Origin of the sequence: Rubrivivax gelatinosus (assembly GCF_004340905.1) — a bacterium.
Classification (GTDB): Bacteria; Pseudomonadota; Gammaproteobacteria; order Burkholderiales; family Burkholderiaceae_C; genus Rubrivivax; species Rubrivivax gelatinosus.
Genome location: NZ_SLXD01000014.1, coordinates 1 through 55,726, shown reverse-complemented (window position 1 = coordinate 55,726; position 55,726 = coordinate 1). Strand labels below are relative to the sequence as shown.

At 72.2% G+C, this 55,726-nt stretch carries 50 protein-coding genes (1 of these 50 cut by a window edge); 41 read left to right on the top strand and 9 right to left on the bottom strand.

Features of this window, described 5'->3' with window-relative positions; translation table 11 throughout:
* The 5 genes in view from arsA to arsB are tightly spaced (at most 47 nt apart) and all read left to right on the top strand, a layout consistent with a single transcriptional unit that may run on beyond the window.
* A protein-coding gene (gene arsA, locus EV684_RS19765) for an arsenical pump-driving ATPase (protein ID WP_132649066.1) crosses the window boundary here: on the top strand, nt 1–792 show its 3' portion. Its footprint begins 969 nt before the window's first position; only the last 792 of its 1,761 coding nucleotides appear in the window; the start codon falls outside the window, past its left edge; it ends in the stop codon at nt 790–792.
* Nucleotides 793–803: 11 nt separating this feature from the next.
* Nucleotides 804–1,127: an ArsR/SmtB family transcription factor gene (locus tag EV684_RS19760; RefSeq protein ID WP_132649065.1), complete on the top strand. Its 324-nt coding sequence runs from the start codon at nt 804–806 to the stop codon at nt 1,125–1,127.
* A gap of 47 nt (nt 1,128–1,174) precedes the next feature.
* A complete protein-coding gene (locus EV684_RS19755; protein WP_132649064.1) occupies nt 1,175–1,663 on the top strand; it encodes an arsenate reductase ArsC in 489 nt (162 codons plus the stop codon).
* Nucleotide 1,664: 1 nt separating this feature from the next.
* Nucleotides 1,665–2,171: an arsenate reductase ArsC gene (locus tag EV684_RS19750; protein ID WP_132649063.1), complete on the top strand. Its 507-nt coding sequence runs from the start codon at nt 1,665–1,667 to the stop codon at nt 2,169–2,171.
* Nucleotides 2,172–2,176: 5 nt separating this feature from the next.
* Nucleotides 2,177–3,244, top strand: a complete 1,068-nt coding sequence (gene arsB / locus EV684_RS19745) for an ACR3 family arsenite efflux transporter (protein ID WP_132649062.1) — start codon at nt 2,177–2,179, stop codon at nt 3,242–3,244.
* A 1-nt stretch (nt 3,245) separates the two neighbouring features.
* On the opposite strand, the gene EV684_RS19740 is transcribed toward arsB, so the two are convergent.
* Nucleotides 3,246–3,632 (bottom strand): winged helix-turn-helix transcriptional regulator, encoded by a 387-nt coding sequence (locus tag EV684_RS19740; protein ID WP_132649061.1) that lies wholly within the window; start codon nt 3,630–3,632, stop codon nt 3,246–3,248.
* A gap of 178 nt (nt 3,633–3,810) precedes the next feature.
* Here EV684_RS19740 and EV684_RS19735 point away from each other — a divergent pair, with 178 nt between their 5' ends.
* The 11 genes from EV684_RS19735 (at nt 3,811) to EV684_RS24445 (ending at nt 15,329) form a co-directional block, all read left to right on the top strand.
* A complete protein-coding gene (locus EV684_RS19735) occupies nt 3,811–4,701 on the top strand; it encodes an SDR family oxidoreductase (RefSeq protein ID WP_132649060.1) in 891 nt (296 codons plus the stop codon).
* Nucleotides 4,702–4,753: 52 nt separating this feature from the next.
* A complete protein-coding gene (locus EV684_RS19730; protein ID WP_132649059.1) occupies nt 4,754–5,674 on the top strand; it encodes a ketopantoate reductase family protein in 921 nt (306 codons plus the stop codon).
* Nucleotides 5,675–5,931: 257 nt separating this feature from the next.
* Nucleotides 5,932–6,024 (top strand): K(+)-transporting ATPase subunit F, encoded by a 93-nt coding sequence (gene kdpF, locus EV684_RS19725; RefSeq protein WP_043783982.1) that lies wholly within the window; start codon nt 5,932–5,934, stop codon nt 6,022–6,024.
* A complete protein-coding gene (gene kdpA, locus EV684_RS19720; protein WP_132649058.1) occupies nt 6,021–7,724 on the top strand; it encodes a potassium-transporting ATPase subunit KdpA in 1,704 nt (567 codons plus the stop codon). Before kdpF ends, kdpA begins: the two co-directional genes overlap by 4 nt.
* Before the next feature lie 8 nt (nt 7,725–7,732).
* The gene (gene kdpB / locus EV684_RS19715; protein WP_132649057.1) at nt 7,733–9,793 is read left to right on the top strand and encodes a potassium-transporting ATPase subunit KdpB; all 2,061 of its coding nucleotides are present in this window, start codon (nt 7,733–7,735) and stop codon (nt 9,791–9,793) included.
* Between the two features lie 10 nt (nt 9,794–9,803).
* Entirely contained in the window at nt 9,804–10,388 is a 585-nt protein-coding gene (gene kdpC, locus EV684_RS19710; RefSeq protein WP_132649056.1) for a potassium-transporting ATPase subunit KdpC, read from the top strand.
* Complete coding sequence (locus EV684_RS24560) at nt 10,385–10,513, top strand: hypothetical protein (RefSeq protein WP_259375559.1); 129 nt, start codon at nt 10,385–10,387, stop codon at nt 10,511–10,513. Before kdpC ends, EV684_RS24560 begins: the two co-directional genes overlap by 4 nt.
* Nucleotides 10,510–13,215, top strand: coding sequence for a DUF4118 domain-containing protein (locus EV684_RS19705; RefSeq protein ID WP_132649055.1), 2,706 nt, complete (start codon nt 10,510–10,512; stop codon nt 13,213–13,215). Before EV684_RS24560 ends, EV684_RS19705 begins: the two co-directional genes overlap by 4 nt.
* On the top strand, nt 13,212–13,910 hold the full coding sequence (gene kdpE / locus EV684_RS19700) for a two-component system response regulator KdpE (protein ID WP_132649054.1): 699 nt from the start codon (nt 13,212–13,214) through the stop codon (nt 13,908–13,910). The genes EV684_RS19705 and kdpE overlap by 4 nt, the downstream gene beginning before the upstream one ends.
* Before the next feature lie 81 nt (nt 13,911–13,991).
* The gene (locus tag EV684_RS19695) at nt 13,992–14,393 is read left to right on the top strand and encodes a DUF6306 domain-containing protein (protein ID WP_132649053.1); all 402 of its coding nucleotides are present in this window, start codon (nt 13,992–13,994) and stop codon (nt 14,391–14,393) included.
* 465 nt (nt 14,394–14,858) lie between these two features.
* A complete protein-coding gene (locus tag EV684_RS24445; RefSeq protein WP_132649052.1) occupies nt 14,859–15,329 on the top strand; it encodes a DUF3014 domain-containing protein in 471 nt (156 codons plus the stop codon).
* A 7-nt stretch (nt 15,330–15,336) separates the two neighbouring features.
* Here EV684_RS24445 and EV684_RS19685 read toward each other — a convergent pair whose 3' ends face one another.
* Entirely contained in the window at nt 15,337–16,023 is a 687-nt protein-coding gene (locus tag EV684_RS19685; protein WP_132649051.1) for an energy transducer TonB, read from the bottom strand.
* A gap of 93 nt (nt 16,024–16,116) precedes the next feature.
* Here EV684_RS19685 and EV684_RS19680 point away from each other — a divergent pair, with 93 nt between their 5' ends.
* From EV684_RS19680 to EV684_RS19650, 7 genes are all read left to right on the top strand, one after another.
* Nucleotides 16,117–16,467: a PadR family transcriptional regulator gene (locus tag EV684_RS19680; protein ID WP_132649050.1), complete on the top strand. Its 351-nt coding sequence runs from the start codon at nt 16,117–16,119 to the stop codon at nt 16,465–16,467.
* Nucleotides 16,433–17,656 carry a chromate efflux transporter gene (gene chrA, locus EV684_RS19675; RefSeq protein WP_132649049.1) on the top strand — a complete coding sequence of 408 codons (1,224 nt, stop codon included), beginning with the start codon at nt 16,433–16,435 and terminating at the stop codon, nt 17,654–17,656. Before EV684_RS19680 ends, chrA begins: the two co-directional genes overlap by 35 nt.
* A 199-nt stretch (nt 17,657–17,855) precedes the next feature.
* Nucleotides 17,856–18,206: a hypothetical protein gene (locus tag EV684_RS19670; RefSeq protein WP_132649048.1), complete on the top strand. Its 351-nt coding sequence runs from the start codon at nt 17,856–17,858 to the stop codon at nt 18,204–18,206.
* Between the two features lie 259 nt (nt 18,207–18,465).
* Nucleotides 18,466–18,756 carry an FmdB family zinc ribbon protein gene (locus EV684_RS19665; protein ID WP_132649047.1) on the top strand — a complete coding sequence of 97 codons (291 nt, stop codon included), beginning with the start codon at nt 18,466–18,468 and terminating at the stop codon, nt 18,754–18,756.
* Between the two features lie 69 nt (nt 18,757–18,825).
* Nucleotides 18,826–20,082 carry a formamidase gene (fmdA, locus tag EV684_RS19660; RefSeq protein ID WP_132649046.1) on the top strand — a complete coding sequence of 419 codons (1,257 nt, stop codon included), beginning with the start codon at nt 18,826–18,828 and terminating at the stop codon, nt 20,080–20,082.
* Nucleotides 20,083–20,140: 58 nt separating this feature from the next.
* Nucleotides 20,141–20,653, top strand: coding sequence for an AmiS/UreI family transporter (locus tag EV684_RS19655; protein WP_014428259.1), 513 nt, complete (start codon nt 20,141–20,143; stop codon nt 20,651–20,653).
* A gap of 3 nt (nt 20,654–20,656) precedes the next feature.
* A complete protein-coding gene (locus EV684_RS19650; RefSeq protein WP_132649045.1) occupies nt 20,657–20,893 on the top strand; it encodes an FmdB family zinc ribbon protein in 237 nt (78 codons plus the stop codon).
* A 36-nt stretch (nt 20,894–20,929) separates the two neighbouring features.
* Here EV684_RS19650 and EV684_RS19645 read toward each other — a convergent pair whose 3' ends face one another.
* Together EV684_RS19645 and EV684_RS19640 are read right to left on the bottom strand one after the other, a co-directional pair.
* The gene (locus EV684_RS19645) at nt 20,930–22,150 is read right to left on the bottom strand and encodes an EAL domain-containing response regulator (RefSeq protein WP_132649044.1); all 1,221 of its coding nucleotides are present in this window, start codon (nt 22,148–22,150) and stop codon (nt 20,930–20,932) included.
* On the bottom strand, nt 22,140–24,869 hold the full coding sequence (locus EV684_RS19640; protein WP_207184592.1) for an ATP-binding protein: 2,730 nt from the start codon (nt 24,867–24,869) through the stop codon (nt 22,140–22,142). The genes EV684_RS19645 and EV684_RS19640 overlap by 11 nt, the downstream gene beginning before the upstream one ends.
* A 165-nt stretch (nt 24,870–25,034) precedes the next feature.
* On the opposite strand from EV684_RS19640, the gene EV684_RS19635 reads away from it, so the two are divergent.
* The gene (locus EV684_RS19635) at nt 25,035–26,189 is read left to right on the top strand and encodes a helix-turn-helix transcriptional regulator (RefSeq protein ID WP_132649043.1); all 1,155 of its coding nucleotides are present in this window, start codon (nt 25,035–25,037) and stop codon (nt 26,187–26,189) included.
* Here EV684_RS19635 and EV684_RS19630 read toward each other — a convergent pair.
* Entirely contained in the window at nt 26,186–26,809 is a 624-nt protein-coding gene (locus EV684_RS19630; protein WP_132649042.1) for a tRNA-uridine aminocarboxypropyltransferase, read from the bottom strand. The two genes, EV684_RS19635 and EV684_RS19630, sit on opposite strands and share 4 nt — an antisense overlap.
* Nucleotides 26,810–27,004: 195 nt before the next feature.
* Here EV684_RS19630 and EV684_RS19625 point away from each other — a divergent pair, with 195 nt between their 5' ends.
* Nucleotides 27,005–27,901, top strand: coding sequence for a S41 family peptidase (locus tag EV684_RS19625; protein WP_132649041.1), 897 nt, complete (start codon nt 27,005–27,007; stop codon nt 27,899–27,901).
* Between the two features lie 108 nt (nt 27,902–28,009).
* Here EV684_RS19625 and EV684_RS19620 read toward each other — a convergent pair whose 3' ends face one another.
* The gene (locus EV684_RS19620) at nt 28,010–29,986 is read right to left on the bottom strand and encodes a PhoX family protein (RefSeq protein ID WP_132649040.1); all 1,977 of its coding nucleotides are present in this window, start codon (nt 29,984–29,986) and stop codon (nt 28,010–28,012) included.
* A 186-nt stretch (nt 29,987–30,172) separates the two neighbouring features.
* The gene (locus tag EV684_RS19615) at nt 30,173–31,525 is read right to left on the bottom strand and encodes a S41 family peptidase (RefSeq protein WP_165908546.1); all 1,353 of its coding nucleotides are present in this window, start codon (nt 31,523–31,525) and stop codon (nt 30,173–30,175) included.
* Nucleotides 31,526–32,019: 494 nt separating this feature from the next.
* Here EV684_RS19615 and EV684_RS19610 point away from each other — a divergent pair, with 494 nt between their 5' ends.
* The 5 genes from EV684_RS19610 to argS all read left to right on the top strand — a co-directional run bounded on the left by EV684_RS19610 (nt 32,020) and on the right by argS (nt 39,065).
* Nucleotides 32,020–33,627 carry an aminotransferase class I/II-fold pyridoxal phosphate-dependent enzyme gene (locus EV684_RS19610; RefSeq protein ID WP_132649038.1) on the top strand — a complete coding sequence of 536 codons (1,608 nt, stop codon included), beginning with the start codon at nt 32,020–32,022 and terminating at the stop codon, nt 33,625–33,627.
* Between the two features lie 5 nt (nt 33,628–33,632).
* Nucleotides 33,633–34,517, top strand: coding sequence for a TIGR01459 family HAD-type hydrolase (locus EV684_RS19605; protein ID WP_132649037.1), 885 nt, complete (start codon nt 33,633–33,635; stop codon nt 34,515–34,517).
* Between the two features lie 34 nt (nt 34,518–34,551).
* A complete protein-coding gene (locus EV684_RS19600) occupies nt 34,552–35,715 on the top strand; it encodes an NAD-dependent epimerase/dehydratase family protein (RefSeq protein ID WP_132649035.1) in 1,164 nt (387 codons plus the stop codon).
* Nucleotides 35,712–36,476: a class I SAM-dependent methyltransferase gene (locus tag EV684_RS19595; RefSeq protein ID WP_132649034.1), complete on the top strand. Its 765-nt coding sequence runs from the start codon at nt 35,712–35,714 to the stop codon at nt 36,474–36,476. The genes EV684_RS19600 and EV684_RS19595 overlap by 4 nt, the downstream gene beginning before the upstream one ends.
* 942 nt (nt 36,477–37,418) lie before the next feature.
* On the top strand, nt 37,419–39,065 hold the full coding sequence (argS, locus tag EV684_RS19590; RefSeq protein WP_165908545.1) for an arginine--tRNA ligase domain-containing protein: 1,647 nt from the start codon (nt 37,419–37,421) through the stop codon (nt 39,063–39,065).
* Between the two features lie 256 nt (nt 39,066–39,321).
* Here argS and EV684_RS19585 read toward each other — a convergent pair whose 3' ends face one another.
* Nucleotides 39,322–41,385 (bottom strand): putative bifunctional diguanylate cyclase/phosphodiesterase, encoded by a 2,064-nt coding sequence (locus EV684_RS19585; protein WP_132649030.1) that lies wholly within the window; start codon nt 41,383–41,385, stop codon nt 39,322–39,324.
* A 142-nt stretch (nt 41,386–41,527) separates the two neighbouring features.
* Nucleotides 41,528–43,774 (bottom strand): tetratricopeptide repeat protein, encoded by a 2,247-nt coding sequence (locus EV684_RS19580; RefSeq protein WP_165908544.1) that lies wholly within the window; start codon nt 43,772–43,774, stop codon nt 41,528–41,530.
* A gap of 166 nt (nt 43,775–43,940) precedes the next feature.
* Here EV684_RS19580 and EV684_RS19575 point away from each other — a divergent pair, with 166 nt between their 5' ends.
* The 11 genes from EV684_RS19575 to EV684_RS24210 all read left to right on the top strand — a co-directional run bounded on the left by EV684_RS19575 (nt 43,941) and on the right by EV684_RS24210 (nt 55,674).
* Complete coding sequence (locus EV684_RS19575) at nt 43,941–45,470, top strand: clostripain-related cysteine peptidase (RefSeq protein ID WP_165908543.1); 1,530 nt, start codon at nt 43,941–43,943, stop codon at nt 45,468–45,470.
* 140 nt (nt 45,471–45,610) lie between these two features.
* Nucleotides 45,611–46,882, top strand: a complete 1,272-nt coding sequence (locus EV684_RS19570; RefSeq protein WP_132649025.1) for a hypothetical protein — start codon at nt 45,611–45,613, stop codon at nt 46,880–46,882.
* A gap of 58 nt (nt 46,883–46,940) precedes the next feature.
* Complete coding sequence (locus EV684_RS19565; protein WP_132649023.1) at nt 46,941–47,561, top strand: phosphohydrolase; 621 nt, start codon at nt 46,941–46,943, stop codon at nt 47,559–47,561.
* A 159-nt stretch (nt 47,562–47,720) separates the two neighbouring features.
* A complete protein-coding gene (locus EV684_RS19560) occupies nt 47,721–48,230 on the top strand; it encodes a lipocalin-like domain-containing protein (RefSeq protein WP_132649022.1) in 510 nt (169 codons plus the stop codon).
* Between the two features lie 48 nt (nt 48,231–48,278).
* Entirely contained in the window at nt 48,279–49,850 is a 1,572-nt protein-coding gene (locus EV684_RS19555) for a methyl-accepting chemotaxis protein (protein ID WP_132649020.1), read from the top strand.
* A 300-nt stretch (nt 49,851–50,150) separates the two neighbouring features.
* Nucleotides 50,151–52,610: a DMSO/selenate family reductase complex A subunit gene (locus EV684_RS19550; protein ID WP_132649018.1), complete on the top strand. Its 2,460-nt coding sequence runs from the start codon at nt 50,151–50,153 to the stop codon at nt 52,608–52,610.
* 11 nt (nt 52,611–52,621) lie between these two features.
* Nucleotides 52,622–53,245 carry a DMSO/selenate family reductase complex B subunit gene (locus tag EV684_RS19545; RefSeq protein WP_132649016.1) on the top strand — a complete coding sequence of 208 codons (624 nt, stop codon included), beginning with the start codon at nt 52,622–52,624 and terminating at the stop codon, nt 53,243–53,245.
* A 2-nt stretch (nt 53,246–53,247) separates the two neighbouring features.
* On the top strand, nt 53,248–54,096 hold the full coding sequence (locus EV684_RS19540; protein WP_132649015.1) for a dimethyl sulfoxide reductase anchor subunit family protein: 849 nt from the start codon (nt 53,248–53,250) through the stop codon (nt 54,094–54,096).
* A 22-nt stretch (nt 54,097–54,118) separates the two neighbouring features.
* Nucleotides 54,119–54,760: a Tat proofreading chaperone DmsD gene (dmsD, locus tag EV684_RS19535; RefSeq protein ID WP_132649013.1), complete on the top strand. Its 642-nt coding sequence runs from the start codon at nt 54,119–54,121 to the stop codon at nt 54,758–54,760.
* Nucleotides 54,761–54,766: 6 nt separating this feature from the next.
* Nucleotides 54,767–55,345, top strand: a complete 579-nt coding sequence (locus tag EV684_RS19530; protein WP_132649011.1) for a nitroreductase family protein — start codon at nt 54,767–54,769, stop codon at nt 55,343–55,345.
* A 191-nt stretch (nt 55,346–55,536) separates the two neighbouring features.
* The gene (locus EV684_RS24210; protein WP_207896860.1) at nt 55,537–55,674 is read left to right on the top strand and encodes a hypothetical protein; all 138 of its coding nucleotides are present in this window, start codon (nt 55,537–55,539) and stop codon (nt 55,672–55,674) included.
* Nucleotides 55,675–55,726: the final 52 nt, after the last annotated feature.

Below are 55,726 nucleotides of genomic sequence, written 5' to 3'. Positions count from 1 at the left end.
CACGACGGCGCCGGGCTGGTGATGGTCGTCGGCAAGGGCGGCGTCGGCAAGACGACGGTGGCCGCGGCCGTGGCGGTGGCGCTGGCGCGCCGTGGCCTGGACGTGCACCTCACGACGTCGGACCCGGCCGCGCACCTGGAGGAAACGCTGCTCGACCAACTGCCGCACCTGCAGGTCAGCCGGATCGACCCGCACGCCGAGACCGAGCGTTACCGCCGGCAGGTGCTGCAGACCAAGGGCGCAGGCCTGGACGATGCCGGCCGGTCACTGCTGGAGGAAGACCTGCGCTCGCCGTGCACCGAGGAGATCGCCGTCTTCCAGGCCTTCTCGCGCGTCATCCGCGAGGCCGGCACGCGCTTCGTCGTGATGGACACCGCGCCGACCGGCCACACGCTGCTGCTGCTCGACGCCACCGGCAGCTACCACCGCGAGGTCGTGCGCCAGACCGGTGACAAGGGCCTGCACACGACCACGCCGCTGATGCGGCTGCAGGACACGAAGCGGACCAAGCTGCTGGTCGTCACGCTGCCCGAGACGACGCCGGTGCTCGAGGCCGCCGCCCTGCAGGCCGACCTGCGCCGCGCCGGCATCGAACCCTGGGCCTGGGTCGTCAACCAGAGCCTGGCCGCCGCCGAACCCCGTGCGCCGCTGCTGCGGCAGCGCGCCGCGGCCGAGGTTCCGCGGATCGCGGACGTCGAGCGCCTGTCGGCCGGCCGCTTCGCGATCGTCGCGCAGCAACTGGCCGAGCCGGTCGGCGTGCAGCGCCTGGCCGCGCTGGCAGAACCGTCGTGAAGGAGGCCCCGATGAACGAGAAACAGGCCGTCGCCGCGCTCGCCGCGCTGGCGCAGGAAGCACGGCTGCGCATCTTCCGCGCGCTGGTCGGTGCCGGGCCGGCCGGCATGACGCCGTCGGCGCTGTCGGCGATGCTCGACATCCCGTCGTCGACGCTGTCCTTCCACCTGAAGGAGCTGATCCACGCCGATCTGGTCAGCGTCGAGCGCGACGGGCGCAGCCTGATCTACCGCCCGGCGATGCCCCAAATGGACGCGCTGCTCGGCTACCTCACCGATCACTGCTGCCAGGGAGCGGCCTGCGCGCCCGCGGCGCAGCGGCGCACACGCTGCTGAGCGCACTTCGCCGCCCCCACCCGAATCCGTCCGCTGAAAGGTCCCCCATGGATCAGAAGACTTACAACGTGCTCTTCATCTGCACCGGCAACTCGGCGCGTTCGATCCTCGCCGAGGCGCTGATGAACCAGCTCGGCGACGGGCGCTTTCGCGCCTTCTCCGCCGGCAGCCATCCCAAGGGCGAGGTTCACCCGCTGACGCTGAAGACGCTGGCCGCGCAGCGCCTGCCGGTCGACGGCTACCGCAGCAAGAGCTGGGAGGAGTTCGCCCGCCTCGGTTCGCCCGAGCTGCACTTCGTCTTCACGGTCTGCGACCAGGCCGCCGGCGAGGTCTGCCCGGTCTGGCCGGGCCAGCCGATCACCGCGCACTGGGGCATGCCCGACCCCGCCGCCGCGCCCGAGGCGCAGCGCGAACAGGCCTTCGTCGACACCTTCGTCACGATGAAGCGGCGCATCCAGCTGATGCTGGCGCTGCCGCTCGCCAGCCTGGACCGCGTCGCGCTGAAGACGCGCGTCACCGACATCGGAAAAAACTGAGATGACCGTGCACGTCCTGATCCTCTGCACCCACAACTCGGCGCGCAGCGTGCTCGCCGAGGGCATGCTGAACCACCTGGCCGCCCGGCTCGGCGCCGACGTGCGCGCGCACAGCGCCGGCAGCGCCCCCAGCGGGCGCATCAACCCGTTCGCGCTGCAAGCGCTGGCCAGCGCCGGCATCGCCACCGGCGCGTTCCGCAGCAAGAGCTGGGACGAGTTCAGCGCCGACGGCGCGCCGCCGCTGGACATCGTCATCACCGTCTGCGACAGCGCCGCGGCCGAGACCTGCCCGGTCTTCTTCGGCGCCCAAGGCCAGCCGCTGAAGGTGCACTGGGGCTACCCCGACCCGTCCAACGCCGAGGGCGGCGACGACGGAAAACGCCGCGCCTTCGAGCTGACGCGCCAGGCGATCGGCTACCGCATGCTGCAGCTGCTGCTGGCATTGCCGGTGGCCGGCGCGGACCCCGCCTCGCTGCAGGCCGCACTCGCCGAGATCGGCCGGAGCTGACGCCCATGACCACCGCCACCCTGCCCGCCCCGGCGCCGATGAGCCTGTTCGAACGCTGGCTGACGCTCTGGGTCGCGCTGTGCATCGTCGCCGGCATCGCGCTCGGCCAGCTGTTCCCGGGGCCGTTCCAGGCCATCGGCCGGCTCGAGTTCGCCCAGGTCAACCTGCCGGTCGGCCTGCTGATCTGGGTGATGATCATCCCGATGCTGCTGAAGGTCGACTTCGGCGCCATGCACCAGGTGCGCCGGCACTGGCGCGGCATCGGCATCACGCTGTTCGTCAACTGGGCCGTCAAACCCTTCTCGATGGCGCTGCTGGCCTGGATCTTCATCCGCCAGGTCTTCGCGCCCTGGCTGCCGGCCGAGCAGCTCGACAGTTATGTCGCCGGGCTGATCCTGCTCGCCGCGGCGCCCTGCACGGCGATGGTCTTCGTCTGGAGCCGGCTGACCAACGGCGACCCGATGTTCACGCTGAGCCAGGTGGCGCTGAACGACACGATCATGGTCTTCGCCTTCGCGCCCGTCGTCGGCCTGCTGCTGGGGCTGTCGGCGATCACCGTGCCCTGGGACACGCTGGTCACCTCGGTCGTGCTCTACATCGTGATCCCGGTGGTGCTGGCGCAGGCCTGGCGCAGCGCGCTGCTGCGCCGCGGCGGCCAGGCGGCGCTGGACGCGACGCTCGCGCGCATCGGCCCGTGGTCGATCGCCGCGCTGCTGGCGACGCTGGTGCTGCTGTTCGCCTTCCAGGGCGAGGCCATCATCGCGCAGCCGGCGGTGATCGCGATGCTGGCGGTGCCGATCCTGATCCAGGTCTTCTTCAACTCGGGACTCGCCTACTGGCTGAACCGCCGCGCCGGCGAGAGCCACGCGGTGGCCTGCCCGTCGGCGCTGATCGGCGCGAGCAACTTCTTCGAGCTGGCGGTGGCCGCGGCGATCAGCCTGTTCGGCTTCCAGTCGGGCGCGGCGCTGGCCACCGTCGTCGGCGTGCTGATCGAGGTGCCGGTGATGCTGCTGGTGGTGCGCCTCGTGAACCGCAGCAAACCCTGGTACGAGGCCGGGCTGCGGCGCGGCTGAATCAGCGCGCCTCGATCGCCTCGGGCGGCGTGTAGGCGCGGCGCGCCGCGTGCACGTCCTGGTGGTGCGCCTTGGCCCAGTCCAGCAGGCCGTGCATCGGCTGCAGGAACGAGGTGCCGAGCTCGGTCAGCGCGTAGTCCACACGCGGCGGCACCGTCGGGTAGACGGTGCGGCTGACCAGGCCGTCCTGCTCCAGCCGGCGCAGCGTCTGCGCCAGCATGCGCTGCGAGATGTCGGCGATGCGCGACTTCAGCACCGTGAAGCGCAGCGTGCCGCCTTCCTCCAGCGTGAACAGCACCAGCATGCTCCAGCGGTCGCCCAGACGTTCGAGCACGTCGCGGATCGGGCAGCAGTCGGCGTTGGGGTCCTTGGACTTGTGAAGCGACATCGAGAACTCCGCGGGGCTGGGGTCGGTAACACCGAGGTCACCAAGTGACCTTCGGCTCCCTTCTTGTGGAGCCGGCGCGTGATGATGGATCATTTCGGCACCAACACGCAAGTTGAGAGTTGGTTCCTTTCAAATACTAATGATCCGGGTGTCCCGCCCGCCTTCAACGGAGTCTCGTATGTCCCAGCTTCTCGTCACCGGCGCCTCGGGCCACTTCGGCCATCGTGTGCTGCAGCACCTGCTCGACACGCTGCACGTCGAGCCCGCACGCATCGTCGCCGCCTCGCGCCAGCCCGAACGCCTGGCCGCCTTCGCCGCGCGCGGCGTGGCCACGCGCCGCGCCGACTTCGACGACGCCGCGTCGCTGCCCGGTACCTTCGCCGGCATCGCCCGCGCGCTGATCGTCAGCACCGACGCGCTGGACCGCCCGGGCAAGCGCCTGGAGCAGCACCGCGCCGCCGTCGCCGCCGCCGAACGTGCCGGTGTCACCCACCTCGTCTACACCTCGATGCCCGGGCCGCACGACTCGCTGATCAGCTTCGCGCCCGACCACGCCGGCACCGAAGACGCCCTGGCCGCCAGCCGCGTGCCGGGCTGGACCATCCTGCGCAACCACTGGTACTTCGACAACCTGTTCCAGTCGCTGCCGGCGGTGCTGGCCCACGGCGGCCAGTGGTACAGCGCGGCGGGCGCCGGCAAGGTCGCCAACCTCTCGCGCGACGACCTGGCGCTGGCCGCGGCCACCGCGCTGGCCGGCAGCAACCAGAGCCGCGAGGTGTACACGCTGAGCGGCGAAGAAGCGCTGACGACGGCCGAGCAGGCCGAACGCATCGGCCGCGCGATCGGCCGCACGCTGACGGTGGTGCCGGTCACGGTGGCCGACCTGGAGCGCGGCATGGTCGCCGCCGGCCTGCCCGAGCCGGTGGCGCGCGCCTACGCCTCGTTCGACGCCAACACCGCCGCCGGCCGCGTCGGCACGGTGACCGGCGACTACCGCCGCCTCGTCGGCCGCGCGCCGCAGAGCTTCGACGCCTGGCTGGCCGAGAACGCCGCCGCGCTGCGCGGCTGAACACGCGCCGCGCCGGCTAGCATCGTCGTCCCGAACCCGACGGAGACCAACGATGGCTGAGGATTCGCTGCGCGTGGCCGTGATGGGCGCCGGCGCGGTGGGCTGCTACTTCGGCGGCATGCTCGCGCGCGCCGGCCACGAGGTCGTGCTGATCGGCCGCCCGGCGCACGTGCAGGCCATCGAGGCCGAGGGCCTGCGGCTGCAGACGCGCGCCTTCGACGAACGTGTGCAGGTCGCCGCCAGCGCCGACGTCGCCGCGGTGGCCGGCGCCTCGCTGGTGCTGTTCTGCGTGAAGTCGACCGACACCGAGGCCGCCGCCGCGTCGATGCTGCCGCACCTGGCGCCCGGCACGCTGGTGCTGAGCCTGCAGAACGGCGTCGACAACGCCGAGCGCCTGCGCACGCTGCTGCCGCAGCCGGTGCGCGCCGCGGTGGTCTACGTCGCCACCGAGATGGCCGGCCCGGGCCACGTGCGGCACCACGGCCGCGGCGAGCTGCTGGTCGAACCCGGCCGTGGCGGCGACGCCTGGGCCGAGGCTTTGCGCGCCGCCGGCGTGCCGGTGCAGGTGTCGGACGACGCGCGCCAGGCGCTGTGGGTCAAGCTGATCCTGAACTGCGCCTACAACGCGCTGTCGGCGATCGGCCAGGCGCCCTACGGCCGGCTGGTCGCCACCGACGGCGTGCCCGAGCTGATGCGCGAGGTGGTGCGCGAGTGCGTCGCCGTCGCCGCCGCCGACGGCGTCGAGATCCCGGCCGACATCGAGGCCACGGTGTTCGCACTGGCGCCGTCGATGCCGGGCCAGCGTTCGTCGACGGCGCAGGACCTGGCACGCGGCAAACACACCGAGATCGAGCACCTGAACGGCTACGTCGTGCGCTGCGGCCAGCGCCACGGCATCGCGACGCCGATGAACGCCATGCTGCGCACGCTGGTGCGGCTGATCGAGAGCGGACACGCGCCAGCCGCGTCTTGACACCTTCTTGATGCCGCCGCCCGCAGTCTTGCGACCGTCTTGACGGCCGCTGCGGGAGCATCCCTCCGACATTGAACGGAGGGGTCCATGGACCTGTTGTACCTCGTGACCGGGGCGGCGCTGTGGGCGCTGGCCTGGGCGCTGGCGCGCGGCTGCGCGCGACTCGAACGACGCCGGGGGCGAGCATGAGCCCTCAGGACTTGTCCGGGGCTCATTCCCGCTCGGCGGGACCGGCCGCCAGGCCGAAGGGTGCCCCGATGAACGCCTGGCTCTGGAGTGCCGCGGCACTGGCCGCCGGGCTGCTCGTCTACCTCGTCGCCGCGCTGCTGCGGCCGGAGGACTTCTCGTGAGCGGCGCCTGGCTGCAACTGGCCGTCTTCCTGCTCGTGCTGTTTGCCGCGGCCTGGCCGCTGGGGCGGGCGATCGAGGCGGTGATGGACGGCCGCTTCGCCCTCGGACAGCGCGTCGAGGCGCCGCTGTTCCGCCTGGCCGGCGTCGACCCCGCCGAGGACCAGCCCTGGACGCGCTACGCGCTCGGCCTGCTGGTCTTCAACGGCCTGGGGCTTCTGGCCGTCTACGCGCTGCAGCGCCTGCAGCCGATGCTGCCGCTGAACCCGCAGGACTGGCCCGCGGTGGCGCCCGACTCGGCGCTCAACACCGCGGTGAGCTTCGTCACCAACACCAACTGGCAGGGCTACGGCGGCGAGACGACGATGAGCCGGCTGACCCAGATGCTGGGCCTGGCGGTGCAGAACTTCCTGTCGGCGGCCACCGGCATCGCCGTCGCGGTGGCGCTGGCGCGCGGTTTCGCGCGCCGCACGGCCAGCGGCATCGGCAACGTCTGGGCCGACCTGACGCGCGCCACGCTGTGGGTCCTGCTGCCGCTGGCCTTCGTCGCGGCGCTGTTCTTCGTCTCGCAGGGCGTGGTGCAGACCTTCGCCGCCGACACCACGCTGAGCACCGTCGAAGGCCAGCAGCAGACGCTGGCGCTGGGCCCGGTGGCCTCGCAGGAGGCGATCAAGCTGCTGGGCACCAACGGCGGCGGCTACTTCAACGCCAACTCGGCGCACCCGTTCGAGAACCCGACGCCGCTGGCCAACGCGGTGCAGGTGCTGGCCATCCTGCTGATCCCGGCGGCGCTGTGTTTCGCCTTCGGCCGCATCGTCGGCGACGCGCGCCAGGGCTGGGCGCTGCTCGGCGCGATGACGCTGCTCTTCGTCGTCGCCGTCGTCGCCGTCACGCGGGCCGAGTACGCCGGCAACCCGCTGCTGCCGCCGTTGGGCGTGGACACCCTGCCCTCGGCGCTGCAGGCCGGCGGCAGCATGGAGGGCAAGGAAGTGCGCTTCGGCCTGGACGCCAGCGCGCTGTTCGCCGCGGTGACCACCGCCGCGAGCTGCGGCGCCGTCAACACGATGCACGACAGCCTGACGCCGCTGGGCGGCGCCGTGCCGCTGGTGCTGATGCAGCTCGGCGAGGTGGTCTTCGGCGGCGTCGGCTCGGGCCTGTACGGGATGCTGGTCTTCGCGCTGCTGGCGGTGTTCATCGCCGGGCTGATGATCGGCCGCACGCCCGAGTACCTGGGCAAGAAGATCGAGGCCCACGAGATGAAGCTGGTCTCGATCGCGATCCTGGTGACGCCGCTGCTGGTGCTGGGCGGCAGCGCGCTGGCGGCGAGCGTCGACGCCGGCCGCGCCGGCATCCTGAACCCCGGCGCGCACGGCTTCAGCGAGCTGCTGTACGCGCTGACCTCGGCGGCCAACAACAACGGCAGCGCCTTCGCCGGGCTGTCGGCCAACACGCCGTTCTACAACCTGCTGCTGGCCGTGGCGATGTGGCTGGGCCGCTTCGGCGTGCTGGTGCCGGTGCTGGCGCTGGCCGGCGCGCTGGCGGCCAAGCCGCGGCTGGCCGTCACGCGCGGCACGCTGCCGACGCACGGCCCGCTGTTCGTCGCCCTGCTGGTCGGCATCGTGCTGCTGGTCGGCCTGCTGAACTACGTGCCCGCGCTGGCACTCGGCCCGGTGGCCGAGCACCTGGCGCTGTGGGCGCGATGAGGAATCCGATGTCCCGCACTTCCCTGCCCCTGTTCGACGCGGCGCTGCTGCGTCCGGCGCTGGTCGACGCGCTGCGCAAGCTCGACCCGCGGGCCCAATGGCGCAACCCGGTGATGGCCGTGGTCTACGTCGGCAGCGCCTTCACCACCGCGCTGGCCGCGGCGAACCCCAGCCTGTTCTCGGTCGGCGTCGCCGCCTGGCTGTGGTTCACCCTGCTCTTCGCCAACCTCGCCGAGGCCCTGGCCGAAGGCCGCAGCAAGGCCCAGGCGGCGGCGCTGCGCGGCCTGAAGAAGAAGACCTGGGCCAAGAAGCTGGAACCCGGCAGCGCGCGCCACGAACGCAGCGCGATGCAATGGCACCCGGTCGAGGCCGAGACGCTGCGCAAGGGCGATGTCGTGCTCGTCGAGGCCGGCGACACCATGCCCGCCGACGGCGAGGTCGTCGACGGCGTCGCCTCGGTCGACGAGAGCGCGATCACCGGCGAGTCGGCGCCCGTCATCCGCGAGTCCGGCGGCGACTTCTCGGCCGTCACCGGCGGCACCCGCGTGCTGTCGGACTGGATCGTCGTGCGCGTCAGCGCCGACCCGGGCGAGACCTTCGTCGACCGCATGATCGCGATGGTCGAGAACGCGCGCCGCAGCAAGACGCCCAACGAGATCGCGCTGAGCATCCTGCTGGTCGCGCTGACCATCGTCTTCCTCGGCGTGGTCGCGACGCTGCTGCCGTTCTCGCGTTTCGCCGTCGACGCTGCCGGCGGCGGCGAGCCGGTGGACCTGGTGATGCTGGTGGCGCTGCTGGTGTGCCTGATCCCGACGACGATCGCCGGGCTGCTGTCGGCCATCGGCGTGGCCGGCATGAGCCGGCTGCTGCGCGCCAACGTCATCGCCACCTCGGGCCGCGCGGTCGAGGCCGCCGGCGACGTCGACGTGCTGCTGCTCGACAAGACCGGCACGATCACGCTGGGCAACCGCCAGGCCGCGGCCTTCCTGCCGGCGGCCGGCGTCACCGAGGCCGAGCTGGCCGACGCGGCGCAGCTCGCGTCGCTGGCCGACACCACGCCCGAAGGCCGCAGCATCGTCGTGCTCGCCAAGCGCCACGGCCTGCGCGAACGCGAGCTGGCGGCGCTCGACGCGGTCTTCGTGCCGTTCTCGGCGCAGACGCGCATGAGCGGCGTCGACCTGCCGGCCGGGCGCACGCTGCGCAAAGGCGCGGCCGACGCGCTGGCGCGCCACGTGCACGCGCTGGGCGGCGAGTTCCCGGCCGGGCTGCAGCCGCTCGTCGACGAGGTCGCGCGCCGCGGCAGCACGCCGCTGGTGGTGGCCGAGGGCGCGCGCGTGCTCGGCGTCGTCGAGCTCAAGGACGTCGTCAAGGGCGGCATCCGCGAGCGTTTCGCCGAGCTGCGCCGCATGGGCATCACGACGGTCATGGTCACCGGCGACAACCGCCTGACGGCCGCGGCCATCGCCGCCGAGGCCGGCGTCGACGACGTGCTCGCCGAGGCCACGCCGGAGGCCAAGCTGAAGCTGATCCGCGAGCACCAGGCCGCCGGCCGGCTGGTGGCGATGACCGGCGACGGCACCAACGACGCGCCGGCGCTGGCCCAGGCCGACGTCGCCGTGGCGATGAACACCGGCACCCAGGCCGCCAAGGAGGCCGGCAACATGGTCGACCTCGACAGCAACCCGACCAAGCTGATCGAGATCGTCGAGACCGGCAAGCAGCTCCTGATGACGCGCGGCGCGCTGACCACCTTCAGCGTCGCCAACGACGTCGCCAAGTACTTCGCCATCGTGCCGGCGGCCTTCGTCGGCAGCTACCCGCAGCTGGCGGCGCTGAACGTCATGCAGCTCGCCAGCCCGGCCTCGGCGGTGCTGTCGGCGGTGATCTTCAACGCGCTGATCATCGTCGGGCTGATCCCGCTGGCGCTGCGCGGCGTGGCCTACCGCCCGGTCGGCGCGGCGGCGCTGCTGCGCCGCAACCTGGCCGTCTACGGCCTGGGCGGCGTCGTCGTGCCCTTCGTGGGCATCAAGCTGATCGACCTGGGCCTGGCGGCCACGGGTCTGTTCTGAGGTGATCGTCATGAACTCCATGCTCCGTCCCGCGCTGGTGCTGTTCGCCGCGCTGTCCCTGGTCACCGGTCTGGCCTACCCGCTGGCGGTGACCGGCGTCGCCCGGCTCGCCTTCCCCTGGCAGGCCGAAGGCAGCCGGGTCGAACACGACGGCCGCGTCGTCGGCTCCGCGCTGATCGGCCAGTCCTTCACCGACCCCGGCCACTTCTGGAGCCGGCCGTCGGCCACCTCGCCGATGCCCTACAACGCCGCCAACTCGGCCGGCTCCAACCTCGGGCCCACGAACCCGGCGCTGGCCGACGCGGTGCGCGCACGCGTCGCCGCGCTGCGCGCCGCCGACCCCGGCAACGACGCGCCGGTGCCGGTGGATCTGGTCACCGCCTCGGCCAGCGGGCTGGACCCGGACATCAGCCGCGCCGCCGCCGAGTACCAGGCGGCCCGCGTGGCACGCGTGCGCCGCCTGCCCGAAGCCGAGCTGCGGGCCTTGATCGCGCGCCAGGCCGAGGAGCCCGCCTTCGGCCTCGGCGAGGCGCGTGTCAACGTGCTGAAGCTGAACCTGGCGCTGGACGAGCTGGCGCGCGCGGGGCACAGGTGAGCGCGCTGGGCGAAGTGCTGATGGCGCTGGCGGCGGTGCTGCTGCCGCTGGCCGGCGCCGCCGCCTGGCTGCGCCGCGAGCACCGCCGAGCGCGCGAGCGGCGTGGGAAGATCGCCGGCCGATGAACGAGCCGTCCCGTCCCGATCCGGACACCTTGCTGCGCGACGTGCAGCAGGACGAGGCCCGCGAGCGCCGCGGCCGGCTGAAGATCTTCTTCGGCGCCAGCGCCGGCGTCGGCAAGACCTGGGCGATGCTGGCCGCCGCGCGCGACGCGCTGGCGCGCGGCACGGCGTTGACCGTCGGCCTCGTCGAGACCCACTCGCGGCGCGACACCGCGGCCATGGCCGAGGGCCTGCCGCAGCTGCCGCGCAAGCGCTGCACTTACCGCGGCCGCGAGCTGGAGGAGTTCGACCTCGACGCCGCGCTGGCCTTCGGCGCCGCGCACGACGACGCGCTGGTGCTCGTCGACGAGCTGGCGCACAGCAACGTCGCCGGCTCGCGCCACCCCAAACGCTGGCAGGACGTCGAGGAGCTGCTGGCCGCCGGCATCGACGTCTGGACGACGATGAACGTCCAGCACCTGGAGAGCCTGAACGACGTCGTCGGCGGCATCACCGGCATCCGCGTGCGCGAGACCGTGCCCGACCGCGTCTTCGACGAGGCCGACGAGGTCGTCGTCGTCGACCTGCCGCCCGACGAACTGCTGGCGCGGCTGAAGGCCGGCAAGGTCTATCTGCCGCCGCAGGCCGAACGCGCCGCGGCGAACTTCTTCCGCAAGGGCAACCTGCTGGCGCTGCGCGAGCTGGCGCTGCGCCGCACCGCCGACCGCGTCGACGGCGAGATGCTCGCCTGGCGGCGCCGCAACCGCGTCGAGACCGTCTGGCCCAACCGCGAGGCGCTGCTGGCCGCCGTCGCGCCGGGCGGGCACGGCGAGACCGTCGTGCGCCGCTGCGCCCGGCTGGCCGCGCAGCTGGAGCTGCCCTGGCACGCGGTGATGGTCGAGACGCCGGCGCTGCAGCGCCTGGGGCCAGAGGCGCGGCGCGAGGCGCTGCAGCAACTCAAGCTCGCCGAGTCGCTGGGCGCGACGACCGCCACGCCCTCGGCGCCCGACGCCGCCGACGGCCTGGTGCGCTACGCGCGCGAGCACAACCTGTCGCGGCTGGTGCTGGGCCGTGGCCGCCGGGGGCTGCCCTGGCGGCGGCCGACCGTCGAGCGTGTCGCCGCGCTGGCCGGCGAGCTCGACGTGCTGCAGGTCGGCACGGCCGGCGCGCCGGCGCCGCGCGCCGCCGGCCCCGCCCCGGCCGCCGAAGGCGCCGGCTGGGCCGGCTACGCCGCCGCCGCCGGCGCCTGCGTGCTGACGGCGCTGGCGGCGACGCCGCTGCGCGACGTGCTCGAGCTCAGCAACATCGTGATGATCTTCCTGCTCGCCGTCGTCGGCGTCGGCCTGCGCTTCGGCCGCGGGCCGGCGGTGGCGGCGGCCTTCTTCGGCGTCGCGCTGTTCGACTTCTTCTTCGTGCAGCCGCGTTTCTCGTTCGCCGTCAGCGACGTGCAGTACCTCGTGACCTTCGGCGTCATGCTGGCAGTGGCGCTGGCCATCGGCCAGCTCACCGCCGGGCTCAAGGTGCAGGCCGCCGCGGCGATGCAGCGCGAGCGCCGCGTGCGCCGGCTCTACGAGATGACGCGCGACCTGTCGGCGGCGCTGCTGCCGGCGCAGGTGGCCGAGATCGGCGCGCGTTTCGTCGCCGCCGAGTTCGGCGCCCGCTGCGCGCTCTACGCCACCGACGAGCACGACACCCTGCAGCGCCTGCCCGGCGGCGAGGCCGAGGCCGACGAAGGCGTCGTGTCCTGGGCCTTCCGCCACGGCCGCGCCGCCGGCGCCGGCACCGACACGCTGCCGGCCAGCCGCTGCCTGGTGCTGCCGCTGAAGGCGCCGATGCGCCAGCGCGGCGTGCTCGCCATCGAAGCCGGCGACACCGCCGCGCTGGGCCCCGAGACGATGCGGCTGATGGAGACCTGCGCCTCGCTGCTGGCGATCTCGCTGGAGCGGCTGCACTACGTCGACGTGGCGCAGCAGAGCGCGCTGCAGATCGAGAGCGAGCGCCTGCGCAACTCGCTGCTGTCGGCGATCTCGCACGACCTGCGCACGCCGCTGGCGGCGCTGGTCGGCCTGGCCGACACGCTGGCGCTGGCGCCGCCGGGGCCGGCGCCGCGCGGCCTGGTCGACGCGATCCGCGAGTCGGCACGGCGCATGGCGGCGCTGGTCGGCAACCTGCTGGACATGGCGCGGCTGCAGGCCGGCGCGGTGCGCCTGCGCCGCGCCTGGCAGCCGCTGGAAGAGGTGGTCGGCAGCGCGCTGGCCGCCTGCCGCCCGGTGCTGCAGGGCCGGCCGGTGACGGTGGTGCTGGCCGACGGGCTGCCGCTGCTGTCGCTGGACGCAGTGCTGTTCGAGCGTGTGCTCGTCAACCTGCTGGAGAACGCCGCGCGCTACACGCCGGCCGGCAGCGCGCTGGCGATCCGCGCCGAGGCGCTGGACCAGAGCGTGCGCCTGGTCGTCGACGACCAGGGCCCGGGCCTGCCGCCGGGGCGCGAGGAGGCGCTGTTCGAGAAGTTCGAGCGTGGCGAACGCGAGAGCGCGACGCCCGGCGTCGGCCTGGGGCTGGCGATCTCGCGCGCCATCGTGCAGGCCCACGGTGGCACGATCCACGGTGCCAACCGCCTGGAAGGCGGCCGCGTCGCCGGCGCCCGCTTCACGATCGAGCTGCCGCGCGGCACGCCGCCCGAAGACGACGGCAGCGCCGCCGCCGCGGCCGACGAGGACATCCGATGACCGAACCCCGAGCCCGCGTGCTGATCGTCGAGGACGAAGCCGACATCCGCCGTTTCGTGCGCATGGCGCTGGAGAGCGAGGGCCACGAGGTGCACGAGGCCGAAGGCCTGCGCCGCGGGCTGATCGAAGCCGGCACGCGCCGCCCCGACCTGCTGGTCGTCGACCTGGGGCTGCCCGATGGCGACGGCGTCGACCTGATCCGCGACCTGCGCGGCTGGTCGGCGGCGCCGGTCATCGTGCTGTCGGCACGCGCCGCCGAGGACGACAAGATCGCCGCGCTGGACGCCGGTGCCGACGACTACCTCGTCAAACCCTTCGGCGCCGGCGAGCTGCTGGCGCGTGTGCGCGCCCAGCTGCGCCGCCGCGCGCTGCTGTCGCCCGACGACGGCCCGGTGCTGCGTTTCGGCGAGATCACGCTGGACCTGGCGCGCCGCAGCGTGCGCCGCGGCGACGAGGAGCTGCACCTGACGCCGATCGAATACAAGCTGCTCGGCTGCCTGGCGACGCAGCCCGACCGCGTCGTCACCCACCGCCAGCTGCTGAAAGCCGTCTGGGGCCCCGGCCACACCGAGGACACGCACTACGTGCGCGTGCACATGGCCAATCTGCGCAAGAAGATCGAGGCCCAGCCCTCGATGCCGGTGCACCTGCTGACCGAAGCCGGCATCGGCTACCGCTTCCGCGCCGGCGGCTGACCGCGCCGCGAGTGCGGAGATCGCCGGGCACGCGGCACCCGGCGAATAAGATGCTCGCAAACAGCATCTTCAAGAATCCGCATGTCACCGCAAGAAGTCCCGGCCGCCCTCAACGAACTGCTCGAAGCCGAACGCGCCGGCGCCTGGGTCGCGCGGCAGAGCGCCAGCGAAGCCGGCGACGCGGCGATGAAGGCGCTGCTGCAGGACATCCAGCACGACGAGGTGCGCTGGTGCGGCATGCTGATGCGCGCGGTGAGCACGCTCGGCGGCGAGCCCTCCAGCGCCGTCGGCGACTTCCGCCGCAAGGCGCTGGCGATCGAGGACCTGCACGAGCGACTGGTCTTCCTGAACAAGGGCCAGGCCTGGGTCGTGCGCCGGCTGGAGCGGCTGATCCCGGAGGTCGGCCACGCCGAGGTCAGGGCCGAGCTCGAAGCGATGCTGGCCGCGCACCGGCACAACATCGCCCGCGCCGAAGCCTTGTAGCCAGGCGTCAGCTCGGCGCCGGGCCCGGCACCACCACCCCGCGACATCCGGGGGCTTGGGTCGCGCCGCCGTCGCGGGCCCTGTACAAGAAGCCATGGATCCGCAAACCCTGCGCCCCCCGCCACCGCGCCGCTGGATGGCGCGCACGGTGTTCGTCCTGCTGGCCGCGGCCATCGGCGCGGCGGCCGTCGCGTGGTGGTTCGGCAGCCCCCGCCCGGCCGCGCCGCCGTCCGGGCCTGTCGTGTCCGGCCCCGCGCCGACGCAGGCGCCCGCCGCGTCGGCGGCGGCCGTCGCCGAACCCGATCCGCCGGCGCCGGCACAGCCGCTGGCCGAGGCGGACATCGTGCCGGCCCTGCAGGCGCTGATCGGCCGCGACGCGGTCGCGGGCCTGCTGCAGGCCACCGGCCTGGCGCAGCGCATCGTGCCACCGTCGACAACCTCGCGCGCCCTTCGGCACCGGCATCGATGTGGCCGGTGCAGCCGGCGGCGGGACGTTTCAGCGTCGTCGACACGACCGAAGGCGGCGCCCGGATCGCGCCCACGAACCCGCGGCGCTACGAGCCGCTGGTGGCGCTGGCCGAGCGCGTCGACCCGCACCAGCTGGCCGACTGGTACCGGCGCGCGCTGCCGCTGCTGCAGCCGGCCTACGAGGAACTGGGGTATCCCGGGCAGCGTTTCCATGCCCGGCTCGTGGTGGTGCTCGACCACCTGCTGGCCACGCCGGCGGCACCCCAGCCGCTGGCCGTGCGCCTGACCGAGGTGCGCGGGCCCCAGCCGTCCACGCGGCCCTGGGTGCGCTACGAGTACGCCGACCCGGCGCTCGAACAGGCCAGCGCCGGACGCAAGATCCTCTGGCGCGTGGGCCCGGAGAACCAGCGCCGGCTGATGCAGGTGCTGGCGGCGTTTCGCGACGAGATCCGCAGCACGCCGCGCTGAGCGCCCGCTACTGCAGCGTCCACACGTACTCCACCGTCGCGAAGCCGCCGACCGGGCGCCCGCGGGCGTCCAGGCCGGCGCTGAAGCGGCAGCGTCCCAGCGTGTCGACGGCGGCACGGTCGAGCAGGCCATGCTCGCGCGAGGGCCCGGAGCGCTGCAGCACGCGGGCGTCGATCACGCGCCCGCCGGCATCGACGCGAAAGCGGATGCGGGTGGTGCCGGTGGCCTCGGAGCGCAGGGCCGCACGCGGATACGCCGGGCGCGTGCACTGCGAAACCTCCAGCCGCGCCGGACGCGACAGGTCCGCCGGTGCTGAAGGCGGCGCTGCCGGGGCGGGCACCGGCGCTGGCGCTGCCGGGGCGACGACAACCGGCGTCGGCGGCGGCGCGCTGCGCTGCACCGTGATGGCCGGAGGCGGGAGCGGCGGCGGCCGCACGCGGATCTCGGGCGGTGGCACGAACGACGGCGGCGGCGGCAGCGCCGCAGGCGCAACGTCCAGCACCGGCGGGGGCGGCGGCGGCGGCGGCGGCGGCTCCAGGATGTCCACGGCCAGCGGCGGCGGCTCCAGGTCGACCCCGCGATGGCCCAGGCTCTGCACCAGCATCCACACCAGGACGCCGTGCAGGCCCGCCACCACGGCCAGCCCGGCGGGATGCCGCGCCCGGCGAGACGGGAAGGGAACTGCGACCGCCATGTCCGGTTGGTCGAGGCATGGCGACGAAAGTTTCGTCGGGTGAACCCGGGCGCGCCCAGGCCTGCCGGGATCTAGTATCGGACTTCGATAACGATGACCGATACCGTTCGAGACATCCTGCTGGCGTTCGTGCGCGTCCATGTGCTTCACCACGCGGCCGCGGAGCGCGTCTACGGCGCCGGCATGGCCGCGGAGCTGTCGCGCCACGGCTACCGGCTCAGCCCGGGCACGCTCTACCCCTTGCTGCACCGCCTGGAACTCGACGGCCTGCTGGTGAGCGAAACCGAAGTGGTGGCCGGCAAGCTGCGCAAGTACTACGTCGCCACCGACCATGGCCGGGCGGCGCTGGACGAACTGCGGCCCCGCCTGGCCGAGCTGGTGGGCGAGGCGCTTCCCGAGGACGAGTCCGATGCCCGCCTCCGACGATCGCGTTCCAGCCGCTGAACCGCCGCGCCGCGGCTCCGCGCTGGAGGTGCTGCTCGCTTTCCTCAAGCTCGGCCTCGGTTCGTTCGGCGGCCCGGTGGCGCACCTCGGCTACTTCCGAACCGAGTTCGTCGAGCGCCGGCGCTGGCTCGACGACAGGCGCTACGGCGACCTCGTGGCGCTGTGCCAGTTCCTGCCCGGGCCGGCGAGCAGCCAGGTCGGCATGGCGCTGGGCCTCGGACGCGCCGGCTGGGCCGGCGCGCTGGCGGCGTGGGCCGGATTCACCCTGCCGTCGGCGCTGGTGCTGATCCTCTTCGCCCAGGGCGTCGCCACGTTCCCGTCGCTGGCGGCGTCCGGCGCGGTGCACGGGCTCAAGGTCGTGGCGGTGGCCGTCGTCGCGCAGGCGGTCTGGGGCATGGCGAGGTCGCTGTGTCCGGACCGCCTGCGCGCCGGCATCGCCATCGCAGCAGCCCTCGTGGTGCTCGCCGTGCCCACGGCGGCCGGGCAGATCGCGGCCATCGTGCTGGGCGGGCTGGCCGGGCGCCACACCCAGGCGCCCGGGCAGCTGGCCGCGGCGACGCACCAGGACGGCAGCGTCGGGCGCCGCACGGGCGCGCTGCTGCTCGCGGCCTTCGCCGTGCTGCTGCTGCTCCTGCCGATGCTGGCAGCCGCCCATCCCTCGCCCTGGCTGGACGCCGTTGCCGTCTTCTACAAGGCGGGTGCGCTGGTCTTCGGCGGGGGCCACGTCGTGCTGCCGCTGCTGCAGGCAGGCGTGGTGCCGCCCGGATGGGTGGACAACGACAGCTTCCTGGCCGGCTACGGCGCGGCGCAGGCCGTGCCGGGGCCGCTGTTCACCTTCGCGGCCTACCTCGGCGCGGCCATGCCGGCCCCGCTGGGGGGCTGGACCGGCGGGCTGGCGCTGCTGGCCGTCGTCTTCGTTCCGGCCTTCCTGCTCGTGGCGGGGGCGCTGCCGTTCTGGGAGGCGATCCGCCGGCGTGATGGCGTCCGGCGCGCGATGGGCGGCGTCAATGCCGCGGTGGTCGGCATCCTCGGCGCGGCACTCTACGACCCGGTGTGGACGAGCGCGATCCACTCGCGCGCGGACTTCGGGCTGGCGCTGGCGGCGTTCGGCCTGCTCGTCTGCACCCGGACCTCACCCGCCATCGTCGTCGCGCTGGCGGCGGCAGCGGGATGGGCCCTCGGCAGCTAGGAGTCTTGCGCGGCAGAACCGTGTGGTTCCCGATGCTGCCTGGCACGGAGCCTGCGCCGAAGGGGCATGGCTGGAAGCGTCCGGCCCTGCGAACCTGACGAGGTGATGCTGCTGCCGGCGGCGGCGCAAGACGGGCGGCCGGCAACGATGCGCAGGCGCGCTGTCGTCAGGGTGGGCGCGACAGGGGACAATCACGGGCATGGACCTACATGTGCCGATTACCCTGACCGACGAACTCGCCGACGAGGTCGTCACCGCCAGCGCCCGCCTCAACCTCGCCAGCGGCGAGATAGGCCGCATCGAATACCACGAATGGGACGTGGGCACCCAGGGCCTGCCCTGGGAGCGTGACGACTACGAATTCACCAGCGGGACGCTGTCGAACGCCGGCAAGGACGTCGAGTTCAGCGTCACCGTCAACCGCACGAGCGGCTGCTACTCGGTCAGCGCGGACGAGCTGCTGGAGATCAAGGTGAAGGCCGCGCAGCTGTTCGCCGGCATCAGCGGGACGGAACTTGCCGCCGGCGCCCGCGGCGGCCGCACGCACTGAACCACCCCGGTGGGCACCCGAGCGGTGCCCACCCACCCGGCGCCGGGATCTGCCGGCACCGACGATGGTGGCCGCGGCCCACGCCGCCAGCCGGCGCTCCTGAACGCCCCCCTGTGACCGCCTCGGTCGCACCGTCTCCACCCTCCCCCCCCTGCGCGCCCCGGCTCACCCAAACAGGTGAGGCCGCCTCACCGCCGCATGTGATTCGGCCCGCGCACGCTTGGCCGACGATCGCGCATCGCACTTCCTGGAGACGTCGATGGCGCTGTACGAATACCGCTGCGCGGACCATGGCCCGTTCGACCGCCACTGGCCGCTGGGCACGGCGCCGGCCGAAGCCGAGTGCCCGCACTGCGGCGCCGCCGCACGGCGCGTGTTCTCGGCGCCGATGCTGAGGACCGGCCGGCGCAGCGAATGGACCGCCGCGCTGGACCACGCCGAGAAGAGCCGGCACGAACCCGAGGTGGTCTCGGCGCTGCCCTCGCTCGGCCGCTCACCCCGCCCCGCCGCGCCGCTGAACCCGGCGCTCTTCACCCTGCCCCGGCCCTGAACACGGCCGGCAGCCCTCGTGCTCCGCTCGCCGCGGAGCGGTCTTCCCACGCCCCTCGAAAGGTGAGCCATGCCCCAGAACCTCTTTCCGCTGGACAACACGAAGAAGTTCAAGGACCAGAAGATCGTCGGCCACAACCGCTGGCACCCCGACATCCCGCCGGCGGTGAAGATCAAGCCGGGCACCGTGTTCCGCGCCGACTGCCGCGAGTGGTTCGACGGCGCGATCCGCAACGACGACTCGGCCGACGACATCCGCCACGCGCCTCTGGCCGGCGTGCACGTGCTCTCCGGCCCGTTCTACGTCGAAGGCGCCGAGCCGGGTGACCTGCTGATCGTCGACATCCTCGAGATCGACGCCTGCAACCAGGAGGACTCCGGGCCGCTGTCGGGCCAGGGCTGGGGCTACACCGGCGTCTTCGCGCGCAACAACGGCGGCGGCTTCCTCACCGAACGGTTCCCCGACGCCTACAAGGTGATCTGGGACTTCCGCGGCGACGTCGCCACCTCGCGCCACATCCCCGAGGTCTCGTACACCGGCATCCACCACCCGGGGCTGATGGGCACGGCGCCGTCGGCCGAACTGCTGGCCAGGTGGACGGCGCGCGAGAAGGCGCTGATCGCCACCGACCCGATGCGCGTGCCGCCGCTGGCGCTGCCGCCGCTGCCCGACAGCGCGATCCTGGGCTCGCTCAAGGGCGCCGAGTTCGAGCGTGTCGCCGCCGAGGCCGCCCGCACCGCGCCGCCGCGCGAAAACGGCGGCAACCAGGACATCAAGAACCTCACCGCCGGCAGCCGCGTCTTCTATCCGGTGTTCGTCCCCGGCGCCAACCTGTCCTTCGGCGACCTGCACTTCTCGCAGGGCGACGGCGAGATCACGTTCTGCGGCGCCATCGAGATGGGCGGCTTCATGGACCTGCACGTCGACCTGATCAAGGGCGGCATGGCCAAGTACGGCGTCAAGGAGAACGCGGTCTTCATGCCCGGCAACCGCGACCCGCAGTACTCGGAGTGGCTGGCGTTCTCGGGCGTGTCGGTCGACTCGGGCGGTAAGCAGCACTACCTGGACTCGTGGCTGGCCTACCAGAACGCCTGCAACCACGCGATCGATTACCTGATGAAGTTCGGCTACACCGACATCCAGGCCTACATGATCCTCGGCACCGCGCCGGTGGAAGGCCGGCTCTCGGGCGTGGTCGACATCCCCAACGCCTGCTCGACGATCTACATCCCGCGCGCGATCTTCGACTTCGACATCCGGCCGTCGGCCACCGGCGCGCCGCACCAGGTCAGGCAAGGGGTGCAGGTACCCCGTTCCGGCAACTGAGCGCCCGAGCCGGCCGCCCCAGCCGCGGGCGGCCGGCCCCACACGAAGGAGACACGCGATGCTCGGACTGGTCCTGTTTTTCGTCGGCGCCGTGCTGTGCCTCAACGGCCTGTGGCTGTTGGGGCGCATCGGCGACAACGAGATCTCCATCATCAACTACCTGGTCGGCGGCATCACCCTCGTCGCCTGCCTGGTGCTGGCCTTCGGGCCCGGCGCCGACGCGGCGTCGATCAAGGCCGCGGCGCTGACGCTGCTCTTCACCTTCACCTACCTCTGGGTGGCGATCAACCGCAGCAACGGCGCCGACGGCCGCGGCCTGGGCTGGTTCAGCCTCTTCGTCGCGCTGACCGCGGTGCCGGTGACGCTGCAGACGCTCGCCGGCGCCGACAGCACCTGGGGCTACTGGTTCGGCTTCAGCTGGGCGGCCTGGGGCGTGCTGTGGTTCATGTTCTTCCTGCTGCTGGCGATGAAGAAGCCGATCGCGCGGCTGGTCGGCGGCCTGACGCTGGCCGAAGGCGTGCTGACCGGCTGGGTGCCGGGCTACCTGCTGCTCAACGGCCTGCTGAAGTAGACGATGCCGCTCTACGACTACCGCTGCGAACAGGGCTGCGGCGAGTTCCGCGCCTTCCGGCCGATGGCCGAGTCGTCGCAGCCGGCGCCCTGCCCGCAGTGCGACACGCCGGCGGCACGCACGCTGGCCGCGCCGATGCTGGCGGGTGCCTCGCCCGGCTGGCTGGGTGCATCGCCGGCCGCGGGCGGCGGCTGGCGCCGCGCCTGCGGCTTCGGCTGCAGCCACGCAGGCTGCCGCTGAAGCCGCTGACCCCGGCGCGGCGCTGCCGCGCCGGCTTCAGTGCGCCAGCGCCGGGCCTTGTCGAACCTGCGCCGCCAGGTCCTGCGGCGCGCAGGCCGGCGCCAGCGCATCGCCCTGCCCCAGCTCGCAGCCTTCCCACTTGAAGAACTGCGCGTCCTCGGGCGAGGCGATGCCGTCGGCAATGACCACCGCCTGCAGCGTCTGCGCCAGCGCGATCAGCGACCGTGCGACGGCCATGCGCTCGGGCTGGCCGGCGACGCCGCGCACGAAGGGCCGCGGCAGCTTCAGCCGGTCGGGCGCCGCGCCGCTCAGCTGCGGCAGCGAGATCGTGCCGGCGCCGAAGTCGGCCAGGGTCAGCGTCACGCCGGCGGCGCGCAAGGCCTCGACGGCCGGCGCGGCGCCGCGCAGCGCGGCTTCGCCGACCAGCAGGTCCAGCGTGCCCGGCGCCAGCCCGGCCGCGCGCACGGCGTCGACGATGCGGCGGCCGACCTCGGGCTCGGCCAGGCCATCGCCGGCCAGCGGCACCGACACGCGCAGCGGCCGCCCCAGCGAATCGGCCCAGGTGCGGGCCCAGTGCAGCGCCGCGGCCAGCAGCGGCTCGGCCAGCGCTGCCGGCAGCGCGCCGTCGCCGGCGGCCTGGCGCAGGCGTGCGGCGCTCAGCCACCCGGCCGCCCCGCGCCACTGCGGCAGCAGCTCGACGCCGACGACCTGCCAGTTCGCCAGCGCCACCTCGGGCTGCACCTGCAGCAGCGCGGGTGCGCCCAGCGCGGCGAGTTCGGGCCGCAGCGGGTCGGCCGCGCGCTCGGTGGCCGGCGTCCCGCCGGCGCGCAGCTCCAGCGTGCGGCGGTAGGCGCGCAGCCCGCTGATGACGATCGAGTTCAGGCGCTGGGCGGTGATCTCGGTCTTCAGGAAGTAGCCGTTGATCTCGTGGCCGTGCATCACCTCGGCCTCGGGCGCGACGCCAGGCTGGCCGGTGCGCAGCACGATCTGCATGTCGGCGTTGCCCAGGCGCTGGCGGATGTGCTGCACCAGCAGCAGCCCGGCGTCGTCGGTCTCCATCACGACGTCGACCAGCGCCAGCGCGACGTCGCGGTGGCGCGCCAGCAGATCACGCGCCTCGGCCGCCGAGCCGGCCGTCAGCAGCTCGACGGCGCGGTCCTCGAACCGCAGGCCGGCGAGGATCAGCCGGGAGACCTCGTGCACCATCGGCTCGTCGTCGACCAGCAGCAGCTTCCAGGGCCCGGTTTCAGGCTTCATCGCGGCGTGTCCTCGGCAAGGCACCCAGTATGCGGCCCATGTCCGGCGTCTGCCGGGCGACGCGAGGCAGACGCAGCACGAAACGCGCGCCGCCGCCCGGCGCGGCATCCAGCGCCAGCGAGCCGCCCAGCTGGCGCGCGACGATCTGGTTGACGATGTACAGCCCCAGCCCGCTGCCGCCCTGCAGCCGGCGCGTCGTGTAGAAGGGTTCGAACACCCGCGTGCGCAGCGCCGGCGCGATGCCGCGGCCGTTGTCGGCGACGTCCAGGCGCAGCGCCTCGTCGTCGGCCTCGGCGCGCAGCAGCAGCCGCCGCGCGCCGGGCGCGCCGGGCTCGAAGGCGTGCTGCACGGCGTTGAGCACCAGGTTGGACAGCACCTGCGCCAGCGCCACCGGGTAGCTCTCGAGCACCAGCCCGGGCGGGACCTCGATGCGCAGTTCGATGCCCGCTTCGGCGATGCGCGGCGCCAGCGCGGCCAGCGTCTCGTCGACCGCCTCGCGCAGGTCCAGCCGGCAGCGGGCTTCGGGCACGCGGTCGATGGCCAGCTGTTTGAAGTTCTGCACCAGCTGCGCCATGCGCGTCGCGTTGGCCAGCAGCAGCCGCGCCGAGCCGGCGGCGTCGGCCAGGCATCGGCCCAGCGCCTCGTCGTCGAGGCGGCCGTCGCGCCGCGCCGCTTCGGCCTCGGCGATGCGGTCCGACAGGAAGGAGGCGCTGGTCACCGTGATGCCCACCGGCGTGTTGATCTCGTGCGCGACACCGGCCACCAGCGCGCCCAGCGAGGCCAGCTTCTCGGTCTCGACCAGGCTGGCGCGCGTGCTTTCCAGGTGCTGCAGCGACTCCAGCAGTTCGCGTTCACCCTGCTCCTGCGCCTCGTGCGACAGCACGATCCACCACGCGCCCAGCGAGGCCACGGCCAGCGTCGCGACGTACAGCCGGGCCATCACACGCACCAGCTCGTCGCGCGTGGCGGCATCGTGCAGGTCCATGAAGCGGTAGGTCAGCAGGAAGGCGGCGCCGATCAGCACCGCGACGACACCCAGCAGCCCCAGGAAGCGCCCGAAGCGGCGCAACACCTGCGGCTGGAAACGCGCCGGCCGGGGCGCCGCCTCGGCGCCGGCCGGGCGCTTGCAGAAGTCGTGGCAGTGCAGCTCCAGCCCGCAGCACAGGGAACACAGCGAGCCGCCGTGCAGCGGGCAGTGCACCATGTCCGGCGCCTCGTACTCGCGCTCGCAGACGCAGCACTCGACCAGCGTCGTGCGCGGCGCGCTGCGCCAGCGGTCGTCCCGGCGCGCCAGATACCAGCGCCCGCGCGTGGCGTAGCCGATCACGATCGCGGCGACGAAGGACAGCGCCAGCGCGACAAAGCCGAAGAAAGCCTGCCCCCAGGGCCCAAAGACGCCGGCATAGGCCAGCAGCGCCACCGCGGCGGCCAGCGCCGTGGCGCCGCAGCCCACCGGGTTGAAGTCGTGCAGGTAGGCGCGCTTGAACTCGACGAAGGGCGGGCTGATGCCGGTGCGCTTGAGCACCACGAGGTCGGCCACCAGCGCGCCGATCCAGGCCAGCGCCACCGTCGAATAGACCGACAGCACCGTCTGCAGCGTCTCGAAGATGCCCAGCAGCGCCAGCAGCAGCGCGATGACGACGTTGAACACCAGCCAGACCACGCGCCCCGGGTGGTAGTGCGCCAGGCGCACGAAGCAGTTGGACCAGGCCAGCGAGCCGCTGTAGGCGTTGGTGACGTTGATCTTCACCTGCGAGACGGTGACGAACAGCGCCGCCAGCGCCAGCGCCAGGCCGGGGTCGGCGACGACCTGGCGGTAGGCGTGCACGAACATGTGCGCCGGCTCAGCCGCCTGCGCCGCGCTGGCGCCGGTGCGCAGCGCCAGCACCGCCAGCAGGCTGCCCAGCGTGACCTTGGCCGCGCCGATGAGGATCCAGCCCGGCCCGGCGGCCAGCAGCGCCGCCCACCACTCGCGCCGGTTGGCGGCCGTGCGTTCGGGCAGGAAACGCAGGTAGTCGGCCTGCTCACCGATCTGCGCCGCCAGCGCCAGCATCACGCCGGCGGCGGCGCCGAAGAGCAGCGGGTCGAAGTGGCCGCGGCTGCCATCCAGCCCGGCGTAGGAGGTCCAGGCGCCGACCACCGACGGGTCGCGGTACAGGATCAGCAGCACCGGCAGCACCAGCAGCGCCAGCCACAGCGGCTGCGTCCAGGCCTGCAGCCGGTTGATCGCCGTGACGCCGTAGAACACCACCGGCACGATGACCAGCGAACACAGCAGATAGCCCAGCGGCAGGCTGAGCCCGGTGGCCAGGTTCAGCGCCTGGGCCCAGATCGCCGTCTCCAGCGCGAAGAAGATGAAGGTGAAGCTCGCGTAGATCAGCGAGGTGATCGTCGAGCCCAGGTAGCCGAAGCCGGCGCCGCGTGTCAGCAGGTCGATGTCGACGTTGGACACCGCGCAGGCGTAGGCGATCGGCAGGCTGACGAGGAAGATGACGATCGAGGCGACGACGATCGCCGTCATCGCGTTCTGGAAGCCGTAGCTCAGCGTGATGCTGGCGCCGATGGCCTCCAGTGCCAGGAAGGAGATGCCGCCGATCGCCGTGTTGGCCATCACGCGCGGCGCCCAGCGACGGTAGGAACTGGCGGCGTGGCGCAGCGCGTAGTCTTCCAGCGACTCCTTCGCCACCCAGGATTGGTACTCGCGCTTCACTCGAAGCATGGAAAGCCCGCAGGTGCCGCCGCGGGCCCCGATGAGCCAGGGTAACGGCGGCCCGTGCACCTTCCCACTGGTCGTTTCCCGCTCTTGCGCTCGGGCCCGATCCGGATTGACATCCGTTAACCGGGCACCAGAATCGTGCAGAAATCGCAGCCAGGAACCCAGACCATGGCCCGTTCCGCCGTCATGGCGCCAGAGGCGACAACGCCCGCGCCCCCGCACGAGCTGGTGCACGCGATCCACGCCGCCGGAGCCGACGACGAGAGCTGGCCCGAGGTGCTGGACCGTTTGCGCAGCCACCTCGGCGCGCGCGCCGTGACGCTGGTGCATCACGAGTTTCTCGGCGGCGGCGAGGTGACGCTGTACGAGTCCGCGACCGGCGGCACCGGCGGCATGACCGAGTACGCGGCACGCAACCCGTGGTTCATGTCCAGCTGCGACTACCAGCCCGGCCGCGTGATGACCGGCGACGAGCTGATCAGCACGCCCGACCTGCGCCGCACCGACTTCTACCGCGAGGTGCTGCAGCCACGCGGCCTGCTGCACCTGCTGTGCGGCGTCGTCGACCAGCGCCAGCGCGGCGCGCACGTGCTGGCCGCCTACCGCGCCGAGAACGAACCCGCGTTCGACGCCGCGCAGAAGGCCGAGCTGCAGCTGCTGCTGCAGCACGTGACGCTGTCGATGCGCAGCCAGTGGCGCTGGCAGGAGGCGCACGACCTGGCGCACGCGCTGCTGCGCCTGTCCGACCAGGACACCAACCCGGCGATCCTGGTCAGCGCCGACGGCGAGCCGGTGCACACCAACGCCGCCGGCGCGCGGCTGCTGGAGCGCCGCCACGGCCTGCGTGTCGACGGCGGCCGCGTCGTCGCCGCCCACCCGCACGACCGCCGGCTGCTGGCCGAGACCATCGCGCGTGTCGCCCACGAAGCGCCCGGCGCCGAAGCCGCGCGCCCGGCGGTGCTGACGCTGGCCGGCACCGCCGACGACGAGCCGATCGTCGTCGTCGTGCGCCCGGCCGGGGCCGTCTTCCGCCGCCACGCCGGCAGCCCGCGCGGGCTGGCGATGGTGGCCGTGCGCGGCGCGCAGCCGCGCCACGACCCGGCGGCCTGCGTCTTCGCGCGCCAGTACGAGCTGACCGCGGCGCAGGCGCGTGTCAGCGCGCTGGTGTTCTCGGGCCAGTCGCTGGCGACGATCGCGCGCTCGCTGGGGCTGTCGGACAACACCGTGCGCAGCCACCTGAAGCAGGTCTTCCAGAAGACCGACACGCACAGCCAGATGGAGCTGGTGCACCTGCACGCGCGGGTCTGCAGCGCACTGCCCTAGCCGGGCTCGGCCTCCGTCCGGGACCGCTGGCGCGCCGCCACCGCGGCGACGAAGCTCCCGAAGGCGTCGAGCAGCGGTGCGCCGTCGAAGGACTGGCCTTCCAGGGCCGCCAGCGCCTGCACCGTCGCTTCCAGCGTCGACACCTGATCGGCACGCCGTGCGGCGCGGATGACGCGGTAGCGCGTGGGCGCCGGCGCGTCCAGCGACAGCCGTGGCAGCGCGGCCAGCAGCGGATGTTCCAGCAGCAGGCGCAGGCTCTTGCGCCAGGTGGCGTCGATGACGACCAGGCGCACCGGCGCCATGGGCGCGGCGTGGGACGCCGCCGGCGCCGGCGCGGCCGGCACGTCGGGGTACAGCAGCCGCGTCTCCCAGCCCGGCCGATGCAGCAGCGCGCGCAAGGCCGCGTCGTCGAAACGTTCACCGACGACCACCTCGCAACGCGCCAGCGACAGCCGCAGCAGCGCGACGCTGTTCTTGGCCTGGCGCTGCTCCTGCGGGTGCTGCAGCACCAGGACTTCGGTGCGGTGCGGCGTGGGCCGCGCCAGCGCGCAGAGGCAGGTCGCCAACGGACGCAGGCAGCGGGGGCAGACAGGGCGGGAACTGGCGGGCGAAGCGGGCATGTCCGCGAGTGTCGGGCAAGGGCGAGGCGGCCCCGGGTACGTCCACCCGCAGGTCCAGCCGCGGCACCACATCTGGGAGCGCAAGGGAGCAGACCGCCGGCAGCAGCGCTTGACGGTACTGCGTCGCGCGACTTCAATCGCCGGCGGCCCCGGGAAAGCCTGCCGGCCTCTTCCCAAACACTCCGGAGTGACTGGATGGACTACAGCGAGGTCGTGCAAACCGTCGCCGGCCTCGTGTCGGCGCGCTACGTGTTCCCCAACGTCGCGCAACGCGTCGCGGCGCATCTGCGTCGGCGGCTCGAATCGGACGCCTACGCCACCAACGATCCAACCGAGCTCGCGACGCGCCTGACCGACGACCTGCGGCAGGCCTCCGGCGACCTGCATCTGCGCGTGCGCCACGAGCCGGAGCCGCACGTTCCGGAAGCGCCGGGCGTGACGGTGCGCGAGCAGAACGACCGCGCGGCGCACTGCCGTGCCATGGGCTTCGGCATCGCGTCGGTGCAGCGCGTCGCCGGTAACGTCGCCGTGCTCGACATCCGCGAACTGGTCGAGCCCGAGCTGTCGCGCCCAGCCTACGAGGCGGCCTTGATGTCGGTCGCCGATGCGTCGGCGCTGGTCATCGACTTGCGGCAGTGCGTGGGCGGCGACCCGGCAACGGTCGCCCTGGTGTGCTCGGCGCTGGTCGACCGCCGCACGCCCTTGAGCAGCATCGTGCCGCGCTCCGCACCCGTTGAGGCGTTCTGGGCCGACCCGGCGCCGCATGCCCCGAGCTTCGGCGGCCGCAAGCCGCTGCTGCTTGCCGTGGCCGGCTTCAGCTTCTCGGGCGCCGAGATGCTGGCCTACGACCTGCAGGCGATGGGGCGGGCCGTCGTCGTCGGTGAAACGACCGGCGGCGGCGCCAACCCGTGCAACGTCCACTGGCCCTCGCCCCACTTCAGCCTGCTGCTGCCGGAGGCGAGCGCCCGCAACCCCATCACCGGAAACAACTGGGAGGGGTGCGGGGTCGTGCCGGACGTCGGCTGCGATGCGGGCGACGCGCTGCGGGTCGCGCTCGGGCTCGCCCGGCAGCGCGTGGCGGCAGGCGCGTGAGCGGATCGCTGCGCAGTATCGCGGCCCAAGCCGCCTGGCTCGACGGCGAGCCGCGCTTCGCGCCCTGAAACGCGGCGCCGCCCGACGCGCGGGCGGCGCCGCTTTGCCTTACCGCGACAGCTTGATCTGCGCGCTGGTGGCCGTCAGGTAGCCGACCGAGGCGCCGAAGCGGTCTTCATAGTTGGCGCGGATCAGCGGGTCCAGCGTCGGCTGGACGACATCGTGCAGCGGGGACTCCCAGTCACCGGCGTGCTGGAAGTTGCTCATGATGTAGGTGAAGCCGTGGATCGTGTCCACCGCGTGCAGCCCGGTCGACTCGGCACCCGAAGGCGTGGACAGCACGCGGCTCAGCGTGCCGGTGTCGACGTTGTAGGCCCACAGGAAGTTGTTGACGTGCATGCCGCTGTCTTCGCCGATGAACAGCGTGCGCATCTCTTCCGAGAACTTCAGGTTGTCCGGGTTGGCGATCTTGTCGGCGTTGGCCAGGTTGCCCAGCGCGTCGGCGGTGCTCAGGTCTTCGCCCAGCAGGATGAACTTTGACGTGGCCGGCACCCATTCGCTGTCGATCGCCGCGCCCGCGCTGTCCTTCTGGCCGGCGCCGAGCGTGTGCTCGAGCACGCCGCCGGCGTTGATCGCCGAGGCGAAGTTGACGTTCAGCGCCGGCACGTTGCTGGACTTGCCCGTCACCATCGAGTCCTTGATCGCCGCGATCGCCGAGTAGGCCTTCTTGTCCTTGATGTTGACCGTGGTGCCTTCCATCTTGGTGAAGGACAGGCTGCCGCCCATCAGCGCGGCGTAGCGATGGGTCTCCAGGAAGGCCGCGGCCTTCTCCATGCCCGGCTTGACCTTGACCCACAGGCTCTTCTTGTTGAGCACGATCTTGGTGTAGCTGGCGTCGTCCGGGTCGGCGGTCAGCGACTCCATGATGTCGGTGGCCTGGATGCCGCCGTCCACCAGGGCCTTGATCTCGGCGCTGGTGGCCGAACCCAGCTTGATCCAGCTGACGGTGGCGGTGGAGCTGGCGTCCAGCGTGCTGGTGTACCTGGCCACGTACAGCGTGCCGGAGGACAGGTCCTGCGCCTTGTCGGCGACGAACATGAACAGGCCGCCGTTGGTGGCGTCGTCGCCCATCAGCGCGGTGCGCTGGTCCGGCATCACCTGGATCAGCTCGTGCGAGATGCGGCCCAGGCAGTAGTGCTTCTTGATCGTGCCGGTGCCGTCCTTGTTGACCGTGACTTCGGGCATGTGGCCGTAGTCGTACGGGTTGGCGGTGCCGGCGTCGCCGAACAGGTTCTGGCTGAAGCCCTGCAGCACGGCCAGCGACTGGCCGAGCGCACCCTGGTCGAAGGCGTCGGGTTCGTACTCTTCGGAGGACAGGTGCGTGCCCCAGGGCGACAGGCTGGCGCCGCAGGTGATCCACAGGCCCTTGACGCCCGAGGTGTCGACGTTGTGGTACTTCACCAGGCTCAGCTTGCCGGTGGACTTGTCCTGGTCCAGCGTCAGCACGGCGATCGGCGACGGCAGCTGGCCGTACATCGAGTCCTCGGCCTGGTTGCGCGTGGCGTACTCGAACTGCACCACCGCGAAGACGGTGTTGCCGGTGACGCCGGCCACGCTGGCGCCGTCCACCGTCAGCAGCGAGGAGCCGTCCGGGCAGTCCGAGAAGAACTGGCGTTCGGAGCCGGCCACGGAGCTGTCGACGATGGGCTGGTTGTCGATGTCGTAGTAGCCGCCGGCGAGCACGGTGCCGCCGTTGCCGTCGGGCACGTCGGTGCCGGTGATGAAGAACGGCTGGTAGGCCAGCGTGAAGCTGCGCGTGCTGTTGTCGTCGTAGGCGACGACCAGCGACGAGGCGGTGTAGGTGGTGGCCATGTTGGCCGGGTTGGCCAGCGTGGGCGCGGCCATGCTGCTGAACGTGGCGCTGACGTAAGCCGGGTCGTCGCCGCCGTCGCCGCCGCAGGCGGTCAGCAGGCCGGCAGCCGACAGCGAGGACGCCAGGGGCAAGAGGGGAGCGCCTGCCATGGCGCGAATCAGACTACGGCGGGAAAGGGTGGCCCCGGTGATCGGCGAACGGACCTCGGTCATGTGTGCTGCCTGCGTTGCTCTCAGTCAAGAAGCCGAGAAATTTATGGGCGGCACGTGTCGTGATCGTGACGTCGGGCTGATACCGATCAAATCAACACGGGGCAGGATTGACGAACAGGCGGCCCGGTCCGGACGTGGCTGCAGCGGCGAAAGTCGCTCGGTTTCGGGCGATGCCGGCTTCAGGCCTCAACGCAAGCTCAAACGCCCCAGCGTCTGCGCGGCCTTCACCGTGCGCAGCCAAGGACTGTCCGATGGCGCCCAGGGCACCATCGTGTCGGGCACGATGCCCCGGCGCTCGTTGCTGCCGTCGTCGCGCAGCCTCACGCAGTCGGGCACGTGCACGCGTGCGCCACTGTGCGGCAAGGTGAAGCGGGTGCCCTGCGCCGTGAAGGTGCCGCAAGCAGCACCGGCCGTCGCGCTGCCGACGATGCGTGCCCTGCGGTTGTCCTGCAGCAGCGCCGCGAACTGCTCGGCGGCCGAGTGCGTCTCCTCGTTGACCAGCAGCACCAGCGGCAGCCGGTTGACGCCGGGCGGCACCGGCGGCCCCCAAGGCTCGACGGTGCCAAGGCTGTGCAACCGGCCGTGAACCAAGGTGCTGCAGGGCAGCGGCCGGACGCCCGTGGTGATCTCGCCGTCCGACCACGCAACCGACAGGTCGCAGGGACGTGCGACTTGGCTGCGCACGCGGCGCCACTCGACTGCCTCAGGCGCGCCGGGGGCCAGCGTGTTCAGCCGACCGTCGATCCAGTCCTGCCACGCCGGGTGCTTCAGCAGGGCGATGCGCGCCGAACGCAGCGGGCCGACCAGGCGCCGCGCGACCGCCTCGTTCCAGTCCGATCCGCCGCCGTTGTCGCTGATGTCGAGCACCAGCATCGCCGCGCCGGCGGCACGCAGCGCGCGCACCGTGTCCACCAGTGCCGTGTCGAGCACCTGCGCTGCCACGGCGTCGCGGCGCTCGGCACAGCTCGCGTCGCAGGGAGCATCGGGAGCGAGACCCAGCCTGCGGGCCGCCTCTGCACAGGCAAGGGGGTAGGCGCTCTCGACGAACAGGCCCAGGCGAACGATGCCCAGCCGTCGCCCATCGGGCCGGCGCAGGAGGCCGGCCGAGAAAATCCGCGCCGTGTCGTGGGCCAGGGGTGTGAACGCCGGCCAGCGTGACCACTGCAGCCGGCCCTCGCGGCCACCATCGATACCGGAGGCGCAGACCGGCCCCGGCGCCTGGTCTGCCGCCGGCGCCCAGTCGATCCTGACGTGCGGGTCGCGCAGCGCGCGCAGCAGGCCCTCGAGCGCGGCACGGCGTCCAGCGTCATCGGTGGCCTCGGTCAGCGCCTTGCGCTGACGTGCAGCCAGTGCCGGCAGTTCGAGGCGGCGCACCCTGATCTGATCCTCGAAGTTCGCATAGTTGCTCGCCAAGCCCGCGAGCAACGCGTCGAAGTCGTCCTGCCAGTCCGCAGCGGCATGCGCCGGCATGGTCGCGGCAGCGGTGCCGAGCGCCAGGCAGGTCAGCGCGGCACTGAGCCAGCGCAGCGTGCGCCTCATGTCCGATGCCACTGCGCCGGCGGAGCGCAAGACAGGTCGGCCCCGGGGCCAATGCGGTGCACCGGCGACGCGGACAGGTTGGCCGCGCTGCCGGGCGGCAGCATGACGGGGATGGCAGGCCATCGGCAGCGTATGCGGTTCATCGCGAGCCTCGCATGTCTTTGCTTTCAGCATAGGCGAGGTGCCGCCGCGATGCGTGGGCGGGCACCCGGCACCTGTTTGCGTTCGCGGCGGCGCGGCTCGGCCGCAGCGCCGCAGCGCCGCAGCGATGCCAGCCTCGTCGTGCCGGGCCTGCTGCCGGCCGCCCGCCGAACCGGTCAGCGTCCTCGGCGCGGGCGGCGCAGGGGCGCGCCATTCGCGAGCCGGCTCAAGCAATATTCCCGCCGCACAGGCCCATGCTTTCACCGATGCCGGGATAGGGGGACGCAGCGCCAGCGCCGTGGCGAAGAGCGCATTCTTCCCTGACTTGTCGCAACCGCGAAAGGCAGGCCAGCATGACGCCCGCAGACGCCGGATCTTCCGGCTCCTCGGTGGTGGCAAGCGCGCACCCGGCGCTGTCGGTGGTCCGCCAGTCGGCCGGCGCCACGGGGGGCCATGCACTGCTGTCCGAGCGCGAACTGTCGTCGGCGATGCGCACGCTCAGGCGTGCACGGGCGGCGCTGGGTGGATGCGACGCATCGGGCCGTCGCATCGGCCCTGGGATGTTCGATGCCGACGTCGTCAGTTTCGCTCACGGCGAAGGCGTGCGCAGGCCGCACCCGGCGGTCATCGCCGCAGGCGTGCGGGCGCTCATGGACACCGTCCACTCGTCACTGGACAACTACCTGTTCCTTCAGCGTCTGGAGCCTCTGGACACCGCGATCACGCGCCAGTTCCTGCGCCTGGGCGTGCCCGAGGACATCGCGCGCCACGTCGTGCTCGATGCCGGTGTCAGCCGGATCTTCTCGGCCTTGCTTCAGATGGGGACCTCGCCTGCGGACCTGCTGGTCACGCACTCGGGCTTCTATCACCCGCTGGTGCAGTGGTGTCACGACGCACGGCTCGAGTTCGAATGCATCCCCTGCGATCGCGAGCACGGTTTCAAGCTCACGGCCGAAGCGCTTTCGGCCTGGGCGGAGCGCCAGTTGCGTGCGGGCGGACGCCTTCCCGCCGTGCTGGCCATCTTCAATCCGTCGATGGCCGGTGCGGTGTATGCGCAGCATGAGCTCGACGACATCGCCTCGGTGGTGGCGCACTGGGACACCTGGGTGGTCGAGGACTGCATCTTCGCCGACACCGAATACGAGGAGCTGCCGAGCGCCAAGCTCGCGGCCTGCGCGGAGATCCAGGACCGGGTCGTGACGCTGTGCGGCGCGTCCAAGGCCTACGCGCTGGCCAACCTGCGTGCCGGCTGGGCCTGCGCCTGCGGCGAGGTCGCGCGGCGGCTGCAAGCCCACATCGTCGGCCACGCCGCGACGCTGCCGCAGATCATGAAGTTCATGGCGATGGCCGCGCTGAGCGCACCGCGGCGCTACCTCCAGGCCAACACGGACGAGGTACGCCTGCGTGTCGAGCTGGTCCGGCAACTGCTGCAGTCGGTCAACGACGACCTGCCGTCGCGCGGCGACGGCAGCGCCTGGATCGAGGTCGCACTGCAACCCCGGGCGGGCCACTCGATCCTGCTCGATTTCAGTCCCGTCCTGCAGCACCTGCAGGCTCGGGGTGGCGCGCTGTCGGACAGCATCGACCTGGTCCGCTGGACGCTGGACACGATGAAGCTGGCCTTCTCGCCGGGGGCCTCGAATGGCTGGAGCGGCGGGCTGCTGCGCTGCGTCCATGCCTGCGTCGGCGCCGAACTCACGTACAGCGCCAGCGCGGCAGCCGAGCGGCTCGCCGCCTGGCACGCGATCGAGCAGCTGGCTCAGGCCCGGCCGCCGGCTGCTGCGGCCGGGCATGCGCATGACGAACTCGAGGCCCTGATCGAAGGTGCCGGCATCGACAGCCGGGCCGGCTTCGAGGCCGGCCGCACGCGGATTCGCGACGCCTTCCTCGACCGGCTTCGTCCGGGCCTGCGCCAGGCCCTGCAGGGCGGGTCCGTGCGTCGGCGCGCACGGCTCAACTGACGGCGATGCGCCAGGCGATGCGCCCAAGCCCGACACCGCGTCCCGCGGCGCGCCCGGCGCTTGCCTTGCGGCAGCCGGCGCCCCGCGCCCGGCGCTTCGCCGACGCTTGCCCGCGCCTGGCGGCGCTGGTCGACTGCTTCGACGTCTTCGTGGTCGACATCTGGGGCGTGCTCGTCGATGGCCAGCGCTGCCTGCCCGGGGCGCCGATGGCGCTGCAGGGGCTGCTCGACGCGGGCAAGGCGGTGGTGCTGGCGACCAACTCGTCGCGCCGTGCCGACGAGGTGACGCTGGCGCTGCGATCGATGGGCCTGTCGTGCGCGGCCCGCGTGCCCGTCGTCTCGTCCGGAGAGCTGGCCTACGAGTCCGTGTGCGCCGACTGGCTGCCGAATGCCATGCGCGTCTGGGTGCTGGGGCGCCAGCCGGGAAGCGACTGGATCCATGCCGTCGGATGTCCGGCCGCCACCGGCCCCGAGGACGCCGACGCCGTGTTCGTGTGGGGCATCGTCGACGCAGACCTCGACGGCCGGCTGGCGGACCGGCTCGGGCGTGCCGCAGCGGCGGGCTTGCCGATGATCTGCTCCAACCCCGACCGCGAGGTGAGCATCGGCGGCGTCCGCCACCTGGCCGCGGGCGTGCTGGCGGCGCGCTACGAGAGCCTGGGAGGCCGGGTTCGTTGGCTCGGCAAGCCCGACCCGCAGGTGTTCCGTCGTGCCGTCGGCATCGCCGGGCGTGCGGGAACGCAGAGGGTCGTGGTGATCGGCGATTCGCTGGACACCGACGTGGCCGGTGCGCACGCGGCGGGCTATCCGGCCGTCTGGGTGTCCGCCGCCGGCTCGGCGGCGCCAGCCGGCGTGTCCCTGTTTGCAGTGTTCGAACGCTTCGCCTGCTGACCGGCGCAGCCGAGGCCACGAGGAGAGACGGACGATGGACAAGACCTGCACCGACGGTTCGAGATGCCGGGTTCTGCTGGTCGGCTGCGGCATCGTCGGAGGGCGACTGCTGGACCTGCTCGCCCAGGCAGGTGACCGCTACGACGTGACCGTCGTCGCACGCCGGCAGGCGGCCTTGACCGAACGCGCCAATCTGGCCCTGACACTGGCCTCCATCCTCGGAAGCAGCCCGAGCCTGCACGTTCGCACCCACGACATCAGCGACGTCGACCAGACCACCGAGCTGATCGAAGCGCTGGCTCCGCAGGTGATCGTCAATGCCTCGAGCCGGCAGACGTTCTGGGAGATCTCCACGCTGCCCGAAGCGACCTACAGGGCGCTGGACGAAGCGAAGATCGGCCCCTGGCTGCCGAACCACCTGGCCCTGACGCGCAGGCTGATGCTGGCCGTGGCGCAGTCGTCGCAGCGGCCGGTCGTCGTCAACGTCGCCTTTCCCGATGCGGTCAACGCTGCGCTCGGCCGTGTCGGCCTGGCGCCGGCCGTCGGCGCGGGCAACATCGCCAACGCCATTCCCACGCTGCGCCGCGCCGCTGCGGCACAACTCGAGTGCCGCCCCGAGGAGATCGACCTGCGCTTCGTCGCGCACCACTACGCCAGCAACGCCATCGCAAGCACCGGCTCCCCGGGCCAGGCGCCGGTCATCCTGCGCGTGTTCCGCGGCGGGCGTGACGTCAGCGGCGAGGTGGACGAGGAAGCCCTGTTCCGTTCGTTCGTCCAGGAGTTCCGCCGCACGCGGGGCGTTCCCGGGCAGGTCGTCGCGGCGACGAACGCATTCGCCATGGTGCAGGCGCTCTTTGCCGACCGCATGTCGCACCTGCACGCGCCCGGGCCGCAGGGCTGCGTCGGCGGCTACCCGGTGCTGGTCGGCCAGGGCCGCGTCTCACTGGACCTGAGCGATGCCGTGCAGCGCTCCGACGCGGAAAGAGTCAACGAAGCGGGGCAGCGGCTCGAAGGGATCGAGTCCATCGGCGAAGACGGCGAGATCCGGTTCACCGACCGGAACATGGACGTCATGCACCGGATCCTGGGCTATCAGCATTCACGCATGCACGTCGACGATGTCGACGACTTTGCCGACGAACTGCAGGCCCGCTACCAGGCGCTGCGCTCGCGTCTCGGACTGGCGCTCGCATCATGACGAACAGCGGCCATCAGACGCGCGCCGACGTCGACCGGTTCAGCATCGCGACGCCCAACCAGCGAGGGCGCACGACGACGACGCTGAACGAGATCAACGAGGCTTTTGTCGCCTGCGCCGCCGGCTGCGAGCGGCCAGTCCTGGACATCGGCAGCGCCTATGGCGTTGCCAGCCTGGCGGCCCTGGCGACGGGGGCGACGGTGATCGCCAACGACATCGACGCGTCCATGCTGCGGGCGCTGCAGGAGCAGGCACCGCCGCAGGACCGGCCCCGGCTGCGGCTGCTGTGCGCATCCTTCCCGCACGAGATCGACCTGCCGCAGGGCAGCCTGGACGCAGCGCATGCCTCGAACCTGTTCAACTTCCTGCGCGGCGAGGAGATCGACGCAGGGCTGGCGAAGCTGCATCGCTGGCTCGCCCCGGGCGGGCGGCTGTTCGCGATCTCGGGAACGCCGTGGGCGGCCAACGTGAGCCGGTTCATCCCGGTCTACGAGGCGCGCCTGTCGCAAGGGCTGCGCTGGCCGGGGGAGTGCGATGCGCTGCACGACTATGCCGACGGGCCGACCGCCGCCGAGCTTCCCGAGTTCCTGCACCTGCTCGACACCGCGACTCTCGGGCCGGCCCTGCTTCGTGCCGGCTTCGAGATCGAAGTGCTGGAGTGCTTCCACCGCCGCCATACGCCCACCTACATCGCATGGGACGGTCGGGAAAACGTGCGCTTCATTGCACGCAGACCATTGGATAAGGCAATTGATCGATGATAAATGCACCCGTAGCTCAACCGGCTAATTGACTGCCAACGCAGAACTTGAAGCAACTCGGTGCGCGTAGCGATGGCTTTCCAGGGCGTCAACATCACGAAGGGCCCGGGTAACGCGCAGATGACGTCGAGGCGGTTGAAGAGCACCAGCTTTGGGAGTTGGTAGATGCGGGTTCGAATCCCGTCGGGTGCGCCAACTGAAGACGGACTTCCAACCTGGAAGAGAAAGGAGGTGATAGACATGGCAGAAGCTCTCGATGTCGGGAAGGGGCAAGGCGTGCCAGCCATCAGCGAAACGCTGGCGGCTGCCGCTGCGCAACTGCGGGCGCAAGCCCAGCCACTGACGGCAGTACCAGTCGGCGATTCCATTTCGCGACGACTGATAGGCCGTGAGGCGGCACCAGTTGCGGACCCAGTGGCGACGCGCGTGGCCGACCCAGTCGCCGATCCAGTGGCGACCCGGGTCGCACGCCGTATCGCCGCCAAGGAAGCGGCACCAGTGGCCGATCCAGTGGCTGCGCGGGTTGCGGACCCAGTGGCTGACCCAGTGGCTGCGCCAGTCGCACAACGTGTGACCCAGCGTGTCGCCGAGCCAGTCGCTGCGCCAGTCGCGGACCCAGTGGCAAGCCGTATTGCGAGTCAGTCTGCGGAGCCAATCGGGGCCATCCTGGTTCGCTTCGCCGATCTGATCGGCAATGCGGCGCCACAGGCCAGCCCGGTGCCAGCCTCAGGCGCGCCGACCGCGACCCGCTGACGGCGGCTAGCGGTAACGGTGCAGACGAGCGTGGACGCCCTGGATTGATGCCCTGGATTGATGCCCTGGATCCGGCGCGGCAGGCCCTCGTGGCCCGGCCGCGCCGGAGTTTCATCGGGCCGACCCGGATGCAAGCCGGCAGGACGGCGCTGCGACACGCTGCGAATCGGCCGCCGGCATGAGGTGACGGTGGACGCACGCAGCTTCGAGTCGACGCTGGCCGCCGCCCTGGCAGCTCACCTGGGGGCCGATCTCGAGCGCTTCTCGCTGCGGCGGGAGGTGGCGGGTGCGGTCGATGCGGTCGCGCAGCTGCGCGGCGACCTGCGCCCGCAGCCGGGCCCCGCCGGCGAGCGGCATCCGGATTTCGAGAGCCTGCGCTTTGCCGGCAGCCGCGTCACGGGGCGCCTGGGGGCCGAGACCCTGGTGAAGCTCGCCGCGGCGGTCGAGCAGGCGCACACGCTGGACACCTTCGGCGGCGACGAACTGCATTCGCAGGCGGTGCTGATCGACTACTGCGATCCGAATGCCACCAAGCCGCTGCACCTGGGGCATCTGCGCAACCTCGCGATCGGCGCCGGGCTCACGCGGCTGCTGGCCTTCGCCGGGGCCACGGTGTCGACGCAATCGGTTCTCGGCGACATCGGACGCAACGTCGCGGAAGCCATGGCCGGCGTCGAGTTGTTCGGCGCGCAGGGCGGCGGCGGCAAGGCCGACCACTGGGTCGGCGGCTGCTATGCCCGCTATGTGCGCGAGTTCGCGGTGGCGGCACCGCAAGGGGCGGCCCCCGACGCACCGATCGAGCGCGAACTGCAGGCCCACGGAGATCGCGCCGACCGACTGCTGGGCGCGTGGCTGGGCGGTGACCCGACGACCCTCGAGGCCTGGCGTTCGCTGGTCGATGGCGTCGCTGCGGGACAGGCTCAGACCCTGGCGCGCCTGTCGGTGGCGATCGAGCGCGTGCTGCTGGAATCGGAGGGAGCGCTGCTGGCACCGGCGTGGCTGGACTCGGCTGTGGCGGCTGGGGCCGCCGTGCGGCGCGCCGACGGGGCAGTCGTCTTCGAGACCGGTCGCGACTCGTATCCGGCCCTGTTGCTGGCCCGCGCCGACGGCGTGCCGACCGAGCACCTGCGGGCGCTGCCGCTGTGGGCGCGCCTGCAGCCCGAAGGCAAGCGACTGGCGCGCTGCTTCCACGTGATGGGAGCCGAGTGGCTGGTGACCACGGAGTTGAGGGAAGACCTGATCCGCCGGCTGGGGCCGGCCGAGCTCTACGAGCGCTACGTCAAGCTGGCACACGGGTTCGTCACCGTCTCGGGCTCGAAGATGAAGTCCAGCGACGGCCAGGCGCTGACCATCGACGAGGCGCTCGACCGCCTCGGCGCGCAAGACGAGGTCGCGGCGATCGTCGCACGCTCCGGCGGCCTGTGGAGCCGGGATGCGGTCGCAGCCGCCCTGATGTGCTCGACGCTGCAGGCGGTCGCGCTGGCACAGCCGTGCGAGATCGACCCGGATGCCTTCGTCACGCTGCGCGCCCATCGGTCCGGCTCGACCCTGCTTCACGCGGCTCTCGCCCTGGCCGGGCCTGGCCCCGACGGCGATTTCCGGCCCGCGCACGCCGTCGATCGCCACTTCGTGCTGCAGGCCGCCCGGCTGCCGGGCTTCGTCAACCGGGCGCTTGCCAGCGGCGACCTGTACGAACTGCTGCGTTTCATCGGCCGGGTCGCGCAGCAGGTCGTCGAACACCGCCCCGGCTCCCGCGCCGCGACGTACGCGGCGCGCTGGATCCTGGGCCACGGCCTGAAGACGCTGGGGCTGCCTGCGCTGCCGCGCGGGCACTGAAGTGCGATTGCGTCCGCCTCTCGCGGCCGGCGCATGCGGTCCGCGAACCGCAGGGCGCTGAAGGCGACGTCGGCCATCCGCCGCCATCAAGGCGTTCACGCACGCCCCCGCCCGAGCCGATCCCAAGCCTGCGGAGCCCCCTTCCGAGGGAATTTGCGTCAGCGCCAACGCGACAGCCGCCGGCGAGCGCGAGCTGCGGCTGGACGCGCGACGCTCAGCGGCAGCTTCGTCGTGCCGCCGGGGCCCCAAGCGCCGCTCAGGCCCCCGCCTGCGCCTCGATCGCGTGCGTGCGTTGGCCTTCCAGCAGCCGCTCGAACTGCTCGCGCGGCAGCGGCCGGTGGAACAGGTAGCCCTGCTGCAGCGTGCAGCCCCGGGCGAGCAGGAAGGCCGACTGCTCGGCCGTCTCCACGCCTTCGGCCACCACCTGCAGCCCGAGCTCCCTGCCCAGCGTGATGACGGCCGCGGCCAGGGCGCCGTCGCGGCCGCCGCGTGCCACGTCGGTGATGAAGCTGCGGTCGATCTTCAGCTCGCTCATCGGCAGCCGCCGCAGGTAGCTCAGCGACGAGTAGCCGGTGCCGAAGTCGTCCAGCGACAGGCCGAAGCCGCGCGCACGCAGGCGCGCCAGCAGCTCGACGGCGGCGGCCACGTCGCGCAGCAGCATGGTTTCGGTCAGCTCCAGCACCAGGCGCTCCGGGCGCACGCCGTATTGCTGCATCAGCGCGTCCAGCCGCTCCAGCAGCCCGGCGTCGGCCAGGCTCACCGCCGGCAGGTTGACCGACAGCGGCAGCGCCGGCAGCCCCCGGTCGGCCCAGCGGCGCAGGCTGCCGCAGGCGGCGTGCAGCACGTGGTCGGTGATCGGCACGATGAGGCCGCTCTCCTCGGCCAGCGGGATGAAGCTGCCGGGTGCGATCAGCCCGCGCACCGGGTGCTGCCAGCGCACCAGCGCCTCGGCGCCGACGATGCGGCCGCTGCGCGCGTCGACCTTCGGCTGGTAGTGCAGGCACAGCTGGCCGCCGTCGATGGCCTGGCGCAGCTCGCTTTCGAGCCGCATGCGGTCGCGGTGGCGGGCGTTGAGCGCCTCGTCGAAGAACTGGTGGCGCCCGCCGCCGGCGCCCTGGGCCGCACGCGCCGCCAGCTCGGCACAGCGCAGCAGCCCGGCCGCGTCCTGCGCGTCGCCGGGGAACATCGCCACGCCGATGCTGGCCGACAACTGCAGCGGCTGCGCCGGCGCGTCAACGGTGACCGGCTGCATCACCGCCGCCATCAGGCGCTGCGACACCAGCGACGCGCGCTCCTGGCAGTCGAGGTCGGCGATGAGCAGCGAGAACGCGTTGTCGCCCAGCCGCGCGAGCACCCCCGGACGTTCGGCCGCCTGCTCCACCGCCGCCAGGTCGCCGCCGCGGATCAACGAGCGCACACGCTGCGCGATGCCGGCCAGCACGGCGTCGCCCTGGCCACGGCCATAGGCCTCGTGCACCTTGCCCAGGTGCTCGATCTCGACGTGCAGCACGGCGCAGCCTGTGCCGCTGCGCCGCGCGCGCTCCAGCGCCGGCACCACCAGCTCGGCGAACAGGCGGCGGTTGGGCAGGCCGGTGGTCTCGTCGTAGTGCGCCAGCCGCTGCGCGCGGCGCTCGGCGGCGGCGCGCGAGTCGTCCAGCGCGGCACGCGCGACGAACTCCTTGCGCAGCAGGAACTCGCGCCACCAGCCGATGCCCGCGGCCAGCACGAACAGCGTCAGCACGTGGTACGACCAGTACGCCGCGAGGCCCGGCGACAGCCCGGCGTGCGCCCACAGCGCGTATTCGAAGGCCGCCAGGATCGCCAGCCCCGAGACCAGCGCGAAGCGGAACTGAACGCCCAGCACGACGAAGCAGTAGAACTGGAGGAAGGTGAAGTTCAGCACGCCGACCCAGGTCTGCAGGCCGGAGCCGCCCTCGGCGTCGATGCGCACCAGGATCACGAACAGGCACAGCGCCGCCGTGACGATGAAGCCGGCCATCACCGGCTGCCAGTGCCGGCGCCAGCGCGGCTGCAGCGAGTACGCCAGCGCGGCCAGCAGCACCGGCGCCGCGACCGTCAGGCGCAGCAGGTTGGCGCCGCCGGCGCGGTGCGCGAGGCAGTCGACCAGGTAGTCGCCCACGATCAGCGAGAGGCCCAGCAGCAGGCTCGCCTGCGCGAAGCGGAAGTAGGTGCCGGCGTAGTGCGCGACGAAACGACGCTCCCAGGCGGCGTCGGCAAAACGCAGCAGCAGCCGCAACGGCAGCACGGGCGCGTTGCAGGCGTCGTGGCCGCCCGCGGGCGGGGCATCGGAGGCGCGCATCAGGAGGCTGTGTCGACGGACGACGGCCGCGGGCACAGCACCCGTCGGGACCGACTCGTGCCTCAGTGTCGTCGTGCGCGCCGCGGTCTTGAGCGCCGCGGGCCGCGCGAACGGCCCCGGCAGTGACATCCGCCACGCACCGTCAGCCGGCGTCGGGCAGCAGGTAGCGCGTGCTCGGCCCCTTGCCGGTCTGCTCGAGCAGGCCGCGCTGCGTCAGCAGCCCCAGGTGCTTGGAGGCGGTGGCCAGGCTCACGCCGCAGAGTTCGGCGTAGGCGCTCTTGCCGACGAAGCCGGCGTCGAGTAGCCGGTCCAGCAGCGCCGCGCGGCGCGTGTCGTCCAGCAGCGCGGCGGCGTGCTCGCGCCAGCGTGCGGCCAGGCGCTGCTCGCGCGTGAGGGTGCGGTCGAAGGTGGCGCGCAGCGCGTCCAGCTCGGCGACGAAACCGCCGCCCAGGCCATGGCGCTCCACCAGCGCGAGCGCCGCTTCGCGCTCCTGCGCGGCGATGGCGAGGTAGGCGCGTGCGATCGCGAGGTGCGCGCGCACGTGCTGCTCGGGCGGCAGCGGCAGCGCCAGGCGCGCGCGCTCGCGTTCGACCTCGACCATCTCGCCCAGGTGCGCCGCCCATTCCCCGGGCAGCAGCCTGTCGACGTGGCCGCCCTCGCGCGGCCCCAGGATCTCGGCCTTCAGGCCGCGCGTGGCGGCCACGGCGCCGGGGTCGCCTTCGCGCGCCCAGACGAGCTGCGCGGCGGCGGCATGCACGTCGCCGCGGCGCTCGTCGTCGTCGCGGCCGTGGCGCTGGAAGCGTTTGTAGAAGGCCTCGGCCAGGTTGTAGTGGGCGCGGCCGGCCAGCACGTGCAGCCGCGCCGCCTCGGCCTTGGCCAGGCCGGCGCCGTACTGCTCGATGGCCTCGTCCCAGCGCTCCTGCCAGAACCAGGTGCCGCCCAGGTTCAGGTGCGTGGAGGCCACGGTCTCGGGCTCGACCGGGCTGCGTTCGGCCAGCGTCAGCACGCGCTGCGAGTAATCGATCGCCCGCGCATAGTCCTTGGCGTCGCCGTACAGCAGGGCGAGGTTGCACCAGGTCTTGACGACGGCCTGGGTGTCGCCCAGGCGCTCGTAGAGGTTGAGCGCACGGTGCTTGTGCTCCAGCGCGGCGCGCAGGTCGCCGTCGCGGCGGCGGTATTCGCCCCAGGCCTGCTCCAGCTGCGCCAGCGCCCCGTCGTCCAGCGCCGCGCGCAAGGCGTCGGCGCGCTCGAGCACGGCCTTGCTGCGCGCGTCGTTGCGCAGCACGTGCAGCCAGCCCAGCCGCACCAGCGTGCTGACGTAGGCCTGCAGCCCTTCGCGATGCGCGGCTTGCCCGGGGTCGTCGGCCACCCCGGCGCGGCGCAGGAACTCGGCGCTGTCCTGGTAGCAGGCGAAGGCGCGCTCGACGTCGCGCGGCTCGAAGAACTTGCCCAGCTCGCCGCAGACCACGCCCAGCATCAGCGGGTCGTCGGCCGCGCTGGCGATGCGCTGCGCCTGCTCGTAGGCCAGGCGCTCGCGCTCCTCCTGCCCGCGGATGCGCGCCAGCGCGGCCTGCGCCAGGCACAGCTCGGCGCGCTGGCGCGCGGCCAGCGGCAGCGCGGCCAGGCGCTCGGCCAGCGCGTCGGCCAGCGTGCCGTGCCCGAGCGCGACGCGAAAACGCTGCAGCGCCTGCAGGAAACCGGCGGCGTCGCCGGCCTGCAGCAGATGCCACAGCGCGGCCACCGGCGCGGGCTCGACGAGCGCACGCCCGGCCTGCGCCCGATGCCATTCACGCCGCGCGACCGGATCGTCCAGGCCGAGCAGCGCCCAGGCCCGGCCCTGCATCGCGTCGCGCAGCGACAGCAGACGTTCGCAGGTCGGCGCCAGCAGCAGCTCGGCGAGCTGGCGCCGGCCCTTGTCCAGGTAGCGGTAGTAGGTGCTCGGGCCCACCGACCACAGCCCGCAGAGATGGTCGGCAGGCGACTCGTCGGGCCGGGCGCGGAAGCGGTCGGGGAAGGCGCGTACCGGCGCGAAGCCGTGGTGGCACATCACCGCCAGCATCGGCCGCCAGCTCGTGCGCTCCAGCCAGGCTTCGCGCTCGATGGCGTCGAAACCGGGCTGGCCGTCCGGGCGCAGCTGGGCGACGGCCCAGGCCAGCAGCCACTGCAGCGCCAGAACCTCGCCCTGCACGCCGCGCAGCGCGTCGCCGCCGCAGTCCAGCACCGGCTGCAGCAGCCGCCGCACCACCCAGCGCGTGGCACGCGGGCGGCGCCGCAGCAGCTCGCCGAGCGTGCCGTCGCGATGCGCGGCCAGCGCCGCGCCCAGCACGGCATCGGCCAGCGCGCCCGAAGGCTGGCGCGGCGCGGCCGGCGAACTGGGAGGATTCGTCATGCAGGTGCAACGGGGGCTGCCGCATCGTCTGGCCATCGTCTGGCCCGCCCGGGGCGCGCGCGGCGGCAGCGTGCCTCGCGATGGGAACCGGGCGGCCCTAGTGTATCGACCGTCCCCTCCGCGGCCGTCAGCCGCACCCGTCCAGCAGAGCACAACGGAGAAGCGCATGCAGCAGCCGCCGCAACTGATCTCGTCCGACCCGGACGCCCATCCCGGCCCCGAGGGCGTCACGCTGATCGTCTTCGCCCCGTTCGGCGAGGACACGACGCTGGCCACCTATCCCGACGGCAGCACGCAGGACGTGATGCAGCACCCGCTGACGCAGGCGCTCAGGGAGGTGGCCGCCACCGGCGTCAACGTCTGCGCGCTCGTCGACCGCGTGGACGACGAGACCTGGCTGATCGACATCCCGGCCTTCCAGCCCGAGGCCCTGGCCTGCAGCTCCCACTGGAAGCAGCGCATGGACTCGCCGCGCACGCTGGCCGGCCTGGTGCGCCACGCCCACCAGCGCCACCCGGCGACCTCGCTGGTGCTGGCGCTCGAAGGCCATGGCGCCGGCTTCATCCCCGAGATCGACCGCAACCAGCTCAGCGCCCAGGCCTACACCGAGGACGGCCGCTTCCAGTGGCAGGTCACGGGCTCGCAGGCCTCGCCGGTGCTGCCGATGGGCTCGCCGGTGCTGCCGATGGGCTCGCCCGTGCTGCCGATGGGCTCGCCGGTGCTGCCGATGGGCACCCTGCCGCTGTCGACCTGGGGCCTGGGCGAAGCGCTGCGCCTGGCGCGCGAGGCCGGCGCGCCGCGGCTGGCGGCGATCCACTTCGACAACTGCTTCAACATGGCCGTCGAGGTGCTGCACACCGTCGCGCCCTACGCCGAAGTCGCCACCGGCTACATGAACTACAACTTCTTCACCGCCGGCGCGCCCTACCCCCAGGTCTTCCGCCAGCTCGCCAGCCAGGGCAGCGCCACGCCGGGCCAGCTGGGCCAGTGGTTCGCCGACGCCAACCACGCGGTGCTGGCGGCCAAGGGCAACCACCCGACGACGGCCGGCGTGGTGCTGCTGTCGCGCATGCAGCACATCGCCGAGTGCGTGGACGAACTCGCCGACGCGCTGCTGTCGGTGCTGAGCGGGGCCGCCGATCGGCAGGCCGTCGTCGAGAGCATCCGCCGCGCCATCGTGCGTGCGCAGCAGTACGACTCCGACGGCTCGATGCGGCTGGAGACCCCCGACGAGCTCACCGACCTGGCATCGCTGGCCCAGGCGCTGCTGCGCCAGGACTTCCCCGGCGACCGGGTGCACGCGGCGGCGCACGCGCTGCGCGAGTCGCTGGCCGGCATCAAGCGCTACGGCGACGACGACTCGCCCTGGACCGACCCGAGCGCCCGCTGGAACTTCAGCGAGCGTGCGCTGGCGATGAACATCTTCCTGCCCGACCCGCTGCTCGTCGGCCTGTGGGACTGGCGCTCGCCCTACTACCTCGACGTCAACCCCGACAGCTCGCGCCCCGGCGTGCAGCCGCAGGTCATCGAGTTCCTGAAGGCCACCGACTGGGTGGACTTCATCGTCGAGTACCACCGCGAGGCGCGTTTCGCGGGCCTGCTGTCGCCGCGCCGGCGCCCGTTCCCGGTGTTCAACGCGCGCTACCAGAGGCCGGCGGATGCCGCCGGCGCCACCGCGCCGGCCGAAGACGCCTGAGGCCGGGACCGCGCGGCGGCCGATCGTCCAGCGATCGTCTGCCGCCCGTGGCGGCGGGCGCCCGCGCGTGCGTCGCGCTGGGAAGCATTAAAGCCTGAAATCCAGCCGTCGCCCATCACCGATATCCCGACGGAGGCCCCATGGCGATCATCATGCACGGCAGCTGGACCCTCAGGGTCGGCGCCCACGACAGCAAGCTCACGCAGCGTTTCGTCGTCTCCGGCGCGGACACCGGCAACGGCAGCCACGAGGCCGCGGCCGGCACGGCGGTGTTCGTCAGCGGCCGGCAGTGGTCGCTGCGCCTGCAGCACCGCCCCGAAGGCCAGGCCTGGCAGGACTCGCCGGCGCGCATCGGCTTCCCGTGGCTGGAGGCCGGCCTGCTGCGCATGGAGGTGCGCACCGACACGCCCGCCGCCGACGCCCTGGTGCTCGGCTGCTCGCTGCCGGCGAGCAGCGAGGACACGCTGATCTACGGCACCGCGCGCGGTTATGCCGGCGCCAACCTGTTCAACCCGGCGCGCGACGACCTGATCGTCATCGACCCGCCGGTGGCGGTGCACGAGCTGTGCCGCCGCTTTCCGGCGCTCTATCCGGTGATCGAGAAGCTGCATCCCGAACGCCTGCGGCGTTTCCCGCAGCCGGCGGCCGACGCCGAGCTGACGCCGCTGGTGCTGCCCACCGGGCTGCCGGCGCAGGCCCAGGGGCTGCTGCTGCACTCGCAGCCGGCCCCCGCCGCGCTGGCCGCGCTGGCGCGGGCGGACGACCTCGACCGCGCCCAGGCCCAGGCCGTGGCCGCGCTGGGCACGACGGTGCAACGCTGCACCGAGGCCGGCACGCTGAGCGCCGGCCTGGGCCGCCTGCGCCGTGCCGAACTCGACGCACTGGCCGAACTGCGGGACGCCGGCCTGCGCCCGGGCTGCGAGGCGCGCCCCGCCGCCGGCCTGCTGCTGCGCGTGCAGCGCTACGAACGCAGCGCGGTCGAGAACCTCGGCGGCCCCTACGGCGGCACCGGGCGGCGCGAGACCCTCGGCTTCGCGATCACCGACGAGCAGGGCCACTACCTGTTCCGGCTGTCGCGCGAACACGGCGCCGGTGCCGGCCGCCCCGACCTGATCGTGCAGTCGCTGTGCAACGGGCTGACGCCCACCTGGGAAAGCGCGCCGTACAGCCAGGTGGCCAACGTGCAGCGCCTGGACCTGTGCATCCCGAACGCCGGCCTTCAGGCGCGCCGCACGCGTTCGGGCCGCCGCGCGGTGCAGCACGGCGGCGAACTCGTCGCCTTCGACACGGCGGCGCACGATGCGCGCGCTCCGGCCAACGACCCCGGCGGCCGCGTCTGCCACCACCCGACACGCGTCTGGCCGCGTCTGGAGAGCGGGCCCTGGGGCGGAGGGAGGCGGCAGTCGGTCTGAGAAGGCTATCGCGGCGCGGTTGGCGTACCGTAGAGCCTCCCTCGCCCGCCCGCGCCCGATGTCCGCCACCCCGCCCCGCGCCTGGATCCGCCTGCCCTCCGGGGCCGCGCTCGACCTGATCAACCCCGCGCCCGACGCCTGGACCGACGAGGACCTGGCGCTGCGCCTGGCGCGCACCTGCCGCTGGGGTGGCGAGTCACGCTGGGCCTGGCCACTGTCGGTGGCCCAGCACTCGCTGCTGGTGCTGGAACTGCGCCGCGCCGAGGCGCCGCAGGCACTCACGGCCGCCGAGGCGCGCGCCGAGCTGCTGCACGACGCCGAGGAGGGTTTCCTCGGCTTCGACTGCATCTCGCCGCTCAAGCGGGTGCTCGGCGAACCTTTCCGCGCCGTCGGCGAGCGGCTGATGGCGGCGATCGTGCAGCGCTACCGCCTGCCCGACTGGACACCCGAGACCCACCGCCTGCACAAACACGCCGACCGCGTCGCCGCGGCGTCGGAGGCGGTGCACTGCACCGGCTGGTCCGAACACGAGGTGCGTGAGGTGCTCGGCATCGCCGACCCGATCCTCGCCGCCGACCCGCTGCAATCACGTTACGGCGGCATCGCCTGGGAACCCTGGCCCGCTGACCGTGCGGCCGAACGGTTCCTGGCCGAATTGAGGTCGATCAATTACGACTGAATGGCGCCCCACCCGGCGCCGAGTGCCGAAGTCGGAATGCCGCCGTTCGGCCCCGATTGGCGACCGTTCGGCCGCGGCGCGCCTCCATTCGCACGAAGTCGCGAAATCCGCAATCGTGCTCTCCAGAATTCGAGGCCTCACAACGCTGGAGATGGACGAATGATCACCACGACCCGACGCTCGCTTTCCAAGACGCTGGCGCTGGCCGCCGCCGCCGCGGCGCTCGGCGCGCCGACGCTGGCCGCCGCCGACACGCCCGACATCCTGGGCACCTGGCGCCTCGTCAGCTACGTCGTCGAAGTGCAGCAGACCGGCGAGATCATGCCGGTGATGGGCGCCAAACCGAGCGGCGGCGTGGTGTTCACGCCCAACGGCCGCGTGTTCTTCATGCTCACCGCCGACGGCCGCAAGCCGGGCAAGACCGACGCCGAGAAGGCCGCGCTGCTGGACACCATCGTCTCCTACACCGGCCGCGCCGAGATCAAGGGCGACCAGTGGACGACGCACGTCGAGGCCGCCTGGAATCCGCAATGGGTGGGCACCGCGCAGACGCGCAACTTCAAGGTCGACGGCGACAAGCTGCAGGTCACGACGCCCTGGCGCGTGATGCCCAATTGGGCCGACAAGGGAATGACCCGTTCGCTGATCACGTTCGAACGCCAGAAGTAATTGTTATGGACGATGCCGGCTGCCAATGCCGGCATCGCGGGTGACGTCATGTTCGACCGACTCACGTTCAAGGCCAAGATGGTCTGCCTGGTCACGACCGCCGTGGCCGGGCTGCTTTTCCTCCTCGCGCAGGCCGTCTGGCAGGTGCGACAGGAGATCGACCAGGGACAACGCGCGCAGCTCGTCGCCGTCGTCGACAGCGCACGCGCCATCGTCGCCGGGTTTCAGGCCGAGGCCGCGGCCGGGCTCCTCAGCAAAGAACAGGCCCAGGCCGCGGCCAAGGCCGCCCTGCGCGCGGCACGCTTCGGTCCCGAAGGCAAGGACTACTTCTACGTCTGGACGATGGACGGGGTCGGCGTGATGCACCCGATCAAGCCGGAGTGGGAAGGCCGCGACATGAGCGGCAAGATCCTCGACGGCCACGGCAACGACCTGATCGGCTCGCTCGCCAAGGCGCTGCGCGCCAGCCGCGACGGGCGGATCTTCCTCGAATCGGCTTTCGCGCGGCCGGGCAGCAAGGACGTCGTGCCCAAGCTGCAGCACGCGGTCGTGATCCCCGAGTGGAACTGGTTCGTCGGCACCGGGCTGTACCAGGACGTGGCCGCGGCCCAGCAGCGCCAGGCGCTGCTGCGTTCGCTGGCGATCGGGCTGCCGCTGATGGGGCTGATCGCCTTCATCTGCTGGAGCATGTCGCGCGCCCTGCTGCGCCAGATCGGCGGCGACCCGGGCGAGGCGCGTGCGGCGATGGCCCGCGTCGCCAGCGGCGACCTGAGCGTGGAACTCGGGCAGGTGCCGGCCGACAGCCTGCTGGGCGAACTCAGGCACACGGTGCTGTCGCTGCGCACGATGGTCGGCCAGGTGCGCCAGGCCACCGAGAGCATCGCCACGGCATCGGCCCAGATCGCCGCCGGCGGCCAGGACCTGTCGCGCCGCACCGAGCAGACCGCCGCGCAGCTGCAGCACACGGCCTCGGCGGTGGAGCAGCTCAGCGGCACCGTCGACCACACCGCCGGCGCCAGCCGCAACGCCGCCGAACTGGCGGCGCAGGCCTCGGGCAGCGCCGACCGCGGCGGCCGCGTCGTGCACGACGTCGTCGAGACGATGGCCGCGATCACCGCCAGCGCCGGGCGCATCGGCGACATCACCGGCGTCATCGACGGCATCGCCTTCCAGACCAACATCCTGGCGCTCAACGCCGCGGTCGAGGCGGCCCGCGCGGGCGAACAGGGCCGCGGCTTCGCCGTCGTCGCCGGCGAGGTGCGCAGCCTGGCGCAGCGTTCGGCCCAGGCGGCGCAGGAGATCAAGGCGCTGATCGGCGAGTCGATCGAACGCGTGCAGACCGGCGCCGAGCACGTGCAGCGTGCCGGCGGCGCGATGAACGACATCGTCGACCAGGTGCAGAAGGCCGCGGCCATCATCCGCCAGATCTCGGGCGCCGCCGCCGAGCAGTCGGCCGGGCTGGGGCAGATCAACCGCTCGGTGGCCGACCTCGATGAAGCCACGCAGCGCAACGCCGCGCTGGTGGAGGAGTCGGCCGCGGCCGCCGGCAGCCTGCAGGAGCAGGCCCGGCGCCTGGAAGAGACGATGCGCGGCTTCCGCCTGGCGACCCACGGCGCCTGATCCGCCCGTCGGCAGCGCCGGCATTCGCCGGCAATGCCGAATTGATTGCAATTGACGATCACTTGATCGCGCCGACGAATAGGCAGCAAATGCAATTCTTCGGCGCGTCATCATTTGTGATCTTCGCAATCACTCGAAATCGCACCAAATCACTAATTCAGTGCGATTTCACCGATTCACCCGCCGATTCTTGATCCAGATCCAGAGCCAAGGCGCCCGACAGGCACTTTAATGGCCTCACTGCCAGGCTAAAGCCGATTGCAATTCGAAAGGCACGCCCGGCAATCGGAAGGGAAAGAGATGGGCGAGCATTCGGCAAAGGAAGAAGGCCTCGGCCGCAGCGGCGGACTCAGCCGGCGGTCGATGTTGAAGGTGGCGGGCCTGGTCGGCCTGGGCGCGGTGGGCGCCGGCATCGGGCTGCCGTTCATGAAGACCTCGATCGCCAGGGGCCTCGAGCAGATCGGCGCGCCCGAAGGCGAGATCGCCTGGAACGCCTGCCTCGTGAACTGCGGCAGCCGCTGCCCGCTGAAGTGCCACGTCGTCAACGGCGCGATCCGCTGGATCTCGCAGGAAGACAACCACGGCAGCGGCGACGACACCTTCGGCCAGCACCAGGTGCGCGCCTGCCTGCGCGGGCGCTCGGCGCGCCGCCGGGTCTACAACCCCGACCGCCTGAAGTACCCGATGAAGCGCGTCGGCAAACGCGGCGAAGGCCAGTTCGAACGCATCTCCTGGGACGAAGCGATCAAGATCGTCGGCGACAAGCTCAAACACACGATCGACACCTACGGCAATCAATCGATCTATTACCAGTACGGGTCGGGCAGCACCGGCTACAACATGGCCGGGCGCAGCTCCTGCCACCGCTTCCTGAACGTGATTGGCGGTTATCTCGAGTTCTACAACACCTACAGCACCGCCCAGATCCGCTTCGCGCTGCCCTTCACCTACGGCGACGGCTACGGCTCGGAGTGCAGCTACAGCCGCGAGATCGGCAAGGCCAGGCTGGCCGTCTTCTTCGGCTACAACCCCGGCGAGCTGCGCATGAGCGGCGGCGGCGAGACCTACCAGGTCAACGAATGGCGCCGCCGCAACCAGGTGCGCACGATCTTCATCGACCCGCGCTACTCCGACAGCATGCTGGGCAAGGAGGACGAGTGGATCCCGATCCGCCCGGGCACCGACGCCGCGCTCGTCAACGCGCTGGCCTGGGTGCTGATCGACGAGGACCTCGTCGACCAGGCCTTCCTCGACACCTACTGCGTCGGCTACGACGCGACGACGCTACCCGAGTCGGCGCCGGCCAACGGTTCGTACAAGGACTACATCCTCGGCCAGGGCCCGGACGGCACCGCCAAGACGCCGGCCTGGGCGTCGCGCATCACCGGCATTCCCGAGGCGCGCATCGTCAAGCTGGCGCGCGAGATCGGCACCGCCAAGCCGGCGTTCATCGCCCAGGGCTGGAGCCTGCAGCGCCACGCCAACGGCGAGCAGGCCGCGCGTGCGGTCTGCATGCTGCCGATCCTGACCGGCAACATCGGCCTGCCGGGCACCAACATCGGTGAGGAGCCGGGCAACTACGGCTACCCGGTGCCCAAGCTGAAGATGCCGGCCAACCCGGTCAAGGTGAAGATCCCGTGTTTCCTGTGGACCGACGCGATCACGCGCGGCAAGGAGATGACGGCGCTGGCCGACGGCATCAAGGGCGCCGAGAAGCTCGAGCAGCCGATCAAGTTCCTCTGGAACTACTCGAGCAACACGACCATCAACCAGCACTCGGACATCCAGGCGACGCACCGCATCCTGCAGGACGAGTCGCTGTGCGAGTTCATCCTGGTGATCGAGAACCACATGACGCCGACCGCGCGCTACGCGGACGTGCTGCTGCCCGACATCACCAACTTCGAGGCCAGCGACATCATCAGCAACGGCTACGCCGTCGGCGAGATGGGCGGGCCGATCTTCCTGTCGCCGGCGATCAAGCCGCTGTTCGAGTGCAAGTCGGCCTGGGACATCTGCACGCTGCTGGCGCGCCACCTCGGCGTCGAGCAGGCCTACACCGAAGGCAAGCCCTTCGAGCAGTGGCTGCAGGAGGCCTACGTGAAGATGCGCGAGGCCGACCCGGACCTGCCCGAGACGCTGGCAGAGGCGCGCACGATGGGCATGATCAAGCGCCGCGCGCCCGAGGGCAGAGGCGTCGGCCTGTCCAGGTTCCGCGCCGACCCGGTGGCCAACCCGCTGAAGACGCCGTCGGGCAGGATCGAGATCTACTCCGAGCGCCTGGCCGAGATCGCCGCCACCTGGAAGCTGCCCGCAGGCGACGTCATCACGCCACTGCCGCAGTACGTGGCCACCTGGGAAGGCTACGAAGACACCGAGGCGCGCAAGAGCTACCCGCTGCAGCTCTACGGCCGCCACCCCAAGGGCCGCACGCACTCGACGTACCACAACCTCGACGTGCTGCGCGCGGCGGTCGCCGACGCGGTGTGGATCAACCCGCTCGACGCCCAGGCGCGCGGCATCCACGACGGCGACCTGGTGCGTGTCACCAGCGCCCGCGGCCACACGCGCATCGCCGCCAAGGTGACGCCGCGCATCATGCCCGGCGTCGCCTCGATGGAACAGGGCATCTGGTTCAAGTTCGACGCCAACGGACAGGACACCGAAGGCAGCGTCAACGTGCTGACCTCGCAGCGGCCCTCGCCCCTGGCCAAGGGCAACCCGCAGCACACCAACCGGGTCCAGATCGAGAAGATCTGAGGAGCAGCGACATGGCCAACCAACAATACGGTTTCTACATCGACTCGGCCAAATGCACCGGCTGCAAGACCTGCCAGCTGGCGTGCAAGGACTACAAGGACCTCGCGGCCGACATCAACTTCCGCCGCGTCTACGAGTACGTGGGCGGCAACTGGCAGGCCGACGGCGAGGCCTGGACGAACAACGTCTTCGCCTACTACCTGTCGATCTCCTGCAACCACTGCGCCGACCCGGCCTGCACCAAGGTCTGCCCCACCGGCGCGATGCACAAACGCGCCGAGGACGGCCTCGTCGCCGTCAACGAGGAGGTCTGCATCGGCTGCAAGTCCTGCCGCATGGCCTGCCCCTACGGCGCGCCCCAGTACGACGAGCGCAAGGGCCACATGACCAAGTGCAATGGCTGCGCCGAACGCCTGGCCGTCGGCAAGAAGCCGGTCTGCGTCGACGCCTGCCCGCTGCGTGCGCTGGAGTTCGGCCCCATCGAGGAGTTGAGAGCCAGGTACGGCGACCTGGCCGCCGTCGCACCGCTGCCGGACGCGAAGTTCACGCACCCGAGCATCGTCATCCATCCGAGTTCGAATGCCCGCCCCTGCGGCGACCGCAGCGGATTCCTGGGCAACCCGAGGGAGGTCTGATCATGGGCTGGCATGAATGGCCGTTGATCCTGTTCACCGTCATCGCGCAGACGGCGATGGGCGCGTTCTGGTGGTGTTTCGCGGCGCTGATGGCCGGGGGCCTGGACCCCGAGCGCCGCCACGCGCTGGAGAAACGAATGATCGTCGTCTGGGCGCTGGTCGCTGTGGGCTTCGGCTTCGCGGCCTTCCGCCTGGGCTCGCCGCTGCGTTTCATCAACGCGAGCTTCCGCTTCGGCGCGGCCGCGTTCTCCAACGAGGTCGTGTTCGGCAGCCTGTTCGCCTGCGCCGGCATCGCCACCTGGTACCTGGCGTGGAAGAACCTGGCCACGGTGCAGCTGCGCAACCGGCTGCACGGGCTGACGCTGCTGCTGAGCGCGGGCTTCCTCTACGGCATGTGTTCGTTCTACCTGATGCCGACGGTGCCGACCTGGAACACGCCGCTGACGCCCGTGGCCTACGTGCTGACCGCGCTGATCGGCGGCGGCGCGGTGGCGGCGGCGCTGTTCGCCGCGGCCGGCATCGATCGCGGCTTCCTGAAGCACGGGCCGCTGAAGCTGGCGGCGCTGGCGGTCGGCCTGGCGGTGCTGGTGACGATCACGCAAGCCAACGGTCTGGCGACGATCGCCTCGTCGATCAAGCAGGCCTCGGCGCTGACGCCCGACTACGCTGCGCTGATGGCGCTGCGCTTTGCGGTGCTGTTCTCGGTGCTGGGGCTGTGGATCCGCGCCAGCCTGCGCGGCCAGGCGCTGACGCTGCAGACCGGGCTGGCCTACGGCGGCGTGCTGATGCTGGCCGAGATGGTCGGCCGCGGCGTCTTCTACAACCTGCACATGACCGTCGGCCTGCGTTGAGCGGCCGGCAGAAGGACCGACGATGTCGCCCCGACAAGCCGACTCGGCGATGGGCCTGGCCGAGTTCGCCGCCGCCGCCCGCGTGCTGGGCGCGCTGTTCTACCGCGCGCCCGACGACACCACCGTTCGCCCGTTCCTCGAGCTGATCGCACGCGGCGAGCTCGCCTCGCTGTGGCCGGCGGGCGAGCCTGGCGTGCTGGACGCCACCAGCACCACCATGCGCGCCGCGCTGGTGAGGCCCGAGGCCCAGCAGGCGCTCAAGCGCGAACACCAGCGCCTGTTCATCGGCCCCGACGAGCTGCCCGCCCCGCCCTGGGGCTCGGTCTACCTGGAAGAGGAAGGCACGCTGTTCGGCGAGACGACCGAGGCGCTGCAGGACTTCCTGGCCGCCGAGGGCGTGGTGCTGGACTCGGGCCAGAACGAGCCCGAGGACCACATCGGCCTGCTGTTCTGGGCCGCCGCGCTGCTGGCCGAAGAAGGCCGCGAGGCGGCGCTGCGCACGCTGCTGGCCGACCATCTGCTGAGCTGGTCCGGGCCTTATCTGCAGGCGCTGAACGACGCGACGACGAACGGCTTCTACCGCGGCCTCGTCACGCTGACCCGGCTGACGCTGGCCGAAGCGCGCACGCTGCTGGCCCTGCCGGCGCCGGCCAGCGACGCCTGAACCGCGATGAAAGCCCTGCCCCCGCTCCCCGATGCCCTCGCGCCGCTGGCGAGCCGCTACTCGCAGGGCCCGCGCCAGCTGGCCGCGCCCGGGCCGACACGCGAGCAGCTCGAACAGGCGATCGCCATCGCCGCCCGGGCGCCCGACCACCTCGGGCTGGCACCGTGGCGCTTCGTGCTCGTCGGCGCCGGGCAGCGTGCACGGCTGGGCGAGCTCTTCGCCGCCGCCGCGCAGCGGCGCGGCGCGCCGGCCGCCGAAGTCGAACGCGCCCCGCACCACGCCGCCAAGGCGCCGGTGCTGCTGGCCGCCGTCGCCCGCGTGCGCGAGGACGTCGCCGAGGTGCCGGCGCACGAGCAATGGATCTGCGTCGGCGCGGCGCTGATGAACCTGCTCGACGCGCTGCACCTGCAGGGCTTCGGCGCCAAGCTGATCAGCGGCGACTCGGTGCACGACACCGCGCTGCAGGCCGCGTTCTGCGGCCCGGGCGAGCGGCTGGTGGCCTGGGTGGTTTGCGGCACGCCGACAGGAGTCGGCCAGCCGCGCCGTGGAGAACAGGCAAGACAGCGGCTGGTCGACTGGTGCTGAAGGCCATGCGGAGCAGTTGGTGCTCCTGCCGGTCGCTCCATCGGAAATGATGCGACGTAGCGAGGGCCAACGTTGCTGGCGGGTTTCGCCGCCTGGAGTAGTGCTCGGCGCAGAAGAAAGGTGCCCTGATCGCTGAGTCGATCGACTGCGTACAGACCGGCGCCGAGCACGTGCTCCCTGACGGGGGTGCGATGCAGATGCAGAACATCGTCGACAAGGCGTGGAACGGCGCGGTAATCATCCGCAAGATCCACGGAGCCGACGCCGAGCAGTATGCGGGGCTAGGTGTGAAGTGTCAACAGGTTCTTTCGGGGAACCAAGAGACGTGAGACCGGCGGCTTGAGGTCGATGCTGTGGTGTGGCCTGTGCCAGTTGTAGAAG

What these genes read in the sequence shown, in the direction of transcription:
- EV684_RS19760 (WP_132649065.1), top strand. Translation starts at nt 804, where the DNA reads ATGAACGAGAAACAGGCCGTCGCCGCGCTCGCCGCGCTGGCGCAGGAA.
- EV684_RS19755 (WP_132649064.1), top strand. Translation starts at nt 1,175, where the DNA reads ATGGATCAGAAGACTTACAACGTGCTCTTCATCTGCACCGGCAACTCG.
- EV684_RS19750 (WP_132649063.1), top strand. Translation starts at nt 1,665, where the DNA reads ATGACCGTGCACGTCCTGATCCTCTGCACCCACAACTCGGCGCGCAGC.
- arsB (WP_132649062.1), top strand. Translation starts at nt 2,177, where the DNA reads ATGACCACCGCCACCCTGCCCGCCCCGGCGCCGATGAGCCTGTTCGAA.
- EV684_RS19740 (WP_132649061.1), bottom strand. Translation starts at nt 3,632, where the DNA reads ATGTCGCTTCACAAGTCCAAGGACCCCAACGCCGACTGCTGCCCGATC.
- EV684_RS19735 (WP_132649060.1), top strand. Translation starts at nt 3,811, where the DNA reads ATGTCCCAGCTTCTCGTCACCGGCGCCTCGGGCCACTTCGGCCATCGT.
- EV684_RS19730 (WP_132649059.1), top strand. Translation starts at nt 4,754, where the DNA reads ATGGCTGAGGATTCGCTGCGCGTGGCCGTGATGGGCGCCGGCGCGGTG.
- kdpF (WP_043783982.1), top strand. Translation starts at nt 5,932, where the DNA reads ATGAACGCCTGGCTCTGGAGTGCCGCGGCACTGGCCGCCGGGCTGCTC.
- kdpB (WP_132649057.1), top strand. Translation starts at nt 7,733, where the DNA reads ATGTCCCGCACTTCCCTGCCCCTGTTCGACGCGGCGCTGCTGCGTCCG.
- kdpC (WP_132649056.1), top strand. Translation starts at nt 9,804, where the DNA reads ATGAACTCCATGCTCCGTCCCGCGCTGGTGCTGTTCGCCGCGCTGTCC.
- EV684_RS19705 (WP_132649055.1), top strand. Translation starts at nt 10,510, where the DNA reads ATGAACGAGCCGTCCCGTCCCGATCCGGACACCTTGCTGCGCGACGTG.
- kdpE (WP_132649054.1), top strand. Translation starts at nt 13,212, where the DNA reads ATGACCGAACCCCGAGCCCGCGTGCTGATCGTCGAGGACGAAGCCGAC.
- EV684_RS19695 (WP_132649053.1), top strand. Translation starts at nt 13,992, where the DNA reads ATGTCACCGCAAGAAGTCCCGGCCGCCCTCAACGAACTGCTCGAAGCC.
- EV684_RS24445 (WP_132649052.1), top strand. Translation starts at nt 14,859, where the DNA reads ATGTGGCCGGTGCAGCCGGCGGCGGGACGTTTCAGCGTCGTCGACACG.
- EV684_RS19685 (WP_132649051.1), bottom strand. Translation starts at nt 16,023, where the DNA reads ATGGCGGTCGCAGTTCCCTTCCCGTCTCGCCGGGCGCGGCATCCCGCC.
- EV684_RS19680 (WP_132649050.1), top strand. Translation starts at nt 16,117, where the DNA reads ATGACCGATACCGTTCGAGACATCCTGCTGGCGTTCGTGCGCGTCCAT.
- chrA (WP_132649049.1), top strand. Translation starts at nt 16,433, where the DNA reads ATGCCCGCCTCCGACGATCGCGTTCCAGCCGCTGAACCGCCGCGCCGC.
- EV684_RS19670 (WP_132649048.1), top strand. Translation starts at nt 17,856, where the DNA reads ATGGACCTACATGTGCCGATTACCCTGACCGACGAACTCGCCGACGAG.
- EV684_RS19665 (WP_132649047.1), top strand. Translation starts at nt 18,466, where the DNA reads ATGGCGCTGTACGAATACCGCTGCGCGGACCATGGCCCGTTCGACCGC.
- fmdA (WP_132649046.1), top strand. Translation starts at nt 18,826, where the DNA reads ATGCCCCAGAACCTCTTTCCGCTGGACAACACGAAGAAGTTCAAGGAC.
- EV684_RS19655 (WP_014428259.1), top strand. Translation starts at nt 20,141, where the DNA reads ATGCTCGGACTGGTCCTGTTTTTCGTCGGCGCCGTGCTGTGCCTCAAC.
- EV684_RS19650 (WP_132649045.1), top strand. Translation starts at nt 20,657, where the DNA reads ATGCCGCTCTACGACTACCGCTGCGAACAGGGCTGCGGCGAGTTCCGC.
- EV684_RS19645 (WP_132649044.1), bottom strand. Translation starts at nt 22,150, where the DNA reads ATGAAGCCTGAAACCGGGCCCTGGAAGCTGCTGCTGGTCGACGACGAG.
- EV684_RS19640 (WP_207184592.1), bottom strand. Translation starts at nt 24,869, where the DNA reads ATGCTTCGAGTGAAGCGCGAGTACCAATCCTGGGTGGCGAAGGAGTCG.
- EV684_RS19635 (WP_132649043.1), top strand. Translation starts at nt 25,035, where the DNA reads ATGGCCCGTTCCGCCGTCATGGCGCCAGAGGCGACAACGCCCGCGCCC.
- EV684_RS19630 (WP_132649042.1), bottom strand. Translation starts at nt 26,809, where the DNA reads ATGCCCGCTTCGCCCGCCAGTTCCCGCCCTGTCTGCCCCCGCTGCCTG.
- EV684_RS19625 (WP_132649041.1), top strand. Translation starts at nt 27,005, where the DNA reads ATGGACTACAGCGAGGTCGTGCAAACCGTCGCCGGCCTCGTGTCGGCG.
- EV684_RS19620 (WP_132649040.1), bottom strand. Translation starts at nt 29,986, where the DNA reads ATGACCGAGGTCCGTTCGCCGATCACCGGGGCCACCCTTTCCCGCCGT.
- EV684_RS19615 (WP_165908546.1), bottom strand. Translation starts at nt 31,525, where the DNA reads ATGAGGCGCACGCTGCGCTGGCTCAGTGCCGCGCTGACCTGCCTGGCG.
- EV684_RS19610 (WP_132649038.1), top strand. Translation starts at nt 32,020, where the DNA reads ATGACGCCCGCAGACGCCGGATCTTCCGGCTCCTCGGTGGTGGCAAGC.
- EV684_RS19605 (WP_132649037.1), top strand. Translation starts at nt 33,633, where the DNA reads ATGCGCCAGGCGATGCGCCCAAGCCCGACACCGCGTCCCGCGGCGCGC.
- EV684_RS19600 (WP_132649035.1), top strand. Translation starts at nt 34,552, where the DNA reads ATGGACAAGACCTGCACCGACGGTTCGAGATGCCGGGTTCTGCTGGTC.
- EV684_RS19595 (WP_132649034.1), top strand. Translation starts at nt 35,712, where the DNA reads ATGACGAACAGCGGCCATCAGACGCGCGCCGACGTCGACCGGTTCAGC.
- EV684_RS19585 (WP_132649030.1), bottom strand. Translation starts at nt 41,385, where the DNA reads ATGCGCGCCTCCGATGCCCCGCCCGCGGGCGGCCACGACGCCTGCAAC.
- EV684_RS19580 (WP_165908544.1), bottom strand. Translation starts at nt 43,774, where the DNA reads ATGACGAATCCTCCCAGTTCGCCGGCCGCGCCGCGCCAGCCTTCGGGC.
- EV684_RS19575 (WP_165908543.1), top strand. Translation starts at nt 43,941, where the DNA reads ATGCAGCAGCCGCCGCAACTGATCTCGTCCGACCCGGACGCCCATCCC.
- EV684_RS19570 (WP_132649025.1), top strand. Translation starts at nt 45,611, where the DNA reads ATGGCGATCATCATGCACGGCAGCTGGACCCTCAGGGTCGGCGCCCAC.
- EV684_RS19565 (WP_132649023.1), top strand. Translation starts at nt 46,941, where the DNA reads ATGTCCGCCACCCCGCCCCGCGCCTGGATCCGCCTGCCCTCCGGGGCC.
- EV684_RS19560 (WP_132649022.1), top strand. Translation starts at nt 47,721, where the DNA reads ATGATCACCACGACCCGACGCTCGCTTTCCAAGACGCTGGCGCTGGCC.
- EV684_RS19555 (WP_132649020.1), top strand. Translation starts at nt 48,279, where the DNA reads ATGTTCGACCGACTCACGTTCAAGGCCAAGATGGTCTGCCTGGTCACG.
- EV684_RS19550 (WP_132649018.1), top strand. Translation starts at nt 50,151, where the DNA reads ATGGGCGAGCATTCGGCAAAGGAAGAAGGCCTCGGCCGCAGCGGCGGA.
- EV684_RS19545 (WP_132649016.1), top strand. Translation starts at nt 52,622, where the DNA reads ATGGCCAACCAACAATACGGTTTCTACATCGACTCGGCCAAATGCACC.
- EV684_RS19540 (WP_132649015.1), top strand. Translation starts at nt 53,248, where the DNA reads ATGGGCTGGCATGAATGGCCGTTGATCCTGTTCACCGTCATCGCGCAG.
- dmsD (WP_132649013.1), top strand. Translation starts at nt 54,119, where the DNA reads ATGTCGCCCCGACAAGCCGACTCGGCGATGGGCCTGGCCGAGTTCGCC.
- EV684_RS19530 (WP_132649011.1), top strand. Translation starts at nt 54,767, where the DNA reads ATGAAAGCCCTGCCCCCGCTCCCCGATGCCCTCGCGCCGCTGGCGAGC.
- EV684_RS24210 (WP_207896860.1), top strand. Translation starts at nt 55,537, where the DNA reads ATGCAGATGCAGAACATCGTCGACAAGGCGTGGAACGGCGCGGTAATC.